Source organism: Prauserella muralis, assembly GCF_003202285.1.
In the GTDB taxonomy this organism is placed as follows: domain Bacteria; phylum Actinomycetota; class Actinomycetes; order Mycobacteriales; family Pseudonocardiaceae; genus Prauserella_B; species Prauserella_B muralis.
This window is the reverse complement of the sequence record NZ_MASW01000007.1, coordinates 56,567-114,237: the sequence shown is the minus strand read 5'-3', so window position 1 is coordinate 114,237 and position 57,671 is coordinate 56,567. Positions and strand designations below refer to the sequence as shown.

Genomic DNA, 57,671 nt, shown 5'->3' with positions numbered 1-57,671 from the left:
TTGACCGCGGCCGTGCCGTCGTCATCGTTGATGTCGGCGACGACGACGGTCGCGCCCTCGCGAGCGAACGTCGCCGCGGTGGCGTGGCCCATCCCGCTGGATGCGCCGGTGATCAGGGCGATCTTGTCGTGCAGTCGCATGATCGGGTTCCCTTCGTGATGGTGCTTGGCTATCCGAGCGGGCGCGGGGCGGGGGCCTCCCCGGTGAGGGCGTTGCCGACCATCGCGCGCAGGTCGGTCTCGGTCACCGGCCTCGGATTGGCGTAGGGCGTGGCGAGCGCCTGGGCCACCACGGTGTCCACGCCGTCCTCCGGCATGCCGAGTGCCGCGAGGGACATCTCGGCGCCGAGGTCCTCGGCGAGGTGGAACAGGTGGCCGCCCGGATCGGCCGCGCCGAACGCGGATTCCAGCGCGGTCCGCGCCCGGGCCGCCGCCGGGAGGTTGAAGGCGAGAACGTGCGGGAGTATCGCGGTGTGGGTTTCGGCGTGCGGAAGGTCGAACGCGCCGCCGAGAACGTGGCACAGCTTGTGGTGCAACGACATCGTGGTGGCGCCCAGCACGCTGCCGGCGAGCCAGGCCCCGTAGAGGGCGTCCGAACGGGCCTCGAGGTCGCGCGGATCGGCGGCCACCCGGGGGAGTGCTCCGGCGAGGGCGCGTGCCGACTCCGCCGCCATCAGTGCCGTGATCGGCGAGCCGTCGGGCGCGTAGAGCGCTTCGGCCGCATGCGCGAGGGCGTTGATGCCGCTGGTGAGGGAGAGCCGGCTCGGTAGGGTAAGCGTCAGCGCGGGGTCGTAGAGCACGGTGGACGGAAGGACGCGCGGGTCCCGGCCGGTGGTCTTGCGGTCGGCGCCGGTCAGGCCCCAGATCGGCGTCATCTCCGAACCGGCGTACGTCGTCGGCACCGCCACGGAGGGCAGGCCGGTGTCCTTGGCGATGGCCTTGGCCAGGCCGATCGCGGAGCCACCACCGACGGCGATGCATCCGTCGGCGCTGGCCTCCCGGCTCCGGGCGACCGCTGTCGCGGCGACCGCGGTGGGAACGTGCCTGGTCGCGTGCGGGTGCAGCGCCGCGATCCGGTCCCGGAGCGGGAGGGTGAGCTCGGCGGCGAGATCCGCCTGCTCCGGCGTGCACACCACGATCAGCCTGCGCAGGCCGAGGCGATCGACCTCCTCGGCGAGCCGTGTGCGCGCACCCACGGCGAAGACGACGCGGCCGGGTCGGCTCTCGTGCACGAACTCGTGAGTCATGGCCGCACCCGGTCCAGAACGACGTCGAACTCGATGAGCCGGAACGGGTTGGCGACGCCGTAGTGCTCGGCGCGAACGGGATCGTCGACGTCGGTGACGGGCCGGATCAGCGACTCCTTCACCCCGAACACCGTGTCGGAGTCCAGGTACGGGCTGCCTTCGACGAAGACATGCGTCGTGAGCGGCGCGTGGCCGTCCGCTTCGGCGATGACATGGATGTGCGCGGGCCGGTTCGGGTGCCGGTTGGTGGCGGTGAGCAGCCTGCCGACCGGCCCGTCGTCCGGGATCGGGTAGTAGCGGGGAACCACCGTGCGCAGCCAGAACCGGCCGTGCTCGTCGGTGACGAACAGCCCGCGCAGGTTCCGCTCGGGCTGCAGGCCGGGCTGCTGCACGTCGTAGTACCCGGCGCCGTTGGCCTGCCACACGTCGACCCGCGCCCCGGGCAGCGGCGCCCCGTCGGCCGAGCGGACCTGCCCCGCGAACACGCACGGCTCACCGTTGCCGTCGAGCGAGATGTTCGCGCCGAGCTCACGCGGCGGGGAGTCGACCAGGTGAAACGGCCCGAGGACCGTGGTGTCGGTGGCGGCCGGGGACGTGCGGTTGTTGATCGCGTCGACCAGCATCGACACCCCGAGCACGTCCGAGAGCAGGACGAACTCCTGGCGGGTGTCGTCGCACGTGTGGCCGGTGGCGGTGAGGAAGTCGATCGCCTGCTGCCATTCCGCCTGGGTGGGTTCGACGTCCCTGACGAACCCGTGCAGGTGCTCGACAAGGCTCGTCAGGATTCGCCTCAACCGTGGGTCCGGGGTGCCGGCGAAGCTCTCGGCGACGACCTCCGCCGAGGTGTGCTCGGAGAAGCCGGTCATCGGCCCTCCTCGAGGTTCGTCGTCCAGGACGGGGCGGCGAACCCCGCGCGGTCGAGCACGTCGGCGCCCGCGCCGAAGGCGAGCCGGGCCGTGTCCTCCGTGGGCCGGGCGTCGAGATCGTCGGAGAAGACCTCCACCGACATCGGCGCGGCGACGCCGTGGTCACGCAGCGCGCCGAGCACGCCGAGCGTGTCGCCGGCGCCGTGCCCGGGCAGCAACCGCCGGTGGCGGGCCTCCTCGGTCAGGTCGGGTTCCGGTTGGGGCAGCACGTCGCACAGCTGGACCGTCGTGATCACGGAGGCCGGAATGCCGGCGAGGTCGTCCGGGGTGGCACCGGAGCGGAACCAGTGCCACAGGTCGAGGGTGATCCCGCCGTTCGGTCGGTCAGCGGCGGCGACGACGTCCCACGCCTGGCCGAGGGTGCGCACGTGACTGTAGGGAAGGAACTCGAAACCCACCAGCACGCCGTGCTCGGCGGCGCGGTCGCACAGCGCGCCGAACGGCTCCACCAGGTCCGCGTGCGGGTGTGCCTCGAACATCGGGACGTTGAGGTGCCGCACCCCGATCGTCTCGGCGAGGTGGAACATGGTCTCCTCGACCGGGTCCTCGCCGACGGCCCAGTCCCAGTTGTGCTCGAGCTCGAGCACCCGCAGACCGTGCTCGTCGAGCAGGTCGCGGATCTGCCCGTCGGCCAGGTCCGCGTCGAGGTAGTCGCTCACGCGCAGCCCGATGCCGGCGAAACCGGCCTTGGCCGCGACGGACACGCGGGTGGTCAGGTCCGCCCTGCGGAGCGTGCTCGCGCTGCAGCTGAGGTGTTTCATGCCAGTGCTCATCCTTTGCTGACGTCGCCCGGGGTGGCGGAGCCCGCGAGCCATTTCGCGCCCTCGTCGTACAGGCGCCGTACTGCCTCACCGGTGAGTCCGGGCAGGCCGGTCTTGACCGTGAACCCCGCCTTGGTCTGCAGGTAGGCGAGGTGCCGGTACCCGGAGGGGAACCGCTTGAGCAGATCGGCGTCGAGCTCCAGCCGCGCGGACGGGTCGACGGGGTCGAGCCGGTCCCTCTCGTAGATCGGCTGCCTGCGCACGATCTTCCACTCGCCCCGGTAGCGGCTGCAGAAGTCGTAGAAGCGGCCGGTGCACACCACGTCGGCCTCCACCCCGTCGACGCTCGCGCGCTGGGTGATCGTCATCTTCGTCTGGGCGATCGCCCGGTCGCCGTTCACGTCGGCGCTGTGTCCACCCAGGAAATGCAGGATGTTCACGCCGCGATCGAAGCCTTCGCGGCTGACCGCGATGAAGTCCGCGGCAGGCCCCTGGAACCAGGTCGCGGTCATCCACCCCTCGGTCGGATGCCACACGGTCGCGAAGCGGTCCCAGTCTCCCGCGTCGCGCCAGACGGCCCAGTTGTCGGTCAGTTCGCGCAGTGCCAGCCTGTCCTCGAGGCTTGTCGACACGGTCCTCAACCCCCTGTCATCGAATCGCCGGCGCCAGTTGGGTTCCGGCGGCCACATGGATCACTTCTCCCGTGATGTTGCGGGCCCGGTCTGAGACCAGGAACGCGACGGTGTTCGCGACGTCGACCGGCTCCACCAGCCTGCCCAGCGGCGAGGCCGCGGCGAACCGGCCGACGTAGTCCTCGACGAACCCGGGATCGGCCTTCTGGACGTTGAACGGGGTGTGCACGAAGCTCGGCGCGACGACGTTGACCGTGACCCCGAGCCGGCCCAGTTCGGGTGCCGCCACCCGGGTCAGTCCGACGAGTCCCGCCTTCGACGCGGAGTACGCGGGCGTCCAGCCGCCACCGAGCCACACGCGCGAGCCGATCGACACCACTCGACCGCCGCCCTGGCGCCGCCACAACGGGACGCAGTGTTTCATCATCAGTGCCGGGCCGGTCAGGTTGACCTGTAGTGTCGCCTGCCAGGACTCCAGGTCCAGATTCTCCATCGTGTGCGGCGGCTCGATCCCGGCATTGTTGACCAGCGCGTCGATCCGGCCCCACGTCGCGTCCACCTGCTCGATGGCCGCCCGCACCGATGCCTCGTCGGTGACGTCGGCCTCGATGCCCAGGGTCTCGCCGGTGAGCCGGCAGGCCGCCTCCTTCGCCCCGCGGCGATCGAGCAGCATCACCCGGAAGCCGTCATCGAGCAGGGCCGTGGCGATGGCCGTGCCCATGCCGCCCGCACCGCCGGTGACGATCGCGACGGGGGCGTTCACGACGCGTGCTCCGTCGCCACCTTGACGATCGTGTTCGCCACGGCCTCCGGCATCGACAGCATCGGCGAGTGACTCGACTCGAGCTCGCTCGATGAGGTCACTCGCGCGGCCATTCTGCGCTGGACCTCCGGCGTGCAGGCCCGGTCCAGGGTGCAGACGACGAAATGCGAGGGAACGGTCCGCCAGGCCGCACGGGACACGATCGCTGTCCGGGCGTCCGCGTGCTCGGGGGTGAGGCGCTCGGCCGCACTCGCCGCATCGGCAGGCGTGCAGTCGTGGTAGAACGCGTGCATCGCGGTCTCCGGGTCGATGACCAGGTAGTCGCCGATCTGGCGGATGTCGTCCTTGCCCGCCTGGGAGCCCGCCTCGGCGTCGTTGACGGACGCGACCGACTCACCGGGTTCGAGGCAGAACGCGCTCACGTAGACCAGGGCACGCACCCCCGCCGCGTCGCCGACCTCGGTCAGCAGAGCGCCGGAATAGGAGTGCCCGACGAGCACGACGTCGCCGGAGACGTTCCCGAGCACGCGCACGAGGTGATCGCAGTGCCCGCGGAACGTCGGGTCGCCCGGGGCGCGGTCCTGGCCCGGCAACGTGACGCGGACGCAGGGATAGCCGCTCGCTTCGAGGTGCGTCGCGACACGTTCCCAGGCCCAGCCGCCGTGCCACATACCGTGGACGAGGACGATCGTGGGCAGGCGGGTCATAGCGCGGTCCTTTCGGTCAGGTGATGGTCTGCTGTGGACAGGCCGGTCGTCCGGTGCTCGCGGTTGCGCAGGCAGTAGGTGAGCGCGATGCCGGCGACGTAGATGCCGGAGATGACCCAGAGGGTCCCGGAGACACCGATCGGGGCCACCAGCCCGGCGAGGACAGGCCCCATGAACTGGCTCACCCCCGCGCCGAGGTTCAGGATCGCGACGGCGCTGCCGACGCGGTGCGGAGCCAGCGCGGGCATGATCGCCGAGAGCGGAACGAAGCCGGAGAGCCCGGCGCCGTAGAGGATGCCGACCACGAGGATCGCCCAGAAGTTCGGGCCGAGCAGTTCCGGCACGTAGTAGAAGGCGGGAACGCTCGCGGCGCAGAGCAGGCCGCCGAACCAGGCCACCGTCCGGACGCGGCCGATCTTGTCGGCGACGTACCCGAACACGATGTTGGCGAGGATGTTCGTCAGCAGCATCGTGCCCCACACCGTCTGCCATTCCGGAGTGGACAGCCCGACATCACGGACCATGAACGTGCCCAGGAACACCACGAAGGCGTAGAAACCCAAGGTGTTGATCACCCGGACGATGCCGCCGAGGCCCACCTTCGGCCGTTCGATCACGATCGTGACGGCGCCCAGAACGGAACGCAGGCTGGTCGCGACGCTGGTCGGCTCCTGTGGGCGGGCCCTGACGAGGACCGCCAGCATGACCCCGCCGGCGCCGATGAACGCCAGTGAGGTGACCAGAGTCGCGAACTCACCGATCAGCGGGATGACCGCCCCCGCGTAGTAGGAACTGATCACGCCAAGGCCCAGCACGAAGAAGAACCAGTACCAGCCGACGGCCTTGCCCATCACCGACTCGGGCGTGTCCATGGCCACCCAGACCAGGAAGCCGTACGAGAACAGCGGATACCCCAGGCCGCGGACGCCGAAGCTGACCAGCATCAACGTGAAGTCGCCCTGGGCCAGCGCGACCAGGAACGCGATCTCGAAGACGACCCAGATCACGAACCCCGCGAGCATCACGCGCCGAGGACCGAACGCCTCGGCGAGTGCGCCCGACAGCCAGGCGGCGACCGCGACGACGAACCCGTAGACACTCCAGAGCAGTGACGTCTGGCCCGGGCCGAAGCCGTGCTCGGCAAGGTAAGGGGACAGAAACCCCGACTCGATCCCGTCGCCGATCATGAACAAGGTGAGCGCCACGAATCCCCAGCGCAGGTGCGGGACGATGCCCTGGCGTGTCCAGAACCCGCTCATCGGGCCTCCCACTCAGTGGCGTGGCGATGATCCGCCCCGTCGTTGCTCCTCATCCTCAGAACCTCCTTGTTCTGCGCCGCTGATCTCGTCGGAACGTAGCGATCCTGCGGCCGGGACCCCGCTCGGCACCAGACGCTGTTGCCATCCAGTGGCAACCGTCCGTAGATTTGGCGGCATGGCAGGTCGAACGAATGCGCCCGGTCAGAGCGTCTCCCGGCGGCTGCTCACCGTCCTGGATTGCTTCGACGTGGCGCATCCCGCGCTGTCACTCACCGAGGTGGCCACCCGAAGCGGCCTGCCGATCTCGACCGCGCGCCGGCTCATCACCGAACTCCGCGACTGGGGCGGGCTGGAGCGGCTCGACGACGGCCGGTACCGCATCGGGATGCGGCTGTGGACGATCGGCACTCTCGCTCCGCAGCAGCGTGGACTGCGAGAAGCCGCCCTGCCCTACATGCACGATCTCTTCCAGGCGACCCAGGAGAACATCCAGCTGACGGTCCTGGAGGGCAAGCAGGCGCTCTGCATCGAGAAAATCTCCAGCACCAAAGCCGTGCCCACGCTGACCCACGTCGGCGGCCGCCTGCCTCTGCACGCGACCGGGGTCGGAAAGGCCATCCTGGCCTTCTCCGGAAAGGACCTGCTGCGTTCCGTCGCCGAGGCGGGCCTGACCCGGATGACCCCGCACACCATCACCCAGCCCGGCCGGCTCGCGGCCGCGCTGGGCGAGGTCCGCAAGACCGGGGTCGCCTACTCCTACGAGGAGATGACCCTGGGAGCGGTGTCCGTCGCCGCTCCGGTACTCGGCCTGGACGGCCGGGTCCGCGCCGCGCTGGGCATCGTGGCGCATTCGCGAGCCGCCGTCGACCGGCTCGCCCCCGCCGTTCGTGCCGCGGCTCTGGGCATCGCCCGCTGGGCCGACTGAGCGGCGCCGCGTGTGCCGCCGGACGCGCCCATCGACGCGCTGATAACCGTCGGGTTATCGGTCCTTGCGATGTTCACCGTTGATCGCCGCCGTGCGGGGCGGGAGTGTTGGGACGTCACCGGAGCCGGCTGACACGGGCGGTCTCGCCGGCACGGCCGGTGTCAGCGCGGTGTCAGTGGCGTGTCTGGCCGGTCGGCGACCGTGGACACGTCAACTTCCGAGAACACGGACGGAACAAGGGGAGACCTGTCATGCCTGCTTTCACCACCCTGGACCCGATCACGGCCTCGGTCACCACCGCCGGCGCCCGGGTGCGGATCGCCGCGAGCGAGCGGCCGGACACGGTCGTGCGGGTCGAGCCGATCGACAGCGCGAGCGCGTCGGACGTGAAGGTGGCCGAGAACACCGAGGTCGGCTTCTCCGCCGGCGCACTGTCGGTGACGACGACCAAGTCGGGCGACCGGAACGCCTCGGTCGCGATCACGATCGAACTGCCGGCCGGCTCCCGGCTGGTGCTGAACACCGCCTGGACGGACGTGCACGCGGACGGCCCGCTCGGCGACTGCGAGCTGAACATCGCATCCGGCCCGGTGAGGCTCGACCACACCGCCACGCTGCGGGCCGGCCTGGCGGCCGGGTCGGTGGAGATCGGCCACGTCACCGGGAACGCCACCATCGACGGCGGCGCGGCCGGGATACGCCTCGGTGAGATCACCGGCATCGTCCGGTACCAGGGCTCGACCGGGAAGGTGTGGATCGGCCACGCCCACTCCGACCTCGACCTCGGCGGCGCCGGCGGCAGCGTCGACATCGACACCGCCGAGGGCAGCGTCACCGTCACGGCAGGCGACTGTCCGATCCGGATCGGCCGGCTCACCCGTGGCCAGGCGGAGCTGGTGAACGCGTCCGGCGGCATCGAGATCGGCATCAGCGACGGCACCGCCGCCACGGTCGACGCGACGAGCACGAAGGGCGCCGTGCGCAACTCCCTGCCCGCGCAGGACAACCCGGGCAAGTTCGCCGACAAGGTCACCGTCCACGCCCGCACCCGGCTCGGCGACATCGCCCTCCACCCCGCGGCCGCCTGACCCTCGTGCTTCGCAGATCTCCAGAAAGGATCACAACATCGTGGACACGACAAACAGGCCGGCCGAGCAAGGGCCCGTCGGACGGCGGACGCTGTTGACGGGCGTGGTGGGTGCCGCTGCGCTCACTGGCCTCGGCGCCCACGGCAGCGCCTCCGCCAAAGCTGACGAGTGCGGTGTCGCGCGGGGATGGGGAAAGGTCGCCGACGCGTTCCGCGAGAACTTCGAGGGCGACGGCGAGGTCGGTGCGGCGTGCAGTGTCTACGCGGGCGGGCGTCTCGTGGTGAACCTGTGGGACGGCCTCGCCGAACGTGAGGCGAACCGTCCGTGGCGAAGACACACGATCACGCAGGTCGCGTCCACGACCAAGGGTGCCACCGCGATCTGCGCGCACCTGCTGGTGCAGCGCGGTTTGCTGGACCTGGACGCCCCGGTGGTGCGGTACTGGCCGGAGTTCGGCGCGAACGGCAAGGACAGGATCCCGGTGCGGTGGTTACTGTCGCACCAGGCGGGTCTGCCGGTCGTCGACGGGCCGCTGATGTTCGAGCAGGCGTGCGCCTGGGACCCGGTCATCCGCGCACTGGAGGCGCAGCCACCGTTGTGGGAGCCGGGCACCCAGCACGTCTACCACGCGATGACGTACGGGTTTCTGGTCGGTGAGGTCGTGCGCCGGATCACCGGCAGATCGCTCGGCACGTTCTTCGCCGAGGAGGTGGCCCGCCCGCTCGGCCTGAGCGCGTGGATCGGGCTGCCGGAGAGACACGAGCGACGGGTGGCGACGATTCACCATGCCGCTCCGTTCAGTGTGGAGGAGCTGCTCGCCGGGTTGATCAAGGTGACCGGGCTCGACGCGGACACGGTCACCGCTTGGGTCACCGCCCTGTACAGTCCTGGCTCGGTCGCGATCCGCGCCGGCGAACTCGGTGGCGCACTCACCACGCCCGACTATCACCTCACGCGGGCCTGGCGTGCGGCGGAGTTCCCGGCCGCGAACATGGTCGCCGACGCGCACTCGATCGCCCGGATGTACGCGGCCACGGTCAGCCGCGTCGACGGCGTGCGGCTGCTCGACCCGGCCACCGTCCGGACGGCGACGGAAATCCACACCGACACGACACCGATGCACGGACTGCCACCGGGACTGAACATCCCCGCTGACCGCTCCTTCAACATGTCGCTCGGGTTCTGGCGAGCCTGCCCGCCGTACCCGATGCTCAGCCCGGCGTCGTTCGGCCATCCCGGCTCCGGCGGCTCGGTCGGATTCGCCGATCCCGACGCCCAGGTCGGCTTCGGCTACGTCACCAACCTGTGGAACTTCCGGCCGAACGACCCACGGGCGACGAACCTGGCCAACGCCGTGCGAACCTGCCTCGAATGACACCGGTGGGCGAGCGCGCTACCGCATGACCGTGCCGAACTCGCGCGGGCCGAGCTCTGTCGCCACCTCGACGAAGCCGCGCCCGCGCGGGCCGAGCTCTGTCGCCACCTCGACGAAGCCGCGCCCGCGCGGGTGCAGGGATCCTTGCCCCGCACCGTTCGCCTACGCCGGGAGGCGTCCTCCGCATTCGCGGACCAGGTCGGCCAGGATCTTCCGGTCGGCGGGGGAGACGTGGTCGGCGTAGTACGCGTACAGGGACTCGCGGGCGAGTCGGGAGGCCGTGAGGCCGTCGCGGTCGGCAATGGCGGCGAACATCGCCCGGTGGTGGCGGATCGACTGCAGCATGAGGGCGGTCTGGTCGTCGGCGTCGAGGATCTTCTGCCGGACGCCGGGGCGGCCGTCCACGGCGTGCGGCGGGTCACCGTCGAGCTCGCCGCCGACGACCACGAAACACGCCGGGCCGTCAAGTACCTGGTCCGCACTCCGGACGTCATCAAGGTCGTTCACCTTTCCCACGAGGAGTCGCGTAGCAGGCGGGCGGTGCTCGTCTCGATCGACGTGCCCGCGACCCGGCTGCCCGAGGTCGTCGCCACCGCTCATTCGACGTCCGCCGGGATCATCGATGTGAGCCAGAGCCAGTGCACCCTGTTCCTCGCGGCGGATCCCCGCCGTATCGACGATCTGCTGGCCGCGCTCGGCGGCTTCACCACGCGCGATCTCGTGCTCTCGGCGCCGTTGCGTACCCGGACGTTGGTGCGTCGCCATCGCCCGGAACCGGGTCGGTCGTAGCACAGGCGCGGAGCCGCGCGGTGCCCGGGAGCGGCTTGTGACCATCGTCGACGCGGTGTTGCCGAGTCGAAGCCGTGCTCGGTCAGTGCTCGTGGAAGAAGGTGAGCACCCGGGGGAAGACCACGTCGGGGGCTTCGAGAAGCGGACTGTGCCCGATTTTCGGCATCATCCAGAGCTGAGAGTTGGGCAGGCCGTTCGCCAGCTCCTCTGCCCATTCGGGTGGCCTCGCGATGCATTCCTCTCCCGAGATGACGAACGTGGGGGCCGTGATGTCCTCGAGCAGAGGGAGGGCCGACCGTCGTCGGATCACCCCGGCCATCGCGGGCTTGAGCTGTGGTGTCAGCGCCGCGATGCGTGAGGTCCAGAGTTCGACGATCGGGCGCTTGGCTGGGTCGTTGAGCGTGGTCTCGCCGAGCATGATCCGCATGGTGGTCGCGAGCACGTCGTCTGCGAATCCGCGCTCGCCGACGTCGTCGACCCACTGCAGGAACCTCTCGAGCTGGTCCGCGGGTTCCGCGCGCGCGGACGAGCCTGTGATCACCATGGAGCGGATGAGATCGGGGCGGTTGGCCGCAACCCGGACTCCCACGTCGCCACCCATCGAGGAGGCGAGGAAATGCGCATGGGTGACTCCGAGCTTGTCGAGCAGGGACTGGATGTCGCCGGCGCAGCTCTCCACGCTGATGATGTCGCGCGGCGCACCGCTGCTCCGTCCCTGCCCGCGAAAGTCCGGACGGATGACCCGGAACTGGCCGGAGGCAGCCTGGGCGAACTCGTCGAACTGGCGACTGTCCAGGAACAGCGAGTGCAGGCACACCACGGGGACGAGGTCGGTCTCCCCGGTGTCCTCGACGTGAAGTTCTCCGTCCGCTACCGCGATCCTGCCCGCCCTGGTCATCGTCGACTCCTCTCGTCGTGTCCGCGCATCGCCGTCCACGGGGGGTTCTGCCGAAGTTCTGAGGGTGCCACTGTGACACTGATTGGATACTTTAGCAACCACTACAGCCAAGCGAAGTGGAGAATCCAGCGGATTGAGCTTGCTATTGGATCCAAAATGATTGCCTCCCGTGGTTGCATCCGCTACGGTGTGACCCTGTGACGGGCAGGCGCGTCGCGCGGCGCCCGGCGTCGGACCGACGAGGCTGAGAGCAGCCGAGCATGCTCGCCCCCGCACCTTCTGCGGAGAACGTGTTCGAAGGGAACTCCAGATGCCTATCCACAGGGCGATCGAGCCGGGCGCCGCCTGGACAGAGCTCGTCGTGACCGATGCTGACTGGGACGCCGCGTCCGCTGAGCTTCTGACCGCGATGCTGAGCCAGCTCGTCCTCATCCGAACGTTCGAGGAGTTCGTTCTCGACCTCGCTGCGAAGGGCCTCATCCATGGGCCTGCGCATTCCAGCATCGGACAGGAAGGCGGAGCGGTGGGTTCCTGCATCTCCTTGACCTCCAGGGACACCGTGAACGGATCCCATCGTGGTCATCACCAGTTCCTGGCCAAGGTGCTCACCCACCTGCACCCCGACGGCATCGACCCGGCGAAGCCGGTACCGGAGGATGTCCGTGAGGCGCTGCTGCGGACCCTGCGCGAGATCTGCGGTTTGGCCCGGGGGTTCAGCCGCGGTCGCGGCGGCAGCATGCACCTGCGGTGGGACGAGGCCGGCGCGATCGGAACGAACGCGATCGTCGGTGGCGGGGTGCCGCTCGCCGCGGGATCGGCGTGGGCGCACAAGCACGCCGGAACGGATGCCGTGGCCGTCAGCTACTTCGGCGACGGTGCCATGAACATTGGCTCGGTGCTGGAGACGTTCAACCTCGCAGCGGCGTGGTCGCTGCCACTGTGCTTCTTCGTCGAGAACAACCAGTATGCGGTGTCCACGCACATCGCCGAGGTCACCGCGGAAACCCGGTTGTCCGGCCGCGGACCTGGTTTCGGCATCCGCAGCTGGAAGGTCGACGGGATGGATCCGCTGGCGGTTCACCTGGTGCTGCAGGAGGCCCTCGAGCACCTGCGCGCAGGGCGGGGGCCCGTGCTGGTCGAGGCGGAGGTGTACCGGTACTTCCACCAGAACGGGCCGTTCCCCGGTTCTGCGTTTCGCTACCGCACCAAGGAGGAGGAACGGCAGTGGCGCCAACGGGACCCGCTCGACACGGTTGCCCGCCACCTTGTCCGCCGGGGAATTCTCGCCCAGGAGGACATCGCTGGCTGCATCCAGCAAGCCAAGGAGCTGATGGCGGAGCTCGGCGAGGTCATCCTGGAACCGAAGCCTGACGGAAAGCCGAACGAGAAGCGGATCAAACCCCAGGAATGGCCGGACGCGGGCATCGTGGACGAGGGCGTGCGAGGTGATCTCAGCGAGCTGGCAGAGCTGCCCTTCACCGACCTCGGCGACCATGCTGGTGAGCTCGTCGAGTCGTCGTTCATCGGCGCGATCGCCGGTGTGCTGGCGCGCCGCATGGAGACAGACCCGCGTGTGGTCGTCATGGGCGAGGATGTGCACCGGCTCAACGGTGGAACGAACGGTGCGACGCGCGGACTCAGCGAACGGTTCCCGGAACGGGTCCTCGGCACACCCATCTCCGAGAACGCCTTCGCCGGGCTCGGTGGTGGCCTGGCCATGGACGGACGGTTCCGGCCCATCGTGGAGTTCATGTACGCCGACTTCATGTGGGTCGCCGCCGATCAGCTGTTCAACCAGATCGGCAAGGCCCGGCACATGTTCGGTGGCACTGGCACGGTGCCGCTCGTGCTGCGGAGCAAGGTCGCCATGGGTACCGGCTACGGCTCACAACACTCCATGGACCCGGCCGGCATCTTCGCGACCGCGCCGGGTTGGCGAATCGTCGCTCCTTCGACGCCGTACGACTACATCGGACTGATGAACACGGCCCTCGCGTGCGACGATCCCGTCGTGGTGCTCGAACATGTCGACCTGTACCAGTCCCGTGGGCCCACCATCGCCGACGACTACGACCATTACCTGCCGGTGGGGAAGGCAGCGGTCCGGCGCCGTGGATCCGCGATCACGGTCATCACCTATCTCGCGATGACCCAGTACGTGCTGGCGGCGGTCGAAGACGTCGGCATCGACGCGGAAGTCATCGATCTACGATGGCTCGACCGGGCGAGCCTCGACTGGGACACCATCGCGGCAAGTGTCCAGAAGTGCAACACCGTGCTCATCGCCGAACAGGGGACGCAGGGAACCTCCTACGGCGGCTGGCTGGCCGACGAGATACAGCGCCGGCTGTTCGACTGGCTCGACGCCCCCATCGAACGCGTCACGGGTGGCGAGGCTTCCCCGAGCATCAGCAAGGTCCTCGAGCGTGCCGCCTTCGCGGGCACCGAAGAAGTCGCCGCCAAGCTTCGTCAGATGGCCGAGGTGTAACGACCCCATGCCCGAGATCCTGCGTATGCCCGAGGTCGCGGCCAACACCACCGAGGCCGTGGTCTCGAGCTGGAACGTCTCCTTGAACACGCCTTACGCCGCCGGCGAGACGATCGTGACGGTGGAAACCGAGAAGGCCGCCGTCGACATCGAGGCCGAAGCTGAGGGAACGCTACTCCGGTTGCTTGCCGAGGAAGGCCAGACGGTCGCTGTCGGCTCACCGATCGCGGTCTGGGGGCACCCTGACGAGAACCAGGATGCCGTTGACGCGCTGGTCGCCGCACTCGATCTCCCCGCTGGCTCCACGGTTGGTGGCGACGCCGGCAACGAGAGCCCGGCCGAGGTGGCAGCCGCTGGCGCTGCCCATGACGGAGCGGGTACAGCATCGTCCGGCCACGGTGGCCGGATCTTCGCCAGCCCCATCGCTCGCAAACTCGCGGCCGAGGCCGGTCTCGACCTGGCGGCCGTCGTCGGTACGGGTCCGAACCACAGCATTCGCCGCCGTGACGTCGAGGCCGCGCTCGCGGTCTCCCGCGCGGCTGGGGCCTCGGACAGTGGCCCCGACACCGGTGCCTCACCGCCGCCCGCTCGCCAGGAGACCGGACCGGTCGCTGTGCGGGCGGATTTCGAGGACGTGCCGCTCTCGCGCATGCGGCAGGCCATCGCACGCCGTCTGGTCGACAGCAAGCACAGCGCGCCCCACTTCTACCTGAGGGCAACGGTCCGCGTCGACCGTCTTCTGGATGTGCGGCGCGAACTAGGCGGTGACGCCGGAGCCGCCGTCACGATCAATGACCTCATCGTCAGGGCGGTCGCCGTGGCACATTCCCGGGTGCCTGGCCTGAACGTGCGGTGGAACGGTGACTCCGTCCGGCAGTACCGCCATGCCGACATCGCGATCGCGGTGGCGACCGAGCATGGGCTCGTCACGCCGGTCGTCTGCGGCGTCGACACCATGTCCATCGGGCAGCTGGCCCGGCGGACGCGGGAGCTGATCCAGCGAGCACACAACCGCAGGTTGCGGCAGGAGGAACTCGAAGGAGGCTCCATCACGGTCACCAACCTGGGCATGTTCGGCATCGAGGAGTTCGCGGCGATCATCAACCCCCCGCATGCGGCCATCCTCGCTGTCGGCGCGGCGAGCCAGCAGCCTCATGTCGTGGACGGTGAGCTGCAGGTCGCGACCATCATGCGGCTGTGCCTTTCCGTCGACCATCGTCCCGTCGACGGGGCCACAGCGGCTGAATGGATGCGCGAGCTGACCGGCATCCTCGAACACCCGGTGCGGATCCTTGCGTGACACCAAGTTTTCTGTCTCCGTCACGAAGGAGTGCGAGGCGCTGACGCGCCTCGCACTCCACCACGGGTTGCCGTGCCGGGAGATCTTGCCTGACGGCGGCACTCTCGAGCATGGCGGTCCGTTCGGCCGCTCGTCCCTTTCGCCCGCTAGTCGAACAACTCCGGGTGTTCAGCGAGGGTGATTCTGGTCCGGCGGATGTGCCCGGACAGGAAACGTTCCGCATCGACCGGGTCGCGGCGGTGGATCGCGTCGATGAGCAGGCGGTGCTCATACGTGATGATCGACCGGCCGCGGTCATCGATGAGTTGTGCGTAGGCGCGCCGATAGTGCTGGGTGGTGTTCCAGAACCGGGTGACTGTCGCCAGGAGCTGCTTGTCGGTGCAGCCGGTGTACGTCGCGAGATGGAACTGCCGGTCGAGGGCCACGAACCGGTCCGGCGACGTGGTCTCCTCGACCTCGGTCTGGAGTGCCTCGAGCCGGGCGACGTCCTCGTCGGTGATCTCCTGAAGGCTCAGCGTGAGTGCCAGCGGGTCGATGCGCTCGCGGATCCGATACGCCGTGTCGAACTCGTTGAAGTCCAGTTTGGCCACCCGCGCGCCGCTGTAGGACTTGACGGTGACGAGCCCGTCGGCCTCGACCATCCGGAGGGCTTCCCGGACCGGGATCCGGCTGGAGCCGAGTCGTTCGGCGATCTCCTCCTGACGCAGCCGCGTCCCCGGCGCGAGCTCTCCGTTGAGGATGGCAGTGCGCAGGTAGTCGGCGATCCGCCGACTGCTCACGCCAGCCTTCGCCGGTTCGAGGCTGTCGGTGGCATCCTGCCCGGGTTGCTGGTCGTTCATGGCCTCAGGATGGCGCACCGGCGTCTGGCTCCTGTCTGCCGAGTGTGGGTCCCGGCTTTCACTCCGCCTGTCCAGACGCGACGCTACTGACGATTGGACACAATCGCAAGCTGGAAGTGGCGCAAGGCGTCCCTCGTCGAGGCGCTTCGTCGCCAGGGGTTGCTGAAGTGGATCCGAACTGGCTCTCAAGGCTCGAGAGAAGGAGCGTCGGCGCGCCTCTCCGATGACGCCCTGCCACCGGATCGCCACCGAAGGTCAGCACTGGCCGAAGCGCGACCCTGGGGTGGCAGAATGAATCCAATCATGGGCGTCGATGCGGTCGAGAGCGGGTGTTTGCCCGCTTTTTCGGATTGATTGGATCCGATATGCTTGACAGCGCTGCGGGCAGCCAGCAGGATGTGGATCCCATTACGGCGTTACCAGAACGGTGGAGACCGGTGCCGTCCGGCACCAGCGGACCTCGCAAGGAAGCAGAGGTGCATGACGTGAAGACAACCCGACCATGGGCGCTGGGGATCGCCGCGGTGGCCGCCGCCATCGGCATCGCGGCCTGCTCCGGCGAAGCGACGTCGTCCGGGACAGGCAGAACGCTCGGCATCGTGCAGTTCAGCGGCGATGACGTCTACTCCAACAATGCGCTGCAAGGCCCCGCCGAGTACGCCGAATCCCAGGGATGGCAGACCGTGACGGTGGATGCCAAGGGTTCGGTCGATGGCGCCAACACGATGATGGAGAACCTGGTCACGCGCGGCGTCGATGCCATCGTCGTGAGCGTGTTCCCGTCCTCGGCCCTGGGCGCCGGTGTCGCGGCGGCGCGGCAGGCGGACGTCCCGGTGGCGAACTGGGGCGGCGGGCTCGCTGACGGTGTCCTGTTCGCGGCGGACACCGCACTCGGGGACGAGATCGCAGCACGGGTCGTCAGCGACATGGGGGGCAGGGGCGACCTGCTGGTGCTCGGTTACCGTCCGGGGCTGCCGTGCCAGGACCGCGAGAAGTCACTGGACGCGGCCGCCGCAGGCACCAGCATCAAGGTCAGCAAGCAACAGATCACCATCCCGGGCGCGGCCACCTCCGCGGCCGAGGCCACGCTCGGCTGGCTCGCATCCCATCCGAAGGGCGACACACCGCTGGCGGTGTGGTCCTGCTTCGACGACCCGGCGACGGGAGTGGTCTCCGCACTGCGGCAGGCCGGCCGCGGTGACGTTCTCAGCTATGGCCTGAACGGCACCGCACCAGCCGTGAAGCTCGTCGAGAACGGCGAACTCACCGCGACGCTGTGGATCGATGGCCCCGGTCAGGGCGAGGAACTCGCCAAGCGCCTTATCGCTCATGTCGATGCGCCCGGATCGGTCGAACAAGAGGTGATCGGCGGTGCCACGCAGATCGTCGACAAGGACAACGTCGCAGCCTTCCTCGAACAGCACGATGAGCGCGACTGAGCTCGTGTCGGGCGGCCCGCGCAGGCCGGTGTCGGCGTCGGCGTTCGTCGAGGTGCAGGCACTCACCAAGACCTACGGCGCCATCCGCGCACTCAAGGGTGTGGACATCACGTTCCGCCGAGGTGAGGTCCACGGTCTGGTGGGTGCCAACGGCGCAGGCAAGTCCACTTTGGTGCGCTCGCTGGCCGGCCTCGAACAACCGGACTCCGGCTCGATCCGCATCGACGGCGTCGAGACGCACGTCCCGAATCCCTCCGCCGCGACCAGGCTGGGACTCGCGTTCATCCACCAGGAGCTGAACCTGGTGGAGACGTTCACCGCCTCGCAGAACATCATGCTCGGCAGTCACGAAGGGGCTGCGCTGGCGTTCCGGCGGGTCGATGGCGTCCATCCCGCCGCCCGAACCGCCGCGGAGCGACTCGGGATCGATTTCCGGCTCGACCGGCCAGTCGCGCGCCTGACAGTCCACCAGAAGTGGCTGGTCAGCATCGCGCGAGCCCTCGTGCACGACTGTCAGCTGATCGCGATGGACGAGCCGACGGCATCGCTTGATGCGAACGAATCGGCACGGCTGCTGAAGGTCGCGCGCGACCTCGCCAGTCACGACGTGGCGGTGCTGTTCATCAGCCACCGGCTCGACGAGGTCCTCGAGCTGTGCGATCGGGTCACGGCGTTCCGGGACGGCGGGGTATCGGCCACCCTGCAACGGCCGGAGCTCACCCGGCAGCGCCTGGTCGAAGCGATCGTCGGTCACGAGTCCGCGCCGTCCCGGCCGGCTCGGCGAGACTCCGGTGAGGACCGGCCCGTCGTGCTCGAGGTCTCCGATGTCCGGCGCGGCCGGGCGCTCACCGGCGCCACGCTGCAGCTGCGCGAAGGAGAGCTGCTCGGGATCGCCGGCCTCGTCGGTTCCGGCCGCACCGAGTTGGCCCGCGCCATCTTCGGCGCCGACCGGATCGACTCGGGAGCCATGCGGCTGTTCGGCCGACCGTATGCGCCCACGTCGGTCGCGGACGCGATTCGTCACGGGGTCGCGCTCGTGTCGGAGGAACGTCGTGCCGAGGGGCTGTTCCTCGACCTGTCCGTGACGAGCAATCTCTACGTCAACACCTGGCACAAACGCCGAACTCGCTGCACACCGTTCACGTCCGCCCGCAGAGCGGAACGCCAGGCAGCCGAGATCGCCCAGGAGCTCGGCGTGGTGCTGCGGCAGGGCGGGGTCCGGCAGCCGATCGCCGGCCTGAGCGGTGGCAACCAGCAGAAGGTCTTGCTCGGGCGCTGGTTGCAGACCGAGCCTGCCGTTCTGCTCCTCGACGAACCGACCAGAGGTGTCGACATCGGGGCGCGGGAGGAGATCTATCGACGGATCCGCTCCCTCACCCGGACCGGCATGTCGGTCATCGTCATCAGCTCCGAGTTCGAGGAGCTGCTCGAGTGCGATCGGGTGGTCGTGATGAGCGCAGGCTCCACCGTCGGAGAACTCACCGGTGCTTCGATCACCGTCAACGACATGCTCCGTCTCTGTTATCTCTGACCGGAATCCGGGAGCTTCCATGACTTCCACCGTGACCGCACCCGCAGCGCCAGCTGCCGACACGGGGCGGCGAGCGCTGGCCTTCTTCGCCAGTTACGGCACCCTCATCGTGCTCGCAGCCATGATCATCGGTTTCGGCGTCGCTCGCCCCGTCGAGTTCCTCAGCGAACGCAACCTGATCAACGTCCTCAACCAGAGCGCCCTGCTGGCCATCGTCGCGGGTGGACTCACCTATGTCCTCGTCGCCGGCCAGTTCGACCTCAGTTTCGCCAACATCATCAGCTTCTCGGGGATCCTGTGCGTCGGTCTGCTGGAACGCAGCGGCCTGCCGATCCCGGTCGCGATCGGCGGCTCACTGCTGGCCGCGATCGCCGTCGGGATCGCGAACGGTGTCCTCGTCGCCTACCTGCGGATCCATGCCATCGTCGCGACACTGGCCACGTCGACGGTCCTGCTGGGTCTCAACTTCCTGTACAGCAACGGCGCACCGATAACGCTCGGGGAGGGAGGGTTCACCGACATCGCGCGAGGAGCACTGGCGGGCATCCCCATCCCGGTGATCGCCATGGCCGCGGTCCTGGCGATCCTGTGGCTGGTCCTGAACCGCACTCTGTTGGGACACCATCTACAGGCCACGGGGTCGAACACCGCCGCGGCACGCCTGGCCGGAGTCGCGGTCGGCCGCGTCACGCTGGCCGCCTTCGTGTGCGCTGCCGTGTGCGCGGCCATCTGCGGCGTGCTGCTGTCGTCGAGAATCGGCAGTGGAATGGTCACCGCAGGCGATGGCTTCCTCCTCAGCGCCTTCGCCGCCGCGTTCCTCGGGGCGTCGGTGATTCGCGACGGGCAGTTCCACATTCTCGGCACCTTCGTCGGTGTTCTCATTGTCAGCATCGCGGGCAACGGGCTGGCGATCCTCGGCGCACAGTCCTACGTCCTGTACCTGGTCCAGGGCCTCGTTCTGCTGGCCGCCGTCGCGCTGAGTACCACCAGCCGCCGTGTCCTCGGCCGGCGACGCACCTGACGACAGACACCGCCGGACCCCGACGGCAGACAGCAAAGGAGCACCACGTGAGCACCCGCGACATCGACAGTCTGGCCACGACGATGGAACGCACCATCGGAGCCGGCCGCGTCGATCAGGTCGCCTTCCTGGTCGAGGACTTGCCCACCGCCGTCCAACGCTGGAGCGCGCTGTACCGCGACGACGAATGGCGCGTCTACACCTACGATCCGGCGAACGTGCCCAACCTCACCTACCGGGGCGAGCCCGGCAGGTTCGCACTGAGGCTGGCGCTGGCCGGGTCCGGCCCGCAGGTCGAACTGATCCAGCCGCTGGCCGGGCCCAGCATCTACCACGACTGGATAGACCGGCACGGTTACGGCTTTCACCACTTCGGATTCTTCGTACCCTCACTCACCGGCGCCGTCGCGGAGTTCGAGGCGGCGGGCCACGCCACCATCCAGTCCGGCTCAGGCTACGGCCTCGACGGCGACGGCGGATTCGCGTACTTCGACTTCGAGGACACCTATGGGATCCACCTCGAGGTGATCGAGGTACCCGCCCGCAGGCGACCGAGTGAGCGACTGCCGTAGGCACCCCCGGCATGTACCACCACGACCGGCGAAACGAACAGGAGTTGAGTCACATGACCGCAACGCTCACCCCCGCATGGTGGGACGCCTTCGTCAGCGAGGCGAACGGCGACCCGCGCTTCCACGACGCTGCCAAGTACTTTCACGGCCGCATCCAGCTCGACTACGGCACCGGTGTGACGAGCTTTTTCGTCTCCGGCGGCCGCGTGCTCGATGTCCTGGATGGTCCCGCACCCCGCGGTGCCGATGTCGTCTTCCGTGCCCCTCGTGACGAGTGGGACCGCATCGTCGCCGGAGATTCCGACTTCATGAAGGCGACCACTCCCGGCCTCGGCAGGCTCGAGATCGACGGTGACACCGTCCTCGCCATGGACAACATCCGCGTTGTCCACCTCCTGCTCAAGGTGATGGCGCGGGTCGGCAGACGCCGCGAGGCGAGCCCTGCGCCGTCCCCGGATCCGCGTCCGTCCGGCGAACCCACCGTGGGCAGGTACGTCACCGTCGACGGCATCCGCACCTACTACGAGGAAGCAGGCCAGGGACCGGTCCTCGTCTGCTTCCACGCCGCGTGCCAGGACTCGCTGATGTACCGCTACGTCCTCGACGGCTTGTCGGATCAGTACCGCGTCATCGCGGTGGACGCCCCCGGCCACGTCAAGACCGACCTGCCCGCCGACGGCCCCTTCCAGAGCCTGACCAGACACGCCGAGTTCAACGAGGCCTTCATGGAGGCTCTCGGCCTGCGCAAGCCTGCCATCCTGGGTTGCTCGATGGGCGGCAACCTCGTTCTCGAGCTCGCCGCCCGGCGACCGGACGCCTATGCCGCGGTCATCTCGTCCTGCGGTGCGGACTACACACCGACCATGTCGGGGTTCCTGCTCGAAATGCTGCTCCGCAACGGGCAGCAGATCGTCGAGACCTTCTGCGAGTCCCTCACCGGAGCGCGCACGCCCGAACATCGCGCGAGGGAGGCCGTGTGGCAGATCCGGCGCAACGTTCCCGAGGTGATGGCGAGTGACCTCATCGGGTACGCGGGCTTCGATCTGCGCGAGCAGGTGGGCCGGATCAAGGCTCCCGTGCTCCTGCTGAGAGGCGAGGCCGACTGGCTCGTGTCGAAGGAGCAGGTCGAGGCGACGCAGAGCCGCATCCCGGGCAGCCAGGTCGCCGTGCTTCACGGTACGGGCCACTACCCCATGATCGAGAACCCGTTCGAGTTCAACGAGACCGTCCGCGGCTTCCTGCACCAGAACGGATACAAGTAGGCAGTCGCGCCCGGCAGCGAGCACTGTCCGGCCACCTGGGGCTGTCGAAGCCGCGTCGTTCCGACCCGCGAGTCCTGCGTTCAGGCCCGCGAGTCCTGCGCTCCGGAAGCTCCCCAATGCGGCATTGGTAGCGCTCAACTTCCCCAATGCGGCATTCGTAGCGCTCAACGCTACGAATGTGGCATTGGGGCCGCTCAGCCCAGTACCGGACGGCCCAGGGGCAGCGGCCTGCCACCGGTCGCGGCGGACAGCGCGCCGGCGAACAGGTACACGCCGACCGCGGTGAACGCGAAGACCACGTACCCGCCCACGGTGATCGCGCCCGGGGAGCCGGCCACCGTGCCGTACAGCACGAGGGCGAGCGCGAGGTCGATCAACGTGAACAGCACGGTGAACGCGGCGGGCAGCCGCAGGGTGGTCAGCGTCAGCAGGACGATCATGATCAGCCAGGCGATCAGGAACAGGCCCTCCGTCGCGACAGCCGCGTCGCCGGAAACGCCGAACCAGCCATGGATCAGGCCGAGCACCAGAGCCGCGTAGCTGAGCCAGAAGCCGGCGAACACGCCGAACACGGCGGCGACCGCGCTCTGGCCCAGCGCCGCGGCCCACACCGCGGCGACGAGCTGGCCCAGGCCGGTGGCAGGCAGGATGATCGCGATCGAGGCGCCGACCGCGCCGGTCGGAACGTACCCGGTCAGCACAAGGCCGAGCGCGGTCGCGCCGACGATGAAGGTGGGTACTCCGATCAGGGCTGGGTCGCCTTCGGGCGCGGATCGCGTGGGGGCTTCAGTGGCAGCGGCAGTGGTCATCGTTTACTCCTCGTTGAGTGGCGAATGATCCTGGGATGCGGTGGGCGGCGGCCAGTGATCGGCGGCCGCAGGGAACCTCCGGTCGTTACGTGGTCCTGGGCCACATTCGGGACAGCTCAGGGTGGTCGTCGTCGATCAGTCGATGTGCCAGGGCGATCGCCTCATTCGGATCGATCTGGTCGAAGGCGGAGTCCCCCTTGGCGACACCCTCGAAGACCTCTGCCAGCTCGTTCGCCACGGCGGGGGACAGACTCGTGTCGCGGCGGCACTCCACGTAGCGCATCCGCAGCACGCGTGCCGCCTGCAACAGCAAGGAGCAGTAAGTACCGTGCGTGGTCGTTGCCCGTTCAGTCCGGGCACCCGACTTCTGGCTTTCCACGCCGACTCCCTTCTCTCGTCACATCTGCCGCCGCGGCTTGCCAGGACTGCTGAACTGCGGCGCTGTTTCACCTGTCTGCGCTGCGTCACCTGCCAGCGCTGCGGGCAGCCGGCAGGGCTGCTCGAACACGATCGGGGCCCGGGGCCGTCAGAACTGGCCGCCTTCGCTGTGCGCCGGACTGCTTGCCGGGCACACAGCGAAGACGTGCAGTCGTCAGGCGGCGCGTTTTTTGAGTTCGTGGGCGGCGGTGGTGGGGTTGGGGGCGTTGTAGATGGCGCCGCCGGCGACGGCGACGGTGGCGCCGGCGTCGCGGACGGAGGCGATGGTGTCGATTTTGATGCCGCCGGCGATGGAGAAGGGCACGCCGGCCTGGCGTCCGTCCTCGAGCAGGGTGTCGATGGTGTAGCCGGGGCGGGCCTGTTCGTCCAGGCCGGCGTGGATTTCCACGAACGCCACCCCGAGCTTGGCGACCTCCCGGATCCGGGCGACCCGGTCCTCGACCACGGTGATCATGTCGGCGACGACCTCCTTGCCGTACTTGCGGCCGGCCGCGACCGCGCCGCGCACGGTGTCGTCGTCGGCGGCGCCCATCACCGTGACCAGATCCGCCCCGGCCTCGAACGCCATCGCCGCCTCCAGCTCACCGGCATCGGCGGTCTTGAGGTCGGCGAACACCAGCTTGTCCGGGTGCGCGGCCTTGATCGCGCTCACCGCGCCGATGCCCACCGACTTCACCAGCGGCGTCCCCAGCTCCAGGATGTCGACGTGCTCGGCCACCTGCTTGGCCAGCGTCAACGCCGAGGGCAGATCCACCACATCCAACGCAACCTGCAACTTCACAGCACACTCTCCTCACCAAAAAAAGGGCCGACCAATCAACCCACACGACAATTCCCCACCCACCCAAAAACCAGCAACACCCCACCACATGCAAAACCCCAATCCCCCAATGCGCACAACCAATAACCACCCACCCACCCCCACACCACTACCCTCGATTCCGAGTCGTGGGTGAGCCGGGGCTCGCCGGCGACGCCGGGCCCTTCCCGGGCCGTGCGGGCGGCGTCGCCGGTGGGCGGTGGCGCGGCCGTCGGAGAGCCGATGGCGACCACCGCCACCGGCCACGCTCGTCGCCCTCGCACCAGAAAGGCCTGAGGCTGACGGTCGTGTCGCCGCTGGCCAGCCCACCCGCCAGGCGCGACGGTCGCCGGATCACACCAGTCCACACCGCCCTGCGACCACGCCGGCCCGCTCGTGAGCGCGCGGCCGCCGTTCGTCCGGGATTTGCCCCCGGTCGTTCGTGGTCAGTTGCCACGCCCGGCGGCGACGAACAAGCTGTGCACAATGCAAGCCGAGTTCAGGGCGATGATATCGGGGATGTCCGGCAATCGCCCCGAACCAGCCCTCGGCGGGCAACGGAGCCTGTTCTTATCCGGCCGGCACCAATGGCCGACCATGAGGGAGGACGCCATGAGACGGGACACAGCCGACCCTTCCGCGGCGCACGCGTTGCCGAATTGATTTCGCGCCGTGTTCATACATTGCCTCGGAGCCGCGGCAGGCGGAGGTTACCCGCAGTGGAACTGCGCGTGCGAGGGGTGCCGCAAGGCCCGCGCCACCCCTGAAGCCGCCACGACACACGCGGGGATCGCCGTCTCCGGAGACGGCGAGCGGTGGTTCCTGCTGAATGCGACCCCGGACGTCCATCATCAGATCGCGGCGGACCCATCCCTGCACCCGGGCCCCGGAATCCGGGCCACGCCGGTGGCCGGCGTACTGCTGACGGACGCCGAGTTCGACCACACGATCGGCCTGCTGATGCTGCGGGAGGAGTCGTCGCTGACGGTGTACGGGACGTATCCCGTGCTGGAGGCCCTGACCCTGTGGTTCCCGGTTCGTGAGCTGCTCAGCGACTACGCGGACCTCACCTGGTCGTTGGTCGATGTCGGCAAGCCGCTCGATCTGGACGACCGGTTGCGGGTCACTCCGTTCCTGACCGGGTCCAAAGCCCCCCGGTATGTGGGGAGCTCGCAGCTTCGCGGCCCGTCGTCGGAGTGGGAGGTGGGTTACCGCCTGGAAGACAGGCAGACCAGGGGGACCGCGGTGTACGCGCCGACGCTGCCGAAGTGGGACGACGGGTTCGCCGAGCAGGTGGCGTCGGCGGACTGCGTCTTCGTGGACGGCACGTTCTGGACGGACGACGAGATGTCCCGCCAGGGGGCGGGAAACCGGACGGGACGCTCCATGGGGCACATGCCCATCAGCGGTGACGACGGCTCGGCCCGCGCACTGGCCGCCCTGCCGGCGAAGCGGAAGATCTACACGCACATCAACAACACGAACCCGATCCTCGACGAAGACTCCGAAGAGCGGCGTTGGGTGACGGGCCTGGGCATCGAGATCGGCCGAGCCGGCTTGGAGGTGGAAGTGTGAACGCGTGGTCTGCGCAGGAGTTCGAGGCGCGCCTGCGATCGATCGGAGAGAAGCGGTACCACCATCTGCACCCGTTCAACGAGCGGATGCACGCGGGCCGGTTGTCCGAGGAGGAGTTCCGGGGCTGGGTGCGCAACCGCTTCTACTACCAGATGAACCTGCCCAAAAAGGACGCGTTCATCCTCACCAAGCTCCCCGGCCGGGAGGATCGGCGCCGGTGGATTCAGCGCATCATCGATCACGACGGCCGGACGGGCGACGAGGGGGGCCTCGAGAAATGGGTCCGCCTCGGCGAAGCCGTCGGCTTGACCCGCGACGAGCTGTTCGACGTCGACACGGTGCTGCCCGGGGTTCGGTTCGCCGTCGACGCCTACGTCGACTTCTGCCGGCAGAAGCCGTGGCTGGAGGCCGTGGCGTCGGCACTGACCGAACTCTTCGCGCCGGACCTGCTCAGCCGGCGGATCACCGACGTTCGGCACCACTACCCGTGGATCGCCCCGGAAGGCCTGGAGTACTTCCGCGCGCGGCTCACCCAGCAGCCGAAGGACATCGAGCACCTGCTGCACCTGGTGCTCACCAACGCGACGACCAGAGACCAGCAGGACGCGTGCGCACGGGCACTCGAGTTCAAGTGTGACGTCCTCTGGAGCCTGCTGGACGCCGTGGAACTCGCCTACAGCAAGGGTTCATGATGGACGAATCCGAATTGACCGCCGTCCCGAAGCTGGCAACCAAGGCGATGCTCAGGCACGACAGTGTCCGGGACGTGGAGTTGCTCCTGCTCCCCGAGCGGGTGGTGCTGTTGAACAAGTCGGGGGCCGCGATCCTGGGGTTGTGCGACGGCAGCCGGACCGTGCAGGACGTGATCGCGCAGCTCGAACACGATTTCGACGCGGCCGATCTCGCCAACGACGTGATGACGTTTCTCAAGGATGCGCGTGGGCGCGGCTGGGTGGTGGTCACATGAACCCTGTGCCGCAGCCGTTTGGCCTGCTGGCCGAAGTAACACACCAATGCCCGTTGCACTGCGTCTACTGCTCCAACCCGCTGGCGTTGCGTGACCGAGACGACGAGCTGACCACCGGCGATTGGTTGCGGGTGATCGGCGAGGCAGCCGCGCTCGGTGTCGTGCAGGTCCACTTCTCCGGTGGTGAACCCCTGGTGCGCGGCGATCTGGAGACGCTGGTCGCCGAGTGCCGCAGGCGCGGCCTGTACACCAACCTGATCACCAGCGGCCTCGGGCTGACGGAGAGCCGGGCGCGGTCGCTGGTAGCGGCGGGGCTCAACAGCGCGCAGCTGAGCATTCAGGGCGATGCGGCCGAGTCGACGGACCTGGTGGCGGCCAGCAGGCGATTCGACAAGAAGGAGGAAGCCGCACGCATCATTCGCGAATCCGGGCTGCCGTTGAACATGAACGTGGTCCTGCACCGGCTGAACCTGTCGCGGCTGGACGCGATCATCGACGTCTGTGTGGCGTGGGGCGCCGAACGCCTGGAGCTCGCGAACACCCAGTACTACGGCTGGGCTCTGCGCAATCGCGACCTGCTGATGCCGAGCAGGGCCCAGCTGGACGAAGCGGTCGGCGTGTACGAACGCCGGAAGGCCGAGCTGGGGGAGCACATGGAGCTCCTCTGGATCCTCCCGGACTACTACGAGCGGTATCCGAAGCCCTGCATGGGCGGCTGGGCGCAGACCGCGCTGACCGTCGCCCCGGATGGGATGGTCTATCCGTGTCCGGTGGCCGCGGAGATCACGACCATGGAGTTCGTCTCGGTCCGCGACCACGATCTCGAGTGGATCTGGTCGAAATCCGAGGCGTTCGAGGCATTCCGGGGAACCGAGTGGATGGCCGACCCCTGCCGGAGCTGCCCGCGCAAGGAGACGGACTTCGGCGGATGCCGTTGCCAGGCCTTCGCACTGACCGGTGACCCGGCACGCACCGACCCCGTGTGCGTGCACTCGCCCGACCATCACCTGATCCAGGACGCTCTGGCCCGTGCCAATCGGGCGGACGTCGGAGAGGGCGGCGAGCCGGACCGCGAGAAGCTGGTGTACCGCCGCCCGCGTGCGCCCGTGCGGAGGTAGGCCATGGCGTTCGACAGCCCGGGCGCCGCCAGGAGCAAACTGACACAGGACGCGGCGGCAGCGCGCTCGGCCGAGGTCGCCGACGTGCACTACGCGGTAGAACTCGATCTGACGGCAGGCGAGCGGACGTTCGCGACGAGCACGGAGATCCGCTTCCAGGCCCGGTCCGGGAGCGCGTGCGTCTTCCTCGACTTCGTGGGAGAGGCCGAGTCGGTCGAATGCAACGGCCGGGAGCTGGGGCCGCACGTGCACGACGGGACGCGCATCCGGCTGGACGTTCGGCCCGGCGCCAACACGGTTCGAGTGGCCGGCACCGCGTCGTACTCCCGAACGGGCGAGGGACTGCATCGGTTCCACGACCCGCTCGACGGGCAGGTGTACGTGCACACCAAGTTCGAGCCCTTCGCGGCGCACACGGTGTTCGCGTGTTTCGACCAGCCCGACCTCAAGGCACGGGTCGACCTGACCGTCGTCGCCGAGGATCACTGGTCGGTGGTCGCCAACGCCAACGACATCGAGACGGTCTCACTCGGAGGCGGGCGGGTGGCAAGGCGCTTCGATCGCACGCCACCGCTGCCGCCGTACCTGGTGGCCGTCGCCGCCGGCCCGTTCCGTCGGGTGCAGTCGGCACACGGCGGCGTGCCGCTGGCGCTGTACGCGCGGCAGTCTCTCGTCGACGAGCTGACTGACCAGGCTCCCGAGCTGTTCGACGTCATCAGCCGTGGTCTCGACTTCTACACCGGGCTGTTCGACCTTCCGTACCCGTTCGCCAAGTACGACCACGTGTTCGCGCCCGAGTACACCTTCGGAGGAATGGAGCACCCGGGCTGCGTGACGCTCAACGAGCGATTCCTGTTCCGCGACCGCGTCACGGAGGACAAGAGGCGGCGACGAGCCGAGCTGCTCATGCACGAGATGGCGCACATGTGGTTCGGCGACTACGTGACGATGCGCTGGTGGGACGACCTCTGGCTGAACGAGGCCTTCGCGACCATGATGTCGGTCGTCGCGCAGCCCGAGGCGACGCCGTACGGGGAAGGCTGGGCCGGTTTCGCGCACCACTCGCTGCCGATAGCCCGGCATGGCGACCGGCTGCCCACCAGCCACGCGATCCGGGTCGACACCGCCGACACCGACGCCGCGAGGTCGAACTTCGGCCCGATCGTGTACAGGAAGGGCGCAGCGGTACTCCGGGACCTCGCCGCGCGTCTGGGCTGGGACTCCTTCGTCGCCGGTGTGCGGGGGTATCTGCGAGCGCACGCGTGGGGAAACGCCGACCTCGCCGACTTCGTGGCCGCGCTGGAGCAGGTCGGGACCGACGATCTGGGCGACTGGGCCGACGAGTGGCTGCTGCGCAGCGGTATCGACACGGTCGAGGTCTCCCGCCGCGCGGACGGGGACAGGGTTGTGCAGGTTGCCGACCCGCATGTTCCACCACGCAGGCTGAACCTGGGACTCGCCGCGTATGACGCCGAGGAGGGCCGGCTGGTGCTGCGTCGACGCGCGCACGTGACCCTCGGTCCCGGCGAGTGCGAACGGGAGCTCGCCGTGTTCGGTGGAGCGAGCCCGGACCTGATACTGCCCAATGCCGACGCGGTGAGCTACGTCAAGGTCCGGCTGGATGCCCGGTCCCGGCTGACGGCATTGCGCAGCCTTTCCGCACTGGACGACCGGCAGGCGCGAGCAGTCGTCTGGGGAGCGTTGTGGGACGACCTGCTCGACGCGCGCCTGCCCGCGCGCAGCTACGCATCGGCCGTCCTCACGCATGGACTGAACGAGAGCGATGCCGGCGTCATGGAGGCGCTGCTGGAGCGCGCCGTGCACGCCGTGCGGGTCTACGGTGATCCGTCCAGCAGCTGCCGAACGCTGGCGGGCATGGCAAACCAGGTCCGCGATCAGCTGGCCGGTGCCGCTCCGGGCAGCGATCGCCAGCTGGTACTCGCCCGCGCACTGGTGGACCTCCTTCACCCCGGCAGTCACCAGCTGCTGGGCGAGCTGGTGTGCGGCCGGTCTCCCTGGACAGGGCTGGACGTCGATCGCGACCTGCGGTGGCGGGCATTGTTCCGCCTCGCATCGATCGGAGCCGACATCGACGGACTACTGGACACCGCGGTGGAAGCCGATCCTGGCGACAGTGGACGCCGGAACGCGCTGCTGGCGCAAGCCGCACGCCCCATGCCCGCCGCCAAGGAAGAAGCCTGGACGCGGTTGTTCGGCGACGGCTTCTCGCTCGTGGAACGCAAGGCCATCATGGCGGGGCTGCGGCAACCGGAGCAGGAGGAGCTGCTCACCCCGTACGCGGAGCGCTACATGCGGGCATTGGAGAGCATGGCAGGAACCGCGGACACCGAGTTCCTGCTGGCGTTCGCCCGCGCGCTCTATCCCCGTTTCACGACCGCCGAGCACAGCGTACTCGCGGGTACCGATGCCCTGCTGGGACACGACCTGCTCCCCGAGAACGTACGCAAGGTGGTGAGCGAGGAGCGAACCGAGCTCGTCATCATGCAGGCCGCACGAGCCTGCGACACGGCGGGCAGGGACCGCTGACGGAGAAACTCGTGGCGCGTGGGTGCTGAGGACACGACTGTGTCGCCGGCCGTGGCCACGACGCCGCGTTTTCGGCAACCGGGCCGAACGAGTGGCAGGGAATCGATGACAAACGGTCCTGATATTGCCACGAGCAGAGGTGTGAACGCTCGGCTGCCGGCGGTTTTTCCGGGCCGACATCGTGGAAGTGGAATCGCCGCCGTTTGATTTCCCGCACGACCCGCAGGTAGCGCGGTGCACACCGTTCATACGCGCACGGCGCGCGTTCGTGTCCAACAGATTGACCCCGCGCACCGCGTCCGGGCAAGCTCAGTGCACACCGCGCGTCGACGGTGCGATCGGCCACTGCCTTCCGGCATTCCCTCGCAGGCCGAAGCATTTCCGACCACAGGCAACCGTATGACGAAGTCTGGAGTGAGAGGTGAATCGTGGTTCTACCGTCAAAGATGCCTCAGCTCGCTGACCTCGATCTACTGCTGTCCGTGGCGAGCTACGGCAGCGTGGGAAAGGCCGCTCAGGCGCACAGCCTTTCACAGCCGGCAGCCAGCATCCGCATCAGTGCGATGGAACGCCGGCTGGGCCTGAGGCTGTTGGAGCGCTCTCCTACGGGATCGAAGCTCACCGAGGAAGGAGAAATGCTGGCGAAGTACGCCCGCAACGTGATGCAAGCGGCCCGAGAGTTGCTGGAGTTCGGATCGGCGTCCCGGTCGTCAGAGGCGAAACGGCTACGGATTGCGGGCAGCCCGGCCATCTCCGAGCATTTGATCCCGGAATGGCTGAACCGGTCCGGGTTCTCGTTCGGTGAGGCCCGTGTCGAGGTGCAGGCCGGCAATGTCGACGCGCTGCGCCAGCTGATCCGTGCGGGTCACGTCGATCTCGCGTTCATCGACGGCTGGTGCCAGGCGGGCAGCCGTGTGCAGCAGCAGTTCGGCGATGACATGGAGACCCGCTACATCTGCGACGACAGGCTGGCCGTGGTGGTCGGGTCGAAGCATCCGTGGTCGAGGAGGCAGAGTCCCGTGACGGTGAAGGAGCTGGCGTCCGCTCCGCTCGTTCTGCGCGAGCGCGGCTCGGGGCTCCGGGAGTTCACGGATGAGCTGCTGAGGACCGCGGGTGTCGCGGGGAGCTACGTCGAACTGCCGTCCAGCGCCGCGATCAAGCAAGCCGTCGCGACAAGCCAGCGGGTGACCGTGCTGAACATCTCCACCGTGCGGTCCGAACTCGCCGAGGAAAGACTGAAGATGGTCGCCGTCGACCGGGAGCTGCCCGCGAAGCCGATCTATGCGGCCTGGAGCGAGGGCCGCGGACTCCCCGAATACGCGCGGGAGCTGGTGGAGATCGCCGCGTCGAAGGGCAGTCCGATGCCTGTTCTACTGCCCGGTCAGGCCACGAAGGCAAGCCTTCTCCTGGAGCCGGAAACAACCGCGAAAACCTAGACCAAACCGGAACGATTGACGAACGTCCACACCGTGCCGGTGTCGAGTGCAGGAGGATCAACGATCGATGTCAGCTCTGAACAAGATTGCACGTACGCTCGTCTCCAACAGGCGCGGCATCCTCGCTGCTGACGAGAGCATCGGGACGATGTCGTCCCGGCTGGAGAAGGTCGGAGTCGAACCGACCGAGGAAAACCGCCGAGTCTACCGGGAGTTGATTGTCACCACCCCGCAGCTCGCGGAATCGGTCAGCGGCGTCATTCTTGCCGACGAGACCTTCCATCAGAAACTGGCCAACGGCCGCACGTTCCCGGAGTATCTGGATGAACTGGGAATCCTGGCCGGCATCAAGGTCGACACCGGCGCCAAGCCGCTGGCGGGAGCCCCGGACGAAAAGGTCACCGAGGGGCTCGACGGACTGCGCGAACGAGTCGCGGCGTACGTGCGCGGCGGCGCGACGTTCGCCAAGTGGCGCGCGGTCATCACGATCGGCGACAACCGGCCGTCCGCCAGGGCCGTGCGTGCGAACGTGCACGCACTGGCGCGGTATGCCGGCCTGTGCCAGGAGGGTGGCCTGGTGCCGATCGTGGAACCCGAGGTGCTGATGGACGGGTCCCACTCGCTGGCGCGCTGCCAGGAGGTGACGACCTCCGTGCTGGAGTCGTTGTTCGAGGAGCTCGACCTGATGCAGGTGCAGCTGGACGGCATCGTCCTCAAACCCAACATGGTGGTGCCCGGGTCCGACAGCGGGGAACGGCCCACGGTGACGGATGTCGCCAGGGCCACAGTGGACGCTCTGCACGCGACCGTGCCGCCGTCCGTACCGGGTATCGCATTCCTCTCGGGCGGGCAGAGTCCGGAACTCGCGACGCAGCACCTCGCGGCGATGCAGAAGCTCGATCCGCTTCCCTGGGAGCTCACGTACTCGTTCGGCCGGGCGCTGGTCGGGCCGGCACTGGAGACGTGGCGGGGCGATGAGGGCAACTGGGCCGCCGCCCAGCAGGCCCTCTCCGAGCGAGCCGTTGCCAACGCGGCCGCCCGCTGAGTGCTCGAGCCGGGGCGGCCGCGGTGCGGTCGCCCCGGCTTCGACGCTCCTGACCCGTGTCTGAGCGGAGTGAGGTTGATGAGAACCACGGGATGGCCAGTCCCCGGGACCACCGGCGGTTTCCGTACCGAGGAGCGGTACCTCGGTGCGTCCGCCGGAACCGGCGGGCCCGATCACGCTCTCGCTCTCGAACTCGTGCCGGTCACCGAGGCCGCCGCTGTCGCGGCCGGCCGGTGGGTCGGGCACGGCGACGAGAACCGTGGCAAGGTCGCCGCCGCCGGCACGGTGCACAGGCTGATCACGTCGGTGTCGATGCGCGGTGTCGTCGTGGTCGATGAGGGTGGGCAGCCGCGTTCCGCGGGTGCCGAGATCGGCGCCGGTGCAGGGCCGGCCTGCGACGTCGGGATCAGCGTCGGCGGGGCCGCGCTGTCGGCCGCCAGGGATGTGCCGACCGCGCTCGCGGCCATCGCGGTGGCCGAGCGCGGCGGGTTGTACGACCCGTCGCCCGTTCGCTCCATGGAGAAGCTGGCCGTCGGGCCCCACCTCGCCGACGTCGTCGACATCGACCGCCCGGTGGCGCAGAACCTGCGAGCCGTTGCCGCGGCCAAGGGTGTCCGGGTGCCGGATGTCGTCGTCGCGGTCCTCAACCGGCCCTGGCATCGGAAACTCGTGCACGACATCCACGAGGCTGGTGCGCGGGTCCACCTGGTCGAGGGCGGTGAGGTCGCGGGAGCGATCGCTCCCGCGCTGCGCGAAAGCCCGGTGGACATGCTGCTGGGCACCGGGGGAGCAGCGGAGGGAGTCATCGCCGCGGCGGCCCTGTCCTGCCTGGGTGGGTCGCTGCAGGCCCGGCCGCGGCCCGGGGGCCCCGAGCACAGCGACACCGGTCCCGCCGTCGGCGAGGTTCTGCACACCCAGGACCTGGTGCGCGGCGAGAGCATCGTGTTCTGCGCCACGGGGGTCACCGACAGCGAGGTGCTGCCCGGGATACAGCACCACTCCGGCCGGGCCATCACACAGTCCATTGTGCTGTGTTCGAACCCGGACACGGTGCGGATCGTCAAGTCCGAACACCGGCACTCCCGGTGGCGGGGGCACGAGGAGCACCAGTTCGCATGACGAGTGACGCCACCACGCCGCCCGTCCTGGCCGAGACCCTCATCGCGCGCTACCGCGGACTGATCTGTGATCTCGACGGTGTGGTCTACCGCGGCTCCAGGGCCGTTCCCCATGCGGTGGAGACCCTCAACCAGCTGACGGCCGACGGCACCCCGGTCGTGTTCGCGACCAACAACGCCTCCCGTCCTCCTGAACAGGTGGGCGATCACCTTCGCGGGCTGGGTCTAGCACCGCGCGGCTGGTCGGTGGTCACGAGTTCGCAGGCGGCCGCGGCGCACCTGGCGGAGCGACTGGCCCCGGGAGCGCGCGTGTGTGCGGTGGGAGGGCCGGGTGTCGCCCTGGCGCTCACCGAAGCCGGGTTGACCCCGGTTCGCGTCGCGGAGCTGGGCGGCACACCGGTCGAGGCCGTCGTTCAGGGACTGGGCGTCGACGTCACCTGGACCGAGCTCGCGGCGGTGAGCCGTCTCGCCGAATCCGGCATCACCTGGGTGGCGACGAACGTCGATGTCACGCTGCCGACGCCCGACGGGCAGGCGCCCGGCAACGGCGCGCTGGTCGCCTTGGTGCAAACGGCGACCAGCGCGGCACCGCACGTCGTCGGCAAGCCGCAGGCCGCCCTGTTCGACCTCTCCCGCTCCCGGCTCGGTACCGACCAGCCGGAGACTCTGGTGTGCGGGGACAGGCTGGACACCGACATCGAGGGCGCCAACGCGGCCGGGCTCGACTCGCTCTTCGTCCTGACCGGGGCGTCCCGGCTGCGGGACCTCGCCTTCGCGGAGCCGCCCGAGCGTCCGACGTATCTCGCCGCCGACCTGAGCGGACTGCTCGAGCCCGCGCTGCCGTTGCGCGCCACCTCGCCCAGCCATCCGGTGGACCTCTGGACGGACGCCGTACCCCGCATGCCTCGCGCCGTGGGCAACGGCGAGCTGTTGCGGTCCGTCGTCCTCACGGCCTGGGCCGCTCGCGACGCCGGTCGTGCGATCTCCGGCGACGCGGACCTGTGGGCGGGGATCGAACGAGAGCTCGGTCTGCTCGAGCCGGCCCACGCCGCCTAGCGGCCTGTTCCGGCACAGCGGGCGGGGGCTACGCCGGCGACGACCCGCGCAGCCCCCGCGCGTCATGTTCCTGGCAGGGCGGGCGGCTCGCCTGTGCGCTCGTAGCCGGACAGCAGGTCGATCCGGCGCTGGTGGCGGCCGCCCTCGAACTCGGTGGTGAGGAAGGCCTCCACAATGCGCTCGGCTTCCTCGACCGCGTGCATCCGGGCGCCGATGCCGGCCAGCAGCGCGTTGTTGTGCCTGCGGGCGAGCCGGGCGGTGTCCACGTTCCAGGTCAGCGCGGCGCGGGCGCCCGGCACCTTGTTGGCGGCGATCTGCTCCCCGTTGCCGGAGCCACCGATCACGACGCCAAGACTGCCCTTGTCGGCGACAACGCGTCGTGCCGCCTCGATGCAGAACGGTGGATAATCGTCGTTCTCGTCGTAGACGGTGGGGCCGACGTCGATCACCTCGTGACCGAGATCGGTGAGCCTGGTGACAAAGTGGTTCTTGAGTTCGAATCCGGCGTGATCGGAGCCAAGGTAAATTCGCACCCAGCCAGCCTAATTCCCCCATCGTGGTTTCGCGGTTCGGTAACCGGTGGTCTGCCATTGAAAGTCGTGATAGGCAGGCATAGTCGGGGGTTTCGAGCCTCCTGTTCGGCGACGTGGGTCCCCCGGAGGCGACCAGCACGACCACCGGCACCCGCGATGCGGTCCGCGCCGTTGACGTCCTCGCTCGCCGGGTCGTAGCGTGAAGGTGCAGCATGTCCGCAGGCAGGCCCTCGTGCCCCCGGCCGCCGCCCGACGGCGAGGCCGGTGGAGCGCGGCGATCGGCACCGCGAGGTCGTGCGGGTGCCCGTAGCTCGTCGCCGGGCCTCTTGTGTCCACGTTTCCGCAGGTCGCGGATGGTGTCGCCGTGGCGGCGGTACCTCTGGCCGTACCGTCGGTGAACGTGTCCGCTCCACTCGTAGGCCCCAGGATGCCGTTCGGCACCGGTTCCCGACCACTGGTTCAAGGTCAGTTGCTACGACTTCGTTAAATCCACGATGCTCGTGCGTGGCCGCGACATTTCGGGATGCAGTCGTCGAAATTGCGCGGATCACGAATGTCCGGTTGTCGCCCCGTCGCCGGGCGCAGCCAACAGCGAGGAGGAAACTATGAAGTGGGAAACTCCGGAGTACACGGTCGTCGAGGTGTGTGCTGAGGCCACCGGCTACTTCTACCGGGGCTGACAGCCGGGCTCGACGGCTCGTGTCGCTCGATGTGGCGTAGTCGCGTCGGGTCGCCGAAGGCTGCGACGAGACTACGGCCGGCGTTGACGCAAGGCCCCGGGTCGAGTGCATCGATGGCGCAGGGGCCTTGCGTCACACGCTGAGAACGGTTTCGACGTGCCGGCGTCAAGGAGTTCGCCGCTGGGCACGTCAACCGGCACGTCACGCAGGAGTCCGCGGTACTGGGCCCAACCCGCGACCGGCTCCGCGACAAAGCACAGGACTCGAACAGGGCGGTCCGCCGATACGCCCGCGCGTGGCAGTTCGCCGGTCGTCGTCGCGAACACCCGCGAGCAAGGTCTGTCGAGTACCGGCTCGTATTTCTCGTCTCCCTCCCCGGTGAACCGTGGCTATTCTTCGAGGTGGTCCAGGTGTCTCTCGAGTTCATCCCGCTGATAGCGCTTGCTTTCGGTCTCAGTCTCGACAATTTCCGTTCGTCGATCGCCATCGGCACCATTCCTTTCGGTTGGCGCCGGGCCGTGCAGGTCGCTGTCGTGTTTGGAATATGGGATGCCCTGAGTCCGCTGTTGGGCGGGTTGATCGGTCACTTCCTGGGTGACTTTCTCGGGGACTGGGCGGAATACATCGGGGCGGTCGCGCTGGGACTCTACGGTGTCTACTTCATCGTCGGAGCTCTCCGGAACCCGAAACCGGAAGAGGAAGACCTGGACCATCCGTGGGTGACGCTCTTCGGTATGCCGCTCTCGCTGAGCATCGACAACTTCGTCGCGGGCGCCGGACTGGGGATCGCCGGGTTCTCCATCATCGTCCCGATGCTGGCGTTCGGCGTCATGACGATGGTCATGTCGTTCGTCGGACTCCTCGTCGGTCAGATGGCCGCCAAGGTCATCCGAATCCGCGCCGACCTGCTCTGCGGCGTCTCGCTCTTCGGCGCCGCGATCCTGCTGCCACTGGTTTTCGAGTGATCGACGGGCACCGTTGTACGCTTGACCTGAGCCGGATCCGTGAGGTCGAGCTCCAGGGAGCGGGGCGGATGGTTCCGGTCGCGGGCCGCCGGAAGCACGTGCTGGTGCCGGTCTGCCGGCCCCCTGGGCTCAGGTGCTCGGTGTCTCAGGCTCGGCAACACCTGGGAGGACACCAATGCCGGAGAATCCCGATACCCACGTCTACCGCACCTACGACAAGGTGCTGCGCGAGACGCAGGCGGCTCGGCGGCGCAACCACCCGGCAGCGAGCGGCGATGCCAACGACTGGTGGCCGCACCGGGTCGACCTGAAGGCGTTGCGCCGGCGGCAACCCGTAGCCGATCCGCTGGGCGCCGACTTCGACTACGCCGCGCAGTTCCGGACGCTGGATCTCGACGAACTGGCGCGCGATGTCGACGAGGTGCTGACGACCTCGCAGGAGTGGTGGCCGGCCGACTTCGGTCACTACGGCCCTCTCGTGCTGCGCATGGCCTGGCATGCAGCGGGCACCTACCGGATGAGTGACGGCCGGGGCGGTGCGGCCGCCGGGATGCAACGCTTCGCGCCGGTGAACAGCTGGCCGGACAACCGCAACCTGGACAAGGCGCGCAGGCTGCTGTGGCCGGTGAAACAGAAGTACGGGCGCAGGATCTCGTGGGCGGACCTGATGGTCTTCGCCGGCAACCGTGCACTGGAGTCGATGGGCTTCAAGACCTTCGGTTTCGGCGGGGGCCGGGCCGAGGTGTGGGAACCCGACGACACCTACTGGGGACCCGAACGCAAGTGGCTCGCGGATGAACGGCACAGCGGTACTCGTGACCTCGACGAGCCGCTGGCGGCCACCGACATGGGGCTGATCTACGTCGATCCGCAGGGCCCGGCCACCAACCCCGATCCGGTGCTCGCAGCGCGCGACATCCGCCAGACGTTCCGGCGAATGGGCATGAACGACGAGGAGACGGTCGCCTTGATCGCCGGTGGCCACACGTTCGGAAAGACGCACGGGCTGCGGGACCCGGCCTTCAACCTCGGGCCTGAACCGGAGGACGCACCGCTGTCCGCGCAAGGCCTCGGCTGGGCGAACGAACACGGAACCGGCAACGGCGCGGACACCACGACCAGTGGGCTGGAAGGGATGTGGACACGCACGCCGGTCACCTGGGATCACACGTTCTTCGAGACGCTGTTCGAGTACACATGGGACGTTGAGCTCAGCCCGGCCGGTCTGTGGCAGTGGATTCCGAGCGACGGCCAGGGCGAGGGGACCGTGCCGGACCCCTTCGACCCGGACAGGAAGCACCACCCGGTCATGCTCACCACGGACCTGTCGCTGCAGGAGGACCCGGTCTACGAGTCGATCTCGCGGCGTTTCCTGGAGCATCCGGACCAGTTCGAGGACGCGTTCGCGCGGGCCTGGTTCAAGCTGACCCACCTCGACATGGGGCCGATCCAGCGTTACCTCGGGCCGCTCGTCCCGGCCGAACGGCTGATCTGGCAGGACCCCGTGCCGGAGGTGGACCACGAACTGGTGGACGCCGACGACATCGCCGCCCTCAAACGCGACATCCTCGGATCGGGCCTGACGGTGGCGGAACTCGTCGCGACCGCGTGGGCGTCGGCGTCGACGTACCGCGACAGCGACAAGCGCGGTGGGGCGAACGGAGCGCGGATCCGGCTCGAACCGCAGTGCAGCTGGCCGGTGAACGAACCCGAGCGGCTGGGCGTCGTCCTCGCCGCGCTGGAGGCGATCCAGCAGCGATTCAACGCCTCCCAACGGGGGGACAAGCGGATCTCGATGGCCGACCTGATCGTGCTCGGCGGTTGTGCCGCGGTGGAACACGCCGCCGCGGCCGCCGGCCACGAGATCGACGTGCCGTTCCGGCCGGGACGCACCGACGCGACCCAGGAATGGACAGACGTCGAGTGGTTCGGTGCGTTGCAGCCCACGGCCGACGGCTTCCGGAACTACCTTGGCCACGGTTTCCGGATGCCGCCAGAGCATCTGCTGATCGACAGAGCGAGCCTGCTGACGCTGACCGCGCCCGAGATGACCGTGCTCGTCGGCGGGCTGCGGGTGCTGGGTGCCAACCACGGACGTTCCCCGGTGGGCGTGCTGACCGCGGCGCCGGGGTCGTTGACGAACGACTTCTTCGTCAACCTGCTGGACATGGCAACGGAGTGGGTGCCGAGGCAGAACGGCGACAGCTGGACGGAGACCTACGAGGGCCGCGACCGCGGCACCGGCGAGGTCGCGTGGACCGCGAGCCGCGTCGACCTGATCTTCGGTTCGCACTCGGAACTGAGGGCGCTGTCGGAGGTCTACGCGAGCGGGGACGCACGCGCGAAGTTCGTCCGGGACTTCGTTGCCGCGTGGGTCAAGGTCATGGAACTCGACCGTTTCGACCTTCCGCGCCGAGCACGGCAGCCGGGCCGGAGATCCGGCGGGAACGGCGCCCCCGCAACGACATCAGCCGACCTCCCGCACGACGCGGGGTGGCACGAACGGTAGCTCTCGCCGGGGGAGCGGTGGGGTCCGGCCGGTCGGTGGCAACGCATATCGGAATGGCTTGTCCGGGTGTAGGGTACGAACTCGTTACAGGCTCAGCCGCACAATTCGAGACTGATTCGGCACCTGTAATCGGTGCGCTACACCGGATCGGCTGTGGCGCACGTTTTCGAGAGCATGCGATGTCGTCGTCGCGACACCGACGATCTCGTTTGGGCGATGTGTTTCGTGAAATCTGTCAGAAAGTTCATCTTTTGCTGACGAGGAGGTGAAGTCCGATGACGATTGCCCAGGATCGAGAGGATCTCTTGGCCGAACTCGCCGGACAGAACAAGGCAACCATCGGTGCCGTGCTCGGGACTGGTTCGATCGGCAAGGCAACCGAGCGGCCTGACGGGACCATGGAGGCGACCATCCGGATCCCGGAGGACGCCATGACGTGGGAGCCGGCGATCCTGATGCTGCCGCACGGCGGCAAGATCGAGCTGACGATCATCAATGACGACAAGAACACCCACGCCTGCCTGCTGCCCAGTAACGGTGAACGGCAGTTCATCGGTCTGCTGAACCACTCGAAGGGCCGGGCGACGCTCGAGCTGGACGGTCCCGGCTGCTACTGGTACGGCTCGCCCGCCGGCAACGACGAGGGCAGGGGACTGACCGCCGCCATCGTCGTGGGCGGCGAGGTGCCGCCGGAGGCCAAGCTCGACCGACCCGCACAGCCGCGGCCGTAGAAAGGGGAAACCCACCATGACAGTCGAATATGTCGACGCCGGCGAGGCGTTCAACCACAGCGAGCTCTCCAACCTCCCGCACAGTGCTCCGGACGTGACGCGCGGGATCAACTACGAGCGCATCCTCCAGGCGCGCAGCGAGTCGCAGAACTGGATCACCTACTACGGCGACTACGACGGCAAGCGGCACAGCCTGCTCGACCAGATCAACGTCGACAACGTCAAGAACCTGAAGGTCGCCTGGATCCATCAGGCCAGCGCCACCGGCCTGATCGCCTCCACCTCGACCTACGCGTTCGAGGCCTGCCCACTGGTCGTCGACGGCGTCATGTTCGTCACCGGTTGGGACGGCTGGCTCTGGGCGCTCGACGCGACGACCGGCGAGCAGCTGTGGCGGTACAAGCACGCGGTCCCCTTCGACGTGACGCTGTGCTGTGCCAACGTCAACCGCGGCTGCGCGGTGGCCAACGGCAAGGTCTACATGGTCACCCAGAACGCCCAGCTGCTGGCCATCGACGCGACCAACGGCCAGAAGGTCTGGCAGAAGACCATCGGCGACGTGCGGGCGGGGGAGAGTGCCTCGATCGCTCCGCTCGTCGTCAAGGACACCATCATCACCGGTTCCGCCGGTGGGGAGTACGGCGTCCGCGGGCACATCGACTGCTGGGATCTGGAGACCGGCGAGCAGCGCTGGCGCACCTACACCGTGCCGAAGCCGGGTGAGCCCGGCTCGGAGACGTGGCCCGCCGACGGCGAGGCCTGGCAGCGCGGAGGCGCGAACCACTGGGTCACCGGAACCTACGACCCGGAGCTGAACCTCTACTACGCGGGCACCGGGAACCCGGCTCCCGACTTCGACGGCGAGGTCCGGGAGGGGGACAACCTCTACACCGACAGCGTGGTCGCGCTGGATGTCGACACCGGTGAGATCAAGTGGCACTACCAGTTCACCCCCCACGACCTGTGGGACTACGACTCGACCATGGAGATGACCCTGTTCGAGCGGGACGGCAAGAAGCTGCTGGCCCACTTCGACAAGAACGGGTACATGTTCGTCCTTGACCGCACCAACGGCGAGCTGCAGCACGTCACGCCGTTCGTCGACCGGATCGACTGGGGCGTCATCACCCGCGACGGCAAGGTGACCCCCCGGAAGTACCCGGACAAGGAGGGCGAGCCCTGCCACTTCTTCCCCGGCCCCGCCGGTGCGAAGGAGTGGACGCACGCCTCGTACAACCCGGAGCACGATCTGTTCTACGTTCCGGTGGCCGACGTCGGTGCCACTGCCACCCGGCGTCGTCGCGAGTTCAAGGAAGGCATGCCCTACTGGGGCGCCGCCGTCGAGGTCGACATCGACAACATGGCCGGGTCGGTCAGCGCGTTCGACTCCCACGGCGAGGAGAAGTGGCGCTACCGGCTCAACAACATGCCGATGGCGGCGTCGACACTCAGCACCGCGGGGAACCTGGTGTTCGCGGGCACGCCCGCGGGTGAGTTCATGGCGCTCCACGCCGAGACCGGGGAGAAGCTCTGGAGTTTCCAGTGCGGCAGTGGTCACCACAGCAGCCCGAGTACCTACTCCGTGAACGGCAAGCAGTACATCTCGGTGCCGGTCGGCTGGGGTGGCTGGCTCGAGGGCATCGTGCCCGGCCTGTCCGGTCAGGGTCACGGTGCCTCGCTGATCACGTTCTCCCTCTGACGGGGACGTGCCACTGAGGTGGCGCTGACCCGGGGCCCGAGGTGACGTCCCGGGTCTGCCTCCATCGGACCGGTGATCGAGTCGTCCTGGCGACGCCTCGATCACCGGTCCGGTGCCATGTCCGGCGAAAACCAAAGGTGGTCTGATGAACCAGTCGTCGGTGCCCCAGCAGGGCGGTGGACTCGAGCAGCTGCCGTGCCTGTACTGCGGTGAGACCTACGGGCCCGGTGATCTCGCCCTGCACACCGAGCCGGTGCACTGCGGGCCCTGCATCACGTGCGTCGACAAGCCCGCGTGTTTCAGCTGCCGTCTCATGTACTGCGTGTGCGACGTGCACAGGTACCGAGGCTGAACGCCGGCGCCCCGGCGCCCGGCAGGCGGGGTTCGGTGTCCGGTTGCGGTCGCCGGGTCAGGTAGGTGGCCGGGTCAGATCTGCAGCGCCCTGCGCACGGCAGGCGTGTTCCGTCGGGACACGGGGACCATCGTCTGGGCCTGGTCGTCCATGACGAGGAACAGCTCACCCTTGAACCGGCGCTCGACCTCCTGGATGCGGCTGAGGTTCACCACGTACTGGCGGTGCACCCGCAGGAAACCGGAATCACTCAGCTCGGCTTCGAGCCTGTCGAGGCCTGGCGACGCGGACCGCAGCCGGCCCTGGTCCGTGGACAGCCACACGTCGTTGCCGTCCGACTGCGCGAAGGACACCTCGGGCAGCCGGAGCAGGACCATGCGGTTCTCGCGTGTCGCGACCATGCGACGTGGCTGCGCGCCCAGCGGGGCGTCGCCTCCCGCCCGGGGCAGCGGATCTCCCTCGGACACCCCGAACGAGACGATGTTGCCGACGAGGTGCCCGGACAGGAACACGGGCTGGAAGCTGATCGAGGTCGGTTCGTTGGCGAGCCGGGTGAAGATCTGTGTGGAGCCGACCCAGTCGGGATTGCGCGCCGCCTGCTTGGCGGCATACTGGGCGGCTCGGATGAACTCCGGCAGTTCGGGCTTCCATCGCACCGCGGGATCGGGCGCGGGCGTGGAGCCCGGGATGCCGAGCAGCACGCCCGCCGCGTCGTCCGCGAGCACCACCCGGCCTGCGGGATCCACGGCCGCGAGTGCCGCGGCCGAGCGCGACCTGGCGTGGTTGAAGGCGGCCATCAGTTCGCCGCCGTCGTCCTTGGCGCGCAGTCGCAGAGTCCGCTGCGTCATCTTGGCGGCGTTGCCGAGCCAGGCACCCACGGTTGCGGGTAGTTCGCGACGCCAGCACGAGATGTTGAGCACGGCGACCGGCTCCCTGGTCACCACGTCCCGTACCGCCACACCGGCGCAGGTCCAGTCGTGGAAGGCCTGGCACCAGTGTTCGGCACGGCGGATCAGCACGGGGGTGTAGGACATCAGCGCGGTGCCCATGCCGTTCGTCCCGGTGGCGCCCTCGGCCCAGCAGAACCACGGTGCCAGGTTCGCCTTGGCGGCGACGGTGCGCGTGGCCTGGTCTCCCCATTGGGCCAGGACGCGGCCGGAGGCGTCGGTGATGGTGACGATGCCGCCGAGGTTGCTGACTTCATGCTCCAGCGAGGCGGCACGGAACCCCAGTTCGGCGATGACGACGTCGTGCTCGAGCGCATGGTCGACCTTCGCCACGGCTACCGGCGCCTCGGCAAGGTGGGGGTCGACCCGGTACTGGTCCCGGCACCGCTGCCAGGAGATCGCGATCTCGGGTCGCACGCCACGGAGGTCGTCCTCACCCCGGACGAATCGCTCCCATGCCCCGTAGACCGTTGCCTCGCCATCGGTGCGAGAGGTCGGATCGAGTCGGCGCAGTTGTGCCATGGAAGACCGCCTTTGGTCCGTTGCCAACCCGGCCGGCACGCACAAGGTCGGTGCCGTTGGCCGCTCGTGTGCCGCTTGACGTATCGGGCCGCGTCGCGTGGCCGCCGACGCAGGCTAAGCTGCGCCGCGTTCCGGCGGCAAGCACAGTGGGACGACCGCGAGCGGATGACGTACGAACGGATGCGAAACCGCGATTATCGGCGGCCGGCCGCTCACGAGCGGTCGTTCTCCGGTCCGGCCGACGATCATGGTTCGCAGGCCGGCACGCACGCGGCCCTTCCCGGTTTACCGCGTTCACCAGGGCGAACCGCGTGGCTGGTCCGCCGCGGTGGACGATTCCGAACGGGCGAATTCCAGGCCGGCTAACTTGACCAATTCAAAGTTGTGGCGCACCATCTCCGGGCAACTGGTGCCGCGTCGTCGAGGTTGTCGAGGCCGCCTGTATCGCTTGCCCGCACGGCCGGATCGCGGAGGTGATCCGCGGCTGGCCTGGCTCGGCAAGCCGATCTTGTTTGTCTACAAACCTGTGGCCGGCCGACACGGACGTGTCTTGAAATTTCAAGTCACGTCAAGTAGTTTGTGAGGTTCTGTCACGGTCCGGCGGTCCCAGGAAGCCCCGGCGCGTCAGGCCGTAAGGAGGTTGCGATGACCGGGAGAGTGCCACCGCTGGCGATCGCACCAAGGCCCAGCGGACGTGACCACGTGGCGAGAGGCTCGCTGGTGACGACGTCATCGGCGAAAGAAGTCGCCCGTGCCTGGGAAAGCTTTGCCGCGGGCGAGGACGTCGAGACGGGCGTCCGGCCGGAGATCCTGGCCTCGTGGTACCGGTGCCGGGATCGGTACGAAGTGGACCGGACGCTGGACGTCGCGCCGGGAGCGGGTGGCGATGCCCAGCAAGCCGACAACGACGTCATCTTCACGGCACTCGGCAGCCTTGGTGCGCTGGCCGGGCAGGAAGTGGAACGGGACGGCGCCGTCGTCACCGTGACCGACGGCGGCGGGCGCGTCCTCGGGATCTGGGGCGACCCCTCCGCGCAGCGGCGGGCCGAGCTGCACAACCTCGCCCCCTGGTCGTCATGGTCGGAGCAGTGCACCGGCACGAACGGGATGGGGACTTCGTTCGAGGTGCCCGGCGCGGTGACGGTGACGGGGCCGGAGCACTGGTGCGAGGCCTTCCACCAGTGGGCCTGTGCGGGGATCTCCATCCGCGATGTGGTCACCCGCGCACCGGTCGCGTCGATCAACATCTCGCGATGGAACGCCCCGCTGTCCGAGCTCGTGCCGGTGTGGCTGACGAAAGCGGTGGCGTGCGTCGAGCAGGAGATCTACCGGCGCGCCGTCTACGAGGCGGACAAGGTGATCTCCGAGTTCAACAAGAACTCCGTCCAGGTCAGCGCTCCGTTGATGGCGATGGATCGGGGTGGGAATGTCATCGCGGCGAACGAGGCGGCGGTCGCGCTGCTCGGGTTGACCGGCGACACGCCGCTGGTGGCGGGTGCGATCGAACCGGCCCAACGCTGGACCCCGGACATCTCAGGACTCTCTGACGTGGTGCGGTGGGTCAAGGAGCGGGCGCAGGGAACCGGGCAGTGGAGCGGCCACGCGACGCTGACCGTGAACGAGGGAGAGGCGGCCACTCCGTTGACCATGCGGCCCGTCGTCGACGCGAGCCACGTGGTGGGCATGCTCTGTGTCTTCGGGATGCAGGAGGGCGAGCCGTACGAGAGCGCCTCGCAGGCGGCGGTCGGTCAGCTGCCCCGGCGCGTGATCGGGATGCGCAACGACCGGCTGATTCTGCTGGCTCCGTCGGAGATCCGCTACGCCGAGGCCGACCGGAACGTCGTCTGGCTCATGACCGAACGCGGCAGGATCCAGGCCGCGACCCGTGGCCTGGAGAACGTCGAGCGGTTGCTGACGCCCTACGGGTTCAGCCGGGTGCATCGACGCTTCCTGGTGAACCTTCGCCGGGTGGCGGAGCTGGAACGGGGCATCAAGGGCGAGCTCTTCCTGATCATGGACTCCCGTTCCCACGAGTTCGTGCCCGTTTCCCGGCGCCACGCTCCGGAACTCCGGCGACTGCTCGGCGTGTAAGCACCCGTTTCCCGCCTGATTCCGCCGGAGGATGAATGGCGGCGGAATCAGGCTTGCGCGGACAGCAGGCACGAGCGTCAGCGGCGTCCGCGCGAGGAAAGAGCCTCCACCTGGCTGCGCAGCCCCTCCACGGCCCGCGCCGGATCGTCGGCCGCGTAGACGGCCGAGCCGGCCACGAAGCAGTCGACGCCGGCCTCGGCCGCCTGTTCGATCGTGCCGGCGTTGATGCCGCCGTCGATCTCCACGACCAGGTTGAGGTGCCCGCTGTCGACCATCCTCCGCGCGTGCCGCACCTTGTCCAGGACGGTGGCGATGAACTTCTGACCGCCGAAACCGGGCTCCACGGACATCACCAGCAGCGTGTCGTAGTGCTTGAGCACGTCGACGTAGGGCTCCAGCGGGGTGTTCGGCTTGATCGCCAGTCCCGCCTTCGCGCCCGCGGCCCGCAGGTCCTTCGCGAGCATGACCGGATCGCCGGCGGCCTCGACGTGCACGGTGACGTTGTACGAGCCCGCTTCCGCGTAGTCGATCGCCCAGCGATCGGGGTTCTCGATCATCAGGTGGCAGTCCAGCGGCAGGGCAGTGGTCGCGAGCAGCGACCGCACGACCGGCAGGCCGAGAGTCAGGTTCGGCACGAAATGCGCGTCCATGACATCCACGTGCAGCCAATCCGCCCCACGGCCTGACTGTCCCGTCACGGCGGCCACTTCGTCGGCGAGCCGCGCGAAATCGGCGGAAAGGATGGACGGCGCAATCATTGGCTGATGAGACACAGAATCGAGGGTAGTGGTGTGGGGGTGGGTGGGTGGTTATTGGTTGTGCGCATTGGGGGATTGGGGTTTTGCATGTGGTGGGGTGTTGCTGGTTTTTGGGTGGGTGGGGAATTGTCGTGTGGGTTGATTGGTCGGCCCTTTTTTGGTGAGGAGAGTGTGCTGTGAAGTTGCAGGTTGCGTTGGATGTGGTGGATCTGCCCTCGGCGTTGACGCTGGCCAAGCAGGTGGCCGAGCACGTCGACATCCTGGAGCTGGGGACGCCGCTGGTGAAGTCGGTGGGCATCGGCGCGGTGAGCGCGATCAAGGCCGCGCACCCGGACAAGCTGGTGTTCGCCGACCTCAAGACCGCCGATGCCGGTGAGCTGGAGGCGGCGATGGCGTTCGAGGCCGGGGCGGATCTGGTCACGGTGATGGGCGCCGCCGACGACGACACCGTGCGCGGCGCGGTCGCGGCCGGCCGCAAGTACGGCAAGGAGGTCGTCGCCGACATGATCACCGTGGTCGAGGACCGGGTCGCCCGGATCCGGGAGGTCGCCAAGCTCGGGGTGGCGTTCGTGGAAATCCACGCCGGCCTGGACGAACAGGCCCGCCCCGGCTACACCATCGACACCCTGCTCGAGGACGGACGCCAGGCCGGCGTGCCCTTCTCCATCGCCGGCGGCATCAAAATCGACACCATCGCCTCCGTCCGCGACGCCGGCGCCACCGTCGCCGTCGCCGGCGGCGCCATCTACAACGCCCCCAACCCCACCACCGCCGCCCACGAACTCAAAAAACGCGCCGCCTGACGACCGCAGCCCGCCCGAGAAACGCGAAGAGAAGACACCACAGGAGTGCGCGCCCATGGCAGCAAACGAATCACCTGACGAGGTTGTTCGCTTGACCACCAAGCGACTCCCCGAAAACTGGACCGAGCTGGACCAGCGTGCGGTGGACACTGCCCGCGTGCTGGCCGCGGACGCGGTCGAGCACTGCGGGAGCGGACATCCCGGCACGGCCATGAGTCTCGCGCCTGTGGCCTACGCGCTGTTCCAGCGGGTCATGCGGCATGACCCCGGCGACGCGCAATGGATCGGCAGGGACCGGTTCGTGCTCTCCGCGGGGCATTCGAGCCTCACCCTGTACATCCAGCTGTTCCTGTCCGGCTACGGCCTGGAACTCGACGACCTGAAGGCCTTGCGCAGGTGGGGTTCGCTGACCCCCGGCCACCCGGAGTACGGGCACACGAAGGGTGTGGAGACCACCACCGGCCCACTGGGCCAGGGCCTGGCCAACGCGGTCGGCATGGCCATGGCGGCCCGCCGCGAGCGTGGCCTGCTCGACCCGGACGCCGAGCCAGGCGAGAGCGTGTTCGACCACCACATCTACGTGATCGCCTCGGACGGCGACATCGAGGAAGGCGTCACCTCCGAGGCCTCGTCGCTCGCCGGCACCCAGCAGCTCGGCAACCTCACGGTCATCTACGACAGCAACGAGATCTCCATCGAGGACGACACCCGCATCGCGCTGTCCGAGGACACCGCCAAGCGCTACGAGTCCTACGGCTGGCACGTCCTCACGGTCCACGGCGGCGAGGACGTGGCCGGATTCCTGGAGGCGATCGAGCAGGCCAAGGCCGAGACGTCTCGCCCGACGCTGATCGTGCTGCGCACCGTGATCGGTTACCCGGCCCCGACCAAGATGAACACCGGCAAGGTGCACGGTGCCGCGCTGGGCGCCGACGAGCTCGCCGCGGTCAAGCGTGCCGTGGGCCTGGATCCGCGGCGGAGCTTCCAGGTCGACGACGACGTCCTGCGCCACGCTCGTGAGGTGGCCGAACGCGGGAGGGCCGACCGCGAGAAGTGGCAACTCGAGTTCGACGCCTGGGCAAAGGGCGACCCGGAACGCAAGGCCCTGCTGGACCGCATCAGCACGCGGGAACTGCCGGCAGGCTGGGCCGGCAGCCTGCCCACCTGGGAGCCCGACGCCAAGGGAGTCGCCACCCGCAAGGCGTCGGCCGCGGTGCTGGCCAAGCTCGGCGAGGTGCTGCCCGAGCTCTGGGGCGGGTCGGCGGATCTGGCCGAGAGCAACAACACCACGATCAAGGGCGCGGACTCCTTCGGCCCTGCGGAGATCTCCACCAAGGCGTGGCGGGCGCATCCCTACGGGCGCACGCTGCATTTCGGCATCCGCGAGCACGCGATGGGGTCGATCCTCAACGGCATTGCGCTGCACGGCGGGACCCGTCCTTACGGCGGCACGTTCCTCATCTTCAGCGACTACATGCGTCCGGCGGTACGCCTGGCCGCGCTGATGCGGCTGCCGGTCATCTACGTCTGGACGCATGACTCGATCGGGCTGGGCGAGGACGGTCCGACCCACCAGCCCGTGGAGCAGCTGGCCTCGCTGCGGGCCATTCCCGGACTGTCGGTGGTACGCCCTGCCGACGCGAACGAGACCGCGCACGCCTGGAAGGCCGTGCTGGAGGATCCCGGCGGCCCGGCGGGGCTGGCGCTGACCCGGCAGGACGTGCCGACCCTGGAGGGCACCTCGGCGGACGGGGTGTCCCGTGGCGGCTACGTGCTCGCCGAGGCGTCCTCGGGCAACCCCGACGTGGTGCTCGTCGGCACCGGGTCCGAGGTCCAGCTGGCGGTGGAGGCCAGGAGGATTCTCGAGTCGGAAGGCGTCGCCACCCGGGTCGTGTCGATGCCCTGCGTGGAGTGGTTCGACCGCCAGGACCCGTCCTACCGGGACCAGGTGCTTCCCCCTTCGGTGCGGGCCAGGGTGATCGTCGAGGCGGGTACGGCGCAGCCGTGGCACCGGTTCGCGGGCGACGCGGGCGAGATCGTGTCGCTGGAGCACTTCGGCGCTTCCGCGGACTTCAGGACCCTGTTCAGCCAGTTCGGCATCACCACAGAGGCCGTCGTCGAAGCGGCACGCCGGAGCATGCGTTCCATACGGCCGAGTTGATGCCCGCCTCGCAGGCGGCAGGGGCGCCTGCGCGAAGCGGCCCCGGCAGGACGCCGGGGCCGCTTCGGCTGTTCGCGGCCGGTGTCACATTCCGGTTCCACGGCGCACCCGGAATTGCGCCGGTCATTATTCGTTATCTCAATTACGGGATACTGTTTGCCAATGTCGTAAGCCTTGCTGGCCACCACGCCGGCGGACAATCATCTTTTCAGGTAGCTGGTCCGAGCTCGACGTCACGATGCTCGGAGGTGGCTACGTCGATTCGCGCGATGGCTCTCCCGGCCGTACCGGACCGGGGTTCCCGCCGAGAACCCGGATCGGTGCCGGGCCCGGCGGCCGCCGCTGCCATCGCCCCGTGAATGGAGGACGATCGCGTTGACGCAGTCGATTTCGAAGAACCTCGAGGCCAGCTATTTCGCGGACGCGACGCGCGCTGTCGTCGGAGAGGTGGACAGGGTGAGTGCGGCAGTGCACTCTCCAGCGTGGATTCGTGCCGGCGCGTTGCTGCTGAAGGCGCCGACGGTGTTCACCATCGGCACCGGACGCAGCGGGCTCGCCCTGCAGATGGCCGCGATGCGGTTCATGCACCTCGGACTGCCCACTCACGTCGTCGGCGAGACGACCGCCCCGGCCATCGGCCCGCGCGACGTCCTCGTGGCGGCGTCAGGTTCGGGCACGACGGCCCGCGTGGTGCGGGCCGCGCAGACCGCTCGTGAGCACGGCGCCGACGTGATCGCGCTGACCACGGCGGCGGACTCGCCGCTGGCGAAGATCGCCACCGAAGTCCTCGTCATCCCGGCCGCGGACAAGCAGGACTTCGACGGCAACACCTCCGTTCAGTATGCGGGCAGCCTGTTCGAGCAGTCCGTCCTGCTCACCACCGACGCGCTGTTCCACACGCTGTGGCAGACCAGCGGGACCCAGGCCCGCGAGCTGTGGCGTCTGCACGCCAATCTCGAGTAACCACGGCAAGTTTCCGCGGTGGCACAGGAAGGTCCGCTCGACCGCGCAGGTGTCGCCAGCTCTGTACTGATGCGACAGACCCGAACAGGAGCCCGAGATGCAGTGTCAGAGTGAGATCGCACCGCGGACTTGCGTCGACATCCACGCCTTGGAGGCCGTGGCGCTGGCCGCCACCCACCGCGCCGCGGTGGCCAGCTACGCCTGGGTGGGGCGATACGACCAGCAAGCCGCCGATGCGGCGGCCACCAGGGCGATGCGCCAGGCGCTGGCCGACGCGCCCGGGCGAGGGACCGTCGTCATCGGTGAGGGGCAGAAGGACGACGCCCCGATGCTGTTCAACGGCGAGATCGTGGGCAACGGTCAGGGCCCGGACTTCGACATCGCCGTCGATCCGCTCGAGGGCACCTCGTTCTGCGCGAAGGACCTGCCCGGTGCGTTGGCCACGATCGCGTTCGGCGAGCCAGGAACCCTGTGGTCGCCAGGGCCGGGGTTCTACATGGACAAGATCGTGGTGCCGCCGCAGGCGAAGGACGTGATCGACCTCGACGATCCTCCGGAGCAGACCCTGGTGAACGTCGCCAAGGCTCTCGGCAAGGAGGTCAGCGAGCTCCGCGTCGTCATCATGGACAAGCCGCGGCACAAGGAGCTGATCGCACGCGTGGTGCAGGCGGGCGCGGCCGTGCAGACTCCGGCCGGAGGCGATGTCGGGGGAAGTCTCGCGGTCCTCCTGCCGACGCTCGACGTCGACCTGCTCCTCGGGGTCGGCGGCACGCCCGAAGGTGTGATGACCGCCGCGGCCGTCGGTGCGCTGGGTGGCGGCATGCTGGGGCGCCTGGCCCCGCAGCGTCCCGAGGAGGCGGCCGCCATCCGCGCAGCGGGCATGTCGCTCGACCGCATTTACGACTGTGCCGAACTCGTGTCCGGCGATGCGTTCTTCGTGGCCACCGGCGTCAGCGGAGGGACGCTGCTCGGACGGCCACGCGAGTGCGACGGCACGACGACCGCCGAATCGCTCCTGATCTCGAGGGGCCAGATCCGGCACATCACACACACGACCTTCGGATAGCTCCCCGGCCCGTGCCGGCCCCACGGGAGCCCCGGCCCTTCCGCGGAGTCCCCGCCCGAGTGGCAGCACGACTCATCACGACCAAGGAGATTCGGTGACGTTGCACCTGGACGACATCCGCGTTCGCCAGCTCGGTGAGTGCCGTTACGATTCGCCGTTCTCCGAGCTGCTCTCCACCAAGCAGACGTCTCCGCATTACGTGGCGGAGGGCGACCGGGTTCTGCTCGAGGACACCGTGTCCATGCTCGCCAAGCACGGTCTCCCGCCCGGCCGGGTGCCGAGCTTCGAAGCCGCGGGGCCACGCAGGAAGATCTACTTCGACCCCGCCCGGGTCACCGCAGGCATCGTCACGTGCGGGGGGTTGTGCCCTGGCCTCAACAACGTCATCCGCGGTCTCGTCCAGGAGCTCTCCGTGCATTACGGGGTCAAGCGGATCCTGGGTTTCCGCAACGGCCTCCAGGGGCTGACCGCCGAACACCGCCAGGACACCGTCGACCTGACTCCCGACAGCGTGCGCGACATCCACAACGCCGGCGGCACCATCCTGGGCAGCTCGCGCGGAGGCCAGGACGCCGACGAAATGGTCGACACGCTCGTCCTGCGTGGCGTGGACGTCATGTTCGTCATCGGTGGCGACGGCGGCATGCGCGCGGCCACGTTCCTCAGCGAGGCGATCAGGGCGCGCGGGCTCGAGATCGCGGTCGTCGGGGTGCCGAAGACGATCGACAACGACCTGCCCTTCACCGATCAGTCGTTCGGGTTTCAGAGCGCGTTCGCGCGGGCCACCGACTTCATCTCGTCGGTCTCCGTCGAGGCCGCGGCCAGCCCGAACGGTGTCGGGATCGTGAAGCTGATGGGCCGGCATTCCGGGTTCATCGCCAGCTATGCCGCGCTGGCGGCGAACGGCGCCGACATCGTGCTGATCCCTGAGGTTCCCTTCGCGCTCGGGGGACCGGACGGCCTGCTCGCGCACGTCGAGAAGCACGTGCGGGCCAAGGGCTTCGTGGTCATCGTCGTCGCCGAGGGGGCCGGGCAGGACCTCATCGAGCAGTACGGCCTGCCCCAGCACAACGGCCGTGGCACCGACGCCTCGGGCAACGTCAAGCTCGGCAACATCGGGGAGTTGCTCAAGGAGACCATCAACGCCCATCTCACGGCTGCCGGCCTCACTCCCACGATGCGCTACCTCGACCCGAGCTACGCGATCCGGAGCGTCGCCGCCAACGCCTACGACAGCGTCTACTGCCTGCGTCTGGCCCATGCCGCGGTGCACGCCGCCATGGCGGGTCGCACCGAGGTCGCCGTCGCCCGCTGGCGCCGCCGTTTCGTGCACGTCCCGTTGTCGCTGATGACCAGCCGTCGCAACCAGGTCGATCCCGACGGCGACCTGTGGATGTCCGTGCTCGAAACCACCTGCCAACCCGCCGAGTTCGGCGCGGCACCGGACCGTGACGGTGTCCGGGCCGCGGTGTTCTCGGCCTGATGCGGCCGCCGAGACCCGGAGTCGTTGTGTCGTCACCTGCTCCGGGTAGCGGCCGGCGCCACGTCGGATCCCGCCGTGAGCGCCAGTGCTGCCGCCTCGCCGCGGGTGGTGACTCCGAGCTTCTGCAGCAACTTGGTGACATGGAACTTGACCGTGCTCTCGGCGACGCCGAGTTCCGCCGCGATGGTCTTGTTACGCCTGCCCAGCGCGAGCTGGGCGAGCACTTCGCGCTCGCGGCGATTCAGATTGGTCAGCTCGGTCGCGCGTGCCGCCTTCGAGGGTGGGTCGACAGGCAGGTCGACGGTGACCTGGCTTCCCCACCCAGGCGCGCAGTCCACCTCGAAGGTGGCGCCGAGCGCGCGGGATCGGCCCTCCAGCTGGTGTCGCAGCGTGTCGGCATCCAGCGTGCCCGGACCCTGGTCGCGAACGTCCACCCGGAGCGAGTCTCCGCTGCTGGTCCAGGAGATCCGCAGACGTGTGAGGTCCGGCTGCGCGGCCAGTGCCACCACGGCGGTGCGGGTCATCGCGCGCGCCGCGTGGGCGACGTCGCCGGGCAGCGCGCGGCTGGCACCGGGCGGGGCGACGAACTCGATCCGCGCCGGATGGTGGCGCAACAGTTGGCGGAGTTCCCTGCGGAGCCTGCTGAACGCGGACGCAGGAGGTTCGTCGGACAGCGCCTGGTCCGCGTGCCGCGCCGTCCGCAACGTCACCAGCGCGGAGGAGGCGGAGTCCGCGGCGGCGCTGCGTGCGCGGCTGTCGTCGAGCCCGGTGGAGCGCAACGTGGTGAGTATCGCGACGAGCGTGGCCTCGTGGGCGGCGGCCAGTTCGGTGATCGTGCGTTCCCGTTCGAGCGCCGCGGCACGGGACTCGGCGAGGTAGTCGGGGCTGGCCTGCGCGACCTGCTGCCGGATGGAGGTCGAGACGAGGCCGAAGATCGCGGACAGCCGGTGCGGCTCGGGGAACTGCCGCCCCGGTGTCCGGGGGATCAGCACGAGCAGCAGATCCGCGGCGTCGCGGATCGCCCAGACCGTTCGTCGGCCGCCAGCGATCGTGGCGGTCGTGCCGGCCGGTCTGCCGGGCTCGAGAGCGGCCTTGAGCGTCTCCAGCTCCTCGATCGTGACCTTGTTGATCGTCTTCGTGTCTCCGGCCACCTTGCGGGGACGGCCCGTGCACTCGCGCGTGAAGATGACCAGCGCGGTGTGCGGCCATCGCCCGGAGAGGTAGCGGGAAAGGCGCCGCGCGATCTCGTGCAGGGGGCCGTCGAGGACCTCGCGGAGCCCGACGAGGTCGGTGATCGGGTCTGCTGTCTCCGTGCCGGGCATCCCTGCACCCTAACCTGGTCGGAGGTCGAGGTCCTACTCTCCTTTCGGTGAGGTCATGTGCGCGCGAACCGCGATTACGGTCGGCAAGGCATGCGTGCACAGGCATGCTTTCCCGCCGAGGATGGAGGAACAGTCTCGATGCCACAGCAGGTCCGCGGTGTGATCGCGCGCGCCAAGGGAAGCCCGGTCGAGCTCACCGACATCGTGATTCCCGACCCCGGTCCTGGCGAGGTCGTTGTCGCGGTCAGGGCATGCGGGGTGTGCCACACCGACCTGACCTACCGCGAGGGCGGCATCAACGACGAGTTCCCCTTCCTGCTCGGGCACGAGGCGGCGGGCACCGTCGAGAGCGTCGGCGAGGGCGTGGACTCGGTACAGCCGGGGGACTTCGTCGTACTGAACTGGCGAGCGGTCTGCGGACGATGCCGGGCCTGCAAGCGCGGCAGGCCGCAGTACTGCTTCGACACGTTCAACGCCGCGCAGCGGATGACGTTGACGGACGGGACCGAGCTGACCCCGGCGCTGGGCATCGGCGCGTTCGCGGACAAGACGCTGGTGCATGCCGGGCAGTGCACCAAGGTCGACCCCGCCGTCGATCCCGCGGTCGCCGGGCTGCTCGGCTGCGGTGTCATGGCAGGCATCGGCGCGGCGGTCAACACCGGTGCGGTGAGCCGTGGTGACTCGGTTGCCGTCATCGGATGCGGGGGCGTTGGCGACGCGGCGATCGCCGGGGCACGCCTCGCGGGGGCCACGACGATCATCGCCGTGGACCGCGACGCGACCAAGCTCGAGTGGGCCGCCGGGCTGGGCGCGACGCACACGGTGAACGCGGCCGAGACCGACGCCGTCGCGGCGATCCAGGGACTGACCGGCGGGTTCGGCGCCGATGTCGTGATCGACGCGGTGGGCCGCCCGGAGACCTGGAAGCAGGCCTTCTATGCCCGCGACCTCGCGGGCACGGTCGTGCTGGTCGGCGTGCCGACGCCGGACATGCGCCTGGAGATGCCGCTGCTCGACTTCTTCTCGCACGGAGGCGCGCTCAAGTCGTCGTGGTACGGCGACTGCCTGCCGGAGCGAGACTTCCCGATGCTGGTCGAACTGCACCTGCAGGGCAGGCTGCCGCTCGACAGGTTCGTCACCGAGCGGATCTCACTGCACGACGTCGAAAAGGCCTTTCACACCATGCATTCCGGTGAGGTGCTGCGGTCGGTGGTGGTCCTGTGAGCCTGCGGATCGACCACGTCGTCACCAGCGGTGTGTTCACCCTCGACGGCGGCAGCTGGGAGGTCGACAACAACATTTGGCTGATCGGCGACGACAGCGAGGTCGTCATCGTCGACGCCGCCCACGACGACGCCGCGATCGTCGACGCGGTCGCCGGGCGCCAGGTCGTGGCGGTCCTGTGCACGCACGGGCACAACGACCACGTGACGGTGGCCCCGGCACTCGGCAAGAACGTCCACGCGCCGGTCCTCCTCCATCCAGGCGACCAGGAACTGTGGGAGATGACCCACCCGGGCGAGCCGTTCCAGGCGCTGAGCGATGGTGACCGGATCGCCGTGGCAGGAACCGAGCTCCACGTGCTCCACAGTCCGGGGCACTCGCCTGGCTCGGTCTGCCTGCACCTGCCCGAGGCGAAGGCGCTGTTCTCGGGGGACACGCTGTTCGCGGGCGGGCCCGGCGCCACCGGACGTTCGTTCTCCGACTTCCCCACGATCATCGACTCGATCCGGGACCGCCTGTTCGCGTTGCCCGAGGAGACCCGTGTCCACACCGGACACGGCGACGGGACGACGATCGGCACCGAGGCGCCGCACCTGGCCGAATGGATCGCGCGCGGCTACTGACGCCGTACTCCGGCGCGTCCGGGCTGCCTCGGCCCGGATCAGAGCCCGTGTGCGGGCAGGTCCTCGATGCGGTACTCCAGGTGGTGATCGACGGCGACGACTCCCGGCACCCGCCAGGCGTCCCGGAGAACCTTGCCGATGTGGCTGTGCAGCTGGACGGTGCCGCTCAGGACGACGGCGCCGTCGCTCACGTGGACGGCGATGTCGCCGGGCAGGCGTTCTTCGAGCTCGGAATGGATCTCGGCGTCCGGCCGGAGATAACAGCGCAAGGCGTCACGATGAGCGAACACGCCGACGAGATGGCCGCGTTCGTCGATCACGCACAACTGCGTGTGGCGGTGGGCCATGCGCCGCAACGCGGCGTGCACGGGGGCGCTCGCGGTGACGGTGGGGGCCGGGGCGGTCATCAGGTCGGCCGCGGTGAGCGCCCGGGCCTTGCGCCGCCGGCTCCAGCGGCGGGGGACGCCGAACACGGGCGGCAGGTCCGAGGCACCGTGGAACTCGCGCTTCGCTGCCGCGTCGGCCACGGTGACGATGCCGACCGGACGGCTGGCCGGGTCGATGACCGGCACCGCGGTCAGCGTGTGTTCGACCAGGGCGTGGACGATGTCGCGAAACGGGGTGTCCAGGCCGACGGCGACGACCCTGCGGGTCATCACGTCGGCTACCCGTTGCTCAGACACCGTCCATCGCCCCCCTTTCGCCCATTGCTGAGACCAGCATCGGCCGAAACAGCGAGCTTGGTCAAGACGCTGGGGACCCGGCGGCCGCTCGCGACACCGACCTGCCGCATCCCCGGCGTGTGGCCGGCGCCGATACCCGCCTCGGCTCCGTGCTCGACGGGGGATACCAGCTCGCGGCCAGAGGCGATCGCACTGGCTTGATTGCGTTTCCCGATCGGCACGGGGTCTGTTCACCATCCGTATACGCACCGCTGTTGCACTGAGCCCGTTCGGTGGAAAGCCGCCGACGAAAGGGAAAGGTGCGGTACCAGTTGTGAGCCGGATTCGACTCCAGGGGCTGACCCGGCGCTTCGGCGCGGTGACGGCCGTTGACGACATGGGGCTGGACATCGCCGACGGCGAGTTCCTCGTCCTGCTGGGGCCCAGTGGATGCGGTAAGTCGACCCTGCTGCGCATGATCGCCGGTCTGCTCCCGCCCACCGAGGGCAGGCTCTGGCTCGGCGACACCGACATCACGCACCTGCCGCCGCAGCGGCGCGACGTGGCCATGGTGTTCCAGAGCTACGCTCTCTACCCGCACCTGTCGGTGGCCAGCAACATCGGGTTCCCGCTGCGCACCAGGAAACGCCCGCGGGCGGAGATCCGGGCGAAGGTGGCCGAGGTGGCCGCCACGCTCGACCTCACCGGCCTGCTCGACCGCAAACCTCGCGAGCTCTCCGGCGGCCAGCGGCAACGGGTGGCGCTCGGCAGGGCACTCGTCCGCGACCCCGGCGCCTTCCTCATGGACGAGCCGCTGTCCAATCTGGATGCCAAACTGCGCGCGGGAA

General features: G+C 68.8%; 53 protein-coding genes (2 of these 53 running past the window's edge). 34 read left to right on the top strand and 19 right to left on the bottom strand.

Annotated features, from left to right (window positions below; all coding sequences use genetic code 11):
* The 8 genes in view from BAY60_RS30060 to BAY60_RS30025 are tightly spaced (at most 29 nt apart) and all read right to left on the bottom strand, a layout consistent with a single transcriptional unit that may run on beyond the window.
* Positions 1-140: the 5' end (the start) of an SDR family NAD(P)-dependent oxidoreductase gene (locus tag BAY60_RS30060; protein WP_112284791.1), read on the bottom strand. 613 nt of this gene lie to the left of the window's left edge; only the first 140 of its 753 coding nucleotides appear in the window; it begins with the start codon at positions 138-140; the stop codon falls past the left edge of the window.
* Positions 141-169: 29 nt separating this feature from the next.
* The gene (locus BAY60_RS30055; RefSeq protein ID WP_112284790.1) at positions 170-1,246 is read right to left on the bottom strand and encodes a maleylacetate reductase; all 1,077 of its coding nucleotides are present in this window, start codon (positions 1,244-1,246) and stop codon (positions 170-172) included.
* A complete protein-coding gene (locus tag BAY60_RS30050; protein WP_112284789.1) occupies positions 1,243-2,112 on the bottom strand; it encodes an intradiol ring-cleavage dioxygenase in 870 nt (289 codons plus the stop codon). The genes BAY60_RS30055 and BAY60_RS30050 overlap by 4 nt, the downstream gene beginning before the upstream one ends.
* Positions 2,109-2,933, bottom strand: a complete 825-nt coding sequence (locus BAY60_RS30045) for a sugar phosphate isomerase/epimerase family protein (RefSeq protein WP_170160612.1) — start codon at positions 2,931-2,933, stop codon at positions 2,109-2,111. The genes BAY60_RS30050 and BAY60_RS30045 overlap by 4 nt, the downstream gene beginning before the upstream one ends.
* 8 nt (positions 2,934-2,941) lie before the next feature.
* Positions 2,942-3,565, bottom strand: coding sequence for a nuclear transport factor 2 family protein (locus BAY60_RS30040; protein ID WP_211330520.1), 624 nt, complete (start codon positions 3,563-3,565; stop codon positions 2,942-2,944).
* Between the two features lie 16 nt (positions 3,566-3,581).
* Entirely contained in the window at positions 3,582-4,328 is a 747-nt protein-coding gene (locus BAY60_RS30035; protein ID WP_211330519.1) for an SDR family NAD(P)-dependent oxidoreductase, read from the bottom strand.
* Entirely contained in the window at positions 4,325-5,035 is a 711-nt protein-coding gene (locus BAY60_RS30030) for an alpha/beta fold hydrolase (RefSeq protein ID WP_112284786.1), read from the bottom strand. The genes BAY60_RS30035 and BAY60_RS30030 overlap by 4 nt, the downstream gene beginning before the upstream one ends.
* Entirely contained in the window at positions 5,032-6,294 is a 1,263-nt protein-coding gene (locus tag BAY60_RS30025; protein ID WP_245992881.1) for an MFS transporter, read from the bottom strand. Before BAY60_RS30025 ends, BAY60_RS30030 begins: the two co-directional genes overlap by 4 nt.
* 175 nt (positions 6,295-6,469) lie before the next feature.
* On the opposite strand from BAY60_RS30025, the gene BAY60_RS30020 reads away from it, so the two are divergent.
* The 3 genes from BAY60_RS30020 to BAY60_RS30010 all read left to right on the top strand — a co-directional run bounded on the left by BAY60_RS30020 (position 6,470) and on the right by BAY60_RS30010 (position 9,682).
* Positions 6,470-7,219 (top strand): IclR family transcriptional regulator, encoded by a 750-nt coding sequence (locus BAY60_RS30020; RefSeq protein WP_112284784.1) that lies wholly within the window; start codon positions 6,470-6,472, stop codon positions 7,217-7,219.
* A 251-nt stretch (positions 7,220-7,470) separates the two neighbouring features.
* Positions 7,471-8,307: a DUF4097 family beta strand repeat-containing protein gene (locus tag BAY60_RS30015; protein WP_112284783.1), complete on the top strand. Its 837-nt coding sequence runs from the start codon at positions 7,471-7,473 to the stop codon at positions 8,305-8,307.
* Positions 8,308-8,347: 40 nt separating this feature from the next.
* A complete protein-coding gene (locus tag BAY60_RS30010; RefSeq protein WP_245992880.1) occupies positions 8,348-9,682 on the top strand; it encodes a serine hydrolase domain-containing protein in 1,335 nt (444 codons plus the stop codon).
* A 162-nt stretch (positions 9,683-9,844) separates the two neighbouring features.
* On the opposite strand, the gene BAY60_RS38130 is transcribed toward BAY60_RS30010, so the two are convergent.
* On the bottom strand, positions 9,845-10,198 hold the full coding sequence (locus BAY60_RS38130; RefSeq protein ID WP_245992879.1) for a hypothetical protein: 354 nt from the start codon (positions 10,196-10,198) through the stop codon (positions 9,845-9,847).
* A gap of 24 nt (positions 10,199-10,222) precedes the next feature.
* Here BAY60_RS38130 and BAY60_RS30000 point away from each other — a divergent pair, with 24 nt between their 5' ends.
* On the top strand, positions 10,223-10,471 hold the full coding sequence (locus tag BAY60_RS30000) for a hypothetical protein (RefSeq protein ID WP_146771107.1): 249 nt from the start codon (positions 10,223-10,225) through the stop codon (positions 10,469-10,471).
* 82 nt (positions 10,472-10,553) lie between these two features.
* Here BAY60_RS30000 and BAY60_RS29995 read toward each other — a convergent pair whose 3' ends face one another.
* Complete coding sequence (locus BAY60_RS29995) at positions 10,554-11,369, bottom strand: alpha/beta fold hydrolase (RefSeq protein ID WP_112284781.1); 816 nt, start codon at positions 11,367-11,369, stop codon at positions 10,554-10,556.
* A gap of 310 nt (positions 11,370-11,679) precedes the next feature.
* On the opposite strand from BAY60_RS29995, the gene BAY60_RS29990 reads away from it, so the two are divergent.
* A complete protein-coding gene (locus tag BAY60_RS29990) occupies positions 11,680-13,857 on the top strand; it encodes an alpha-ketoacid dehydrogenase subunit alpha/beta (protein ID WP_112284780.1) in 2,178 nt (725 codons plus the stop codon).
* Between the two features lie 7 nt (positions 13,858-13,864).
* Positions 13,865-15,157 (top strand): dihydrolipoamide acetyltransferase family protein, encoded by a 1,293-nt coding sequence (locus BAY60_RS29985; RefSeq protein WP_112284779.1) that lies wholly within the window; start codon positions 13,865-13,867, stop codon positions 15,155-15,157.
* Positions 15,158-15,303: 146 nt separating this feature from the next.
* On the opposite strand, the gene BAY60_RS29980 is transcribed toward BAY60_RS29985, so the two are convergent.
* Entirely contained in the window at positions 15,304-15,996 is a 693-nt protein-coding gene (locus BAY60_RS29980) for a GntR family transcriptional regulator (protein ID WP_112284778.1), read from the bottom strand.
* A 476-nt stretch (positions 15,997-16,472) separates the two neighbouring features.
* On the opposite strand from BAY60_RS29980, the gene BAY60_RS29975 reads away from it, so the two are divergent.
* From BAY60_RS29975 to BAY60_RS29955, 5 genes are read left to right on the top strand one after another with little or no spacing between them, the layout of a single operon-like run.
* Complete coding sequence (locus BAY60_RS29975; RefSeq protein ID WP_170160611.1) at positions 16,473-17,435, top strand: sugar ABC transporter substrate-binding protein; 963 nt, start codon at positions 16,473-16,475, stop codon at positions 17,433-17,435.
* Positions 17,422-18,966 carry a sugar ABC transporter ATP-binding protein gene (locus BAY60_RS29970; RefSeq protein WP_112284776.1) on the top strand — a complete coding sequence of 515 codons (1,545 nt, stop codon included), beginning with the start codon at positions 17,422-17,424 and terminating at the stop codon, positions 18,964-18,966. Before BAY60_RS29975 ends, BAY60_RS29970 begins: the two co-directional genes overlap by 14 nt.
* The gene (locus tag BAY60_RS29965) at positions 18,920-19,987 is read left to right on the top strand and encodes an ABC transporter permease (RefSeq protein WP_211330518.1); all 1,068 of its coding nucleotides are present in this window, start codon (positions 18,920-18,922) and stop codon (positions 19,985-19,987) included. Before BAY60_RS29970 ends, BAY60_RS29965 begins: the two co-directional genes overlap by 47 nt.
* A gap of 47 nt (positions 19,988-20,034) precedes the next feature.
* On the top strand, positions 20,035-20,559 hold the full coding sequence (locus tag BAY60_RS29960; protein WP_211330517.1) for a VOC family protein: 525 nt from the start codon (positions 20,035-20,037) through the stop codon (positions 20,557-20,559).
* 53 nt (positions 20,560-20,612) lie between these two features.
* The gene (locus BAY60_RS29955) at positions 20,613-21,821 is read left to right on the top strand and encodes an alpha/beta fold hydrolase (protein WP_112284774.1); all 1,209 of its coding nucleotides are present in this window, start codon (positions 20,613-20,615) and stop codon (positions 21,819-21,821) included.
* A 194-nt stretch (positions 21,822-22,015) separates the two neighbouring features.
* Here the strand turns inward: BAY60_RS29955 and BAY60_RS29950 are convergent, their stop codons facing one another.
* The 3 genes from BAY60_RS29950 to hxlA (BAY60_RS29940) all read right to left on the bottom strand — a co-directional run bounded on the left by BAY60_RS29950 (position 22,016) and on the right by hxlA (BAY60_RS29940) (position 23,849).
* Positions 22,016-22,630: a GPR1/FUN34/YaaH family transporter gene (locus BAY60_RS29950; protein WP_112284773.1), complete on the bottom strand. Its 615-nt coding sequence runs from the start codon at positions 22,628-22,630 to the stop codon at positions 22,016-22,018.
* A gap of 85 nt (positions 22,631-22,715) precedes the next feature.
* Positions 22,716-23,009, bottom strand: coding sequence for a hypothetical protein (locus BAY60_RS29945; protein ID WP_112284772.1), 294 nt, complete (start codon positions 23,007-23,009; stop codon positions 22,716-22,718).
* A gap of 213 nt (positions 23,010-23,222) precedes the next feature.
* Positions 23,223-23,849 (bottom strand): 3-hexulose-6-phosphate synthase, encoded by a 627-nt coding sequence (gene hxlA / locus BAY60_RS29940; protein ID WP_112284752.1) that lies wholly within the window; start codon positions 23,847-23,849, stop codon positions 23,223-23,225.
* 690 nt (positions 23,850-24,539) lie between these two features.
* Here hxlA (BAY60_RS29940) and pqqB point away from each other — a divergent pair.
* From pqqB to BAY60_RS29895, 9 genes are all read left to right on the top strand, one after another.
* Positions 24,540-25,442: a pyrroloquinoline quinone biosynthesis protein PqqB gene (gene pqqB, locus BAY60_RS29935; RefSeq protein WP_112284771.1), complete on the top strand. Its 903-nt coding sequence runs from the start codon at positions 24,540-24,542 to the stop codon at positions 25,440-25,442.
* Positions 25,439-26,134 carry a pyrroloquinoline-quinone synthase PqqC gene (gene pqqC / locus BAY60_RS29930; protein ID WP_112284770.1) on the top strand — a complete coding sequence of 232 codons (696 nt, stop codon included), beginning with the start codon at positions 25,439-25,441 and terminating at the stop codon, positions 26,132-26,134. The genes pqqB and pqqC overlap by 4 nt, the downstream gene beginning before the upstream one ends.
* Entirely contained in the window at positions 26,134-26,409 is a 276-nt protein-coding gene (gene pqqD / locus BAY60_RS29925) for a pyrroloquinoline quinone biosynthesis peptide chaperone PqqD (RefSeq protein ID WP_112284769.1), read from the top strand. Before pqqC ends, pqqD begins: the two co-directional genes overlap by 1 nt.
* Positions 26,406-27,527 (top strand): pyrroloquinoline quinone biosynthesis protein PqqE, encoded by a 1,122-nt coding sequence (gene pqqE / locus BAY60_RS29920; protein ID WP_112284768.1) that lies wholly within the window; start codon positions 26,406-26,408, stop codon positions 27,525-27,527. The genes pqqD and pqqE overlap by 4 nt, the downstream gene beginning before the upstream one ends.
* Before the next feature lie 3 nt (positions 27,528-27,530).
* Entirely contained in the window at positions 27,531-30,074 is a 2,544-nt protein-coding gene (gene pepN, locus BAY60_RS29915) for an aminopeptidase N (protein WP_112284767.1), read from the top strand.
* Between the two features lie 482 nt (positions 30,075-30,556).
* The gene (locus BAY60_RS29910; protein ID WP_245992878.1) at positions 30,557-31,510 is read left to right on the top strand and encodes a LysR substrate-binding domain-containing protein; all 954 of its coding nucleotides are present in this window, start codon (positions 30,557-30,559) and stop codon (positions 31,508-31,510) included.
* Positions 31,511-31,577: 67 nt separating this feature from the next.
* On the top strand, positions 31,578-32,555 hold the full coding sequence (locus BAY60_RS29905) for a class I fructose-bisphosphate aldolase (RefSeq protein WP_112284765.1): 978 nt from the start codon (positions 31,578-31,580) through the stop codon (positions 32,553-32,555).
* Positions 32,556-32,633: 78 nt separating this feature from the next.
* A complete protein-coding gene (locus tag BAY60_RS29900; RefSeq protein ID WP_112284764.1) occupies positions 32,634-33,674 on the top strand; it encodes a fructose-bisphosphatase class II in 1,041 nt (346 codons plus the stop codon).
* A complete protein-coding gene (locus BAY60_RS29895; protein ID WP_112284763.1) occupies positions 33,671-34,729 on the top strand; it encodes an HAD-IIA family hydrolase in 1,059 nt (352 codons plus the stop codon). The genes BAY60_RS29900 and BAY60_RS29895 overlap by 4 nt, the downstream gene beginning before the upstream one ends.
* Before the next feature lie 62 nt (positions 34,730-34,791).
* On the opposite strand, the gene BAY60_RS29890 is transcribed toward BAY60_RS29895, so the two are convergent.
* Positions 34,792-35,262, bottom strand: a complete 471-nt coding sequence (locus BAY60_RS29890; RefSeq protein ID WP_112284762.1) for a ribose-5-phosphate isomerase — start codon at positions 35,260-35,262, stop codon at positions 34,792-34,794.
* A gap of 1,090 nt (positions 35,263-36,352) precedes the next feature.
* Here BAY60_RS29890 and BAY60_RS29880 point away from each other — a divergent pair.
* The 5 genes from BAY60_RS29880 (at position 36,353) to BAY60_RS29860 (ending at position 42,198) form a co-directional block, all read left to right on the top strand.
* The gene (locus BAY60_RS29880; protein WP_112284760.1) at positions 36,353-36,907 is read left to right on the top strand and encodes a manganese efflux pump MntP; all 555 of its coding nucleotides are present in this window, start codon (positions 36,353-36,355) and stop codon (positions 36,905-36,907) included.
* 175 nt (positions 36,908-37,082) lie between these two features.
* A complete protein-coding gene (gene katG / locus BAY60_RS29875) occupies positions 37,083-39,416 on the top strand; it encodes a catalase/peroxidase HPI (protein ID WP_112284759.1) in 2,334 nt (777 codons plus the stop codon).
* 275 nt (positions 39,417-39,691) lie between these two features.
* Positions 39,692-40,147 (top strand): MSMEG_3727 family PQQ-associated protein, encoded by a 456-nt coding sequence (locus tag BAY60_RS29870; RefSeq protein WP_112284758.1) that lies wholly within the window; start codon positions 39,692-39,694, stop codon positions 40,145-40,147.
* Between the two features lie 16 nt (positions 40,148-40,163).
* Entirely contained in the window at positions 40,164-41,846 is a 1,683-nt protein-coding gene (locus BAY60_RS29865) for a PQQ-dependent dehydrogenase, methanol/ethanol family (protein ID WP_112284757.1), read from the top strand.
* A gap of 145 nt (positions 41,847-41,991) precedes the next feature.
* On the top strand, positions 41,992-42,198 hold the full coding sequence (locus tag BAY60_RS29860) for a recombination activating protein 1 (RefSeq protein ID WP_112284756.1): 207 nt from the start codon (positions 41,992-41,994) through the stop codon (positions 42,196-42,198).
* Positions 42,199-42,272: 74 nt separating this feature from the next.
* Here BAY60_RS29860 and BAY60_RS29855 read toward each other — a convergent pair whose 3' ends face one another.
* On the bottom strand, positions 42,273-43,667 hold the full coding sequence (locus tag BAY60_RS29855) for a DNA-binding protein (RefSeq protein WP_112284755.1): 1,395 nt from the start codon (positions 43,665-43,667) through the stop codon (positions 42,273-42,275).
* A gap of 645 nt (positions 43,668-44,312) precedes the next feature.
* Between BAY60_RS29855 and BAY60_RS29850 the strand changes: the two genes are divergently transcribed.
* Positions 44,313-45,758 carry a DNA-binding protein gene (locus tag BAY60_RS29850; protein ID WP_112284754.1) on the top strand — a complete coding sequence of 482 codons (1,446 nt, stop codon included), beginning with the start codon at positions 44,313-44,315 and terminating at the stop codon, positions 45,756-45,758.
* A gap of 77 nt (positions 45,759-45,835) precedes the next feature.
* On the opposite strand, the gene rpe is transcribed toward BAY60_RS29850, so the two are convergent.
* Entirely contained in the window at positions 45,836-46,516 is a 681-nt protein-coding gene (gene rpe, locus BAY60_RS29845) for a ribulose-phosphate 3-epimerase (RefSeq protein WP_112284753.1), read from the bottom strand.
* A gap of 176 nt (positions 46,517-46,692) precedes the next feature.
* Between rpe and hxlA (BAY60_RS29840) the strand changes: the two genes are divergently transcribed.
* From hxlA (BAY60_RS29840) to BAY60_RS29820, 5 genes are all read left to right on the top strand, one after another.
* Positions 46,693-47,319, top strand: coding sequence for a 3-hexulose-6-phosphate synthase (hxlA, locus tag BAY60_RS29840; RefSeq protein WP_112284752.1), 627 nt, complete (start codon positions 46,693-46,695; stop codon positions 47,317-47,319).
* Positions 47,320-47,374: 55 nt separating this feature from the next.
* Positions 47,375-49,480 carry a transketolase gene (gene tkt / locus BAY60_RS29835; protein ID WP_211330516.1) on the top strand — a complete coding sequence of 702 codons (2,106 nt, stop codon included), beginning with the start codon at positions 47,375-47,377 and terminating at the stop codon, positions 49,478-49,480.
* Between the two features lie 375 nt (positions 49,481-49,855).
* Positions 49,856-50,443 carry a 6-phospho-3-hexuloisomerase gene (gene hxlB / locus BAY60_RS29830; RefSeq protein WP_112284750.1) on the top strand — a complete coding sequence of 196 codons (588 nt, stop codon included), beginning with the start codon at positions 49,856-49,858 and terminating at the stop codon, positions 50,441-50,443.
* A gap of 97 nt (positions 50,444-50,540) precedes the next feature.
* Positions 50,541-51,509: a class II fructose-bisphosphatase gene (gene glpX, locus BAY60_RS29825; protein ID WP_112284749.1), complete on the top strand. Its 969-nt coding sequence runs from the start codon at positions 50,541-50,543 to the stop codon at positions 51,507-51,509.
* Positions 51,510-51,603: 94 nt separating this feature from the next.
* Entirely contained in the window at positions 51,604-52,992 is a 1,389-nt protein-coding gene (locus BAY60_RS29820) for an ATP-dependent 6-phosphofructokinase (protein WP_112284748.1), read from the top strand.
* A 32-nt stretch (positions 52,993-53,024) separates the two neighbouring features.
* Here the strand turns inward: BAY60_RS29820 and BAY60_RS29815 are convergent, their stop codons facing one another.
* Positions 53,025-54,314 (bottom strand): helix-turn-helix transcriptional regulator, encoded by a 1,290-nt coding sequence (locus tag BAY60_RS29815; RefSeq protein ID WP_112284747.1) that lies wholly within the window; start codon positions 54,312-54,314, stop codon positions 53,025-53,027.
* 138 nt (positions 54,315-54,452) lie between these two features.
* Between BAY60_RS29815 and BAY60_RS29810 the strand changes: the two genes are divergently transcribed.
* The gene (locus BAY60_RS29810; RefSeq protein WP_112284746.1) at positions 54,453-55,538 is read left to right on the top strand and encodes an S-(hydroxymethyl)mycothiol dehydrogenase; all 1,086 of its coding nucleotides are present in this window, start codon (positions 54,453-54,455) and stop codon (positions 55,536-55,538) included.
* Positions 55,535-56,161: an MBL fold metallo-hydrolase gene (locus tag BAY60_RS29805; protein ID WP_112284745.1), complete on the top strand. Its 627-nt coding sequence runs from the start codon at positions 55,535-55,537 to the stop codon at positions 56,159-56,161. Before BAY60_RS29810 ends, BAY60_RS29805 begins: the two co-directional genes overlap by 4 nt.
* Before the next feature lie 38 nt (positions 56,162-56,199).
* Here BAY60_RS29805 and BAY60_RS29800 read toward each other — a convergent pair whose 3' ends face one another.
* The gene (locus BAY60_RS29800; protein WP_112284744.1) at positions 56,200-56,844 is read right to left on the bottom strand and encodes a CBS domain-containing protein; all 645 of its coding nucleotides are present in this window, start codon (positions 56,842-56,844) and stop codon (positions 56,200-56,202) included.
* 313 nt (positions 56,845-57,157) lie between these two features.
* On the opposite strand from BAY60_RS29800, the gene BAY60_RS29795 reads away from it, so the two are divergent.
* On the top strand, positions 57,158-57,671 hold the beginning of the coding sequence (locus BAY60_RS29795; protein ID WP_112284743.1) for an ABC transporter ATP-binding protein. The gene runs 587 nt beyond the window's last position; 514 of the gene's 1,101 nt are visible here — the first part of the coding sequence; its start codon is at positions 57,158-57,160; its stop codon lies off the right edge, out of view.

Coding starts and splice junctions, on each gene's coding strand:
- BAY60_RS30055 (WP_112284790.1), bottom strand. CDS start 1,246: ATGACTCACGAGTTCGTGCACGAGAGCCGACCCGGCCGCGTCGTCTTC.
- BAY60_RS30050 (WP_112284789.1), bottom strand. CDS start 2,112: ATGACCGGCTTCTCCGAGCACACCTCGGCGGAGGTCGTCGCCGAGAGC.
- BAY60_RS30045 (WP_170160612.1), bottom strand. CDS start 2,933: ATGAAACACCTCAGCTGCAGCGCGAGCACGCTCCGCAGGGCGGACCTG.
- BAY60_RS30030 (WP_112284786.1), bottom strand. CDS start 5,035: ATGACCCGCCTGCCCACGATCGTCCTCGTCCACGGTATGTGGCACGGC.
- BAY60_RS30025 (WP_245992881.1), bottom strand. CDS start 6,294: ATGAGCGGGTTCTGGACACGCCAGGGCATCGTCCCGCACCTGCGCTGG.
- BAY60_RS30020 (WP_112284784.1), top strand. CDS start 6,470: ATGGCAGGTCGAACGAATGCGCCCGGTCAGAGCGTCTCCCGGCGGCTG.
- BAY60_RS30015 (WP_112284783.1), top strand. CDS start 7,471: ATGCCTGCTTTCACCACCCTGGACCCGATCACGGCCTCGGTCACCACC.
- BAY60_RS29995 (WP_112284781.1), bottom strand. CDS start 11,369: ATGACCAGGGCGGGCAGGATCGCGGTAGCGGACGGAGAACTTCACGTC.
- BAY60_RS29990 (WP_112284780.1), top strand. CDS start 11,680: ATGCCTATCCACAGGGCGATCGAGCCGGGCGCCGCCTGGACAGAGCTC.
- BAY60_RS29985 (WP_112284779.1), top strand. CDS start 13,865: ATGCCCGAGATCCTGCGTATGCCCGAGGTCGCGGCCAACACCACCGAG.
- BAY60_RS29980 (WP_112284778.1), bottom strand. CDS start 15,996: ATGAACGACCAGCAACCCGGGCAGGATGCCACCGACAGCCTCGAACCG.
- BAY60_RS29970 (WP_112284776.1), top strand. CDS start 17,422: ATGAGCGCGACTGAGCTCGTGTCGGGCGGCCCGCGCAGGCCGGTGTCG.
- BAY60_RS29955 (WP_112284774.1), top strand. CDS start 20,613: ATGACCGCAACGCTCACCCCCGCATGGTGGGACGCCTTCGTCAGCGAG.
- BAY60_RS29950 (WP_112284773.1), bottom strand. CDS start 22,630: ATGACCACTGCCGCTGCCACTGAAGCCCCCACGCGATCCGCGCCCGAA.
- pqqD (WP_112284769.1), top strand. CDS start 26,134: ATGGACGAATCCGAATTGACCGCCGTCCCGAAGCTGGCAACCAAGGCG.
- pqqE (WP_112284768.1), top strand. CDS start 26,406: ATGAACCCTGTGCCGCAGCCGTTTGGCCTGCTGGCCGAAGTAACACAC.
- pepN (WP_112284767.1), top strand. CDS start 27,531: ATGGCGTTCGACAGCCCGGGCGCCGCCAGGAGCAAACTGACACAGGAC.
- BAY60_RS29905 (WP_112284765.1), top strand. CDS start 31,578: ATGTCAGCTCTGAACAAGATTGCACGTACGCTCGTCTCCAACAGGCGC.
- BAY60_RS29900 (WP_112284764.1), top strand. CDS start 32,634: ATGAGAACCACGGGATGGCCAGTCCCCGGGACCACCGGCGGTTTCCGT.
- BAY60_RS29895 (WP_112284763.1), top strand. CDS start 33,671: ATGACGAGTGACGCCACCACGCCGCCCGTCCTGGCCGAGACCCTCATC.
- katG (WP_112284759.1), top strand. CDS start 37,083: ATGCCGGAGAATCCCGATACCCACGTCTACCGCACCTACGACAAGGTG.
- BAY60_RS29870 (WP_112284758.1), top strand. CDS start 39,692: ATGACGATTGCCCAGGATCGAGAGGATCTCTTGGCCGAACTCGCCGGA.
- BAY60_RS29865 (WP_112284757.1), top strand. CDS start 40,164: ATGACAGTCGAATATGTCGACGCCGGCGAGGCGTTCAACCACAGCGAG.
- BAY60_RS29860 (WP_112284756.1), top strand. CDS start 41,992: ATGAACCAGTCGTCGGTGCCCCAGCAGGGCGGTGGACTCGAGCAGCTG.
- BAY60_RS29855 (WP_112284755.1), bottom strand. CDS start 43,667: ATGGCACAACTGCGCCGACTCGATCCGACCTCTCGCACCGATGGCGAG.
- BAY60_RS29850 (WP_112284754.1), top strand. CDS start 44,313: ATGACCGGGAGAGTGCCACCGCTGGCGATCGCACCAAGGCCCAGCGGA.
- rpe (WP_112284753.1), bottom strand. CDS start 46,516: ATGATTGCGCCGTCCATCCTTTCCGCCGATTTCGCGCGGCTCGCCGAC.
- tkt (WP_211330516.1), top strand. CDS start 47,375: ATGGCAGCAAACGAATCACCTGACGAGGTTGTTCGCTTGACCACCAAG.
- glpX (WP_112284749.1), top strand. CDS start 50,541: ATGCAGTGTCAGAGTGAGATCGCACCGCGGACTTGCGTCGACATCCAC.
- BAY60_RS29815 (WP_112284747.1), bottom strand. CDS start 54,314: ATGCCCGGCACGGAGACAGCAGACCCGATCACCGACCTCGTCGGGCTC.
- BAY60_RS29810 (WP_112284746.1), top strand. CDS start 54,453: ATGCCACAGCAGGTCCGCGGTGTGATCGCGCGCGCCAAGGGAAGCCCG.